This is a genomic window from Streptomyces sp. NPDC051677 (assembly GCF_044453465.1).
Taxonomy (GTDB): Bacteria; Actinomycetota; Actinomycetes; order Streptomycetales; family Streptomycetaceae; genus Streptomyces.
Window position 1 is genome coordinate 1 of the sequence record NZ_JBITCT010000015.1, and the last position, 57,387, is coordinate 57,387.

The 57,387-nt window shown below is 70.9% G+C and carries 49 protein-coding genes and 3 pseudogenes (1 of these 52 only partly in view); 29 read left to right on the forward strand and 23 right to left on the reverse strand.

Annotation, left to right across the window (positions count from 1 at the left end; translation table 11 throughout):
• Positions 1-948, forward strand: a 948-nt coding sequence (locus ACIBAF_RS19220; protein WP_399464401.1) for an IS110 family transposase, incomplete at its 5' end; no start/stop codon positions are given.
• A gap of 232 nt (positions 949-1,180) precedes the next feature.
• On the opposite strand, the gene ACIBAF_RS19225 is transcribed toward ACIBAF_RS19220, so the two are convergent.
• Positions 1,181-2,629 (reverse strand): PLP-dependent aminotransferase family protein, encoded by a 1,449-nt coding sequence (locus ACIBAF_RS19225; RefSeq protein WP_399464402.1) that lies wholly within the window; start codon positions 2,627-2,629, stop codon positions 1,181-1,183.
• 68 nt (positions 2,630-2,697) lie between these two features.
• On the opposite strand from ACIBAF_RS19225, the gene ACIBAF_RS19230 reads away from it, so the two are divergent.
• Positions 2,698-3,267, forward strand: coding sequence for a carboxymuconolactone decarboxylase family protein (locus tag ACIBAF_RS19230; RefSeq protein ID WP_399464584.1), 570 nt, complete (start codon positions 2,698-2,700; stop codon positions 3,265-3,267).
• Positions 3,268-3,387: 120 nt separating this feature from the next.
• Here the strand turns inward: ACIBAF_RS19230 and ACIBAF_RS19235 are convergent, their stop codons facing one another.
• The 4 genes and pseudogenes from ACIBAF_RS19235 to ACIBAF_RS19250 form a co-directional block, all read right to left on the reverse strand.
• Positions 3,388-4,875: a glutamate synthase subunit beta gene (locus ACIBAF_RS19235; RefSeq protein ID WP_399464585.1), complete on the reverse strand. Its 1,488-nt coding sequence runs from the start codon at positions 4,873-4,875 to the stop codon at positions 3,388-3,390.
• Positions 4,876-5,013: 138 nt separating this feature from the next.
• Positions 5,014-5,493, reverse strand: a complete 480-nt coding sequence (locus tag ACIBAF_RS19240; RefSeq protein WP_399464403.1) for a DUF1772 domain-containing protein — start codon at positions 5,491-5,493, stop codon at positions 5,014-5,016.
• Between the two features lie 104 nt (positions 5,494-5,597).
• A pseudogene (locus tag ACIBAF_RS19245) lies at positions 5,598-5,934 on the reverse strand (RNA-guided endonuclease TnpB family protein); the annotation flags it as partial.
• Between the two features lie 110 nt (positions 5,935-6,044).
• Complete coding sequence (locus tag ACIBAF_RS19250) at positions 6,045-6,758, reverse strand: DUF2293 domain-containing protein (RefSeq protein ID WP_399464404.1); 714 nt, start codon at positions 6,756-6,758, stop codon at positions 6,045-6,047.
• Positions 6,759-6,903: 145 nt separating this feature from the next.
• On the opposite strand from ACIBAF_RS19250, the gene ACIBAF_RS19255 reads away from it, so the two are divergent.
• The 3 genes from ACIBAF_RS19255 (at position 6,904) to ACIBAF_RS19265 (ending at position 8,643) form a co-directional block, all read left to right on the forward strand.
• Positions 6,904-7,545 carry a uridine kinase gene (locus ACIBAF_RS19255; protein ID WP_399464405.1) on the forward strand — a complete coding sequence of 214 codons (642 nt, stop codon included), beginning with the start codon at positions 6,904-6,906 and terminating at the stop codon, positions 7,543-7,545.
• Between the two features lie 55 nt (positions 7,546-7,600).
• The gene (locus ACIBAF_RS19260) at positions 7,601-8,104 is read left to right on the forward strand and encodes a PPOX class F420-dependent oxidoreductase (protein WP_399464406.1); all 504 of its coding nucleotides are present in this window, start codon (positions 7,601-7,603) and stop codon (positions 8,102-8,104) included.
• Between the two features lie 104 nt (positions 8,105-8,208).
• Positions 8,209-8,643 carry a CBS domain-containing protein gene (locus ACIBAF_RS19265; protein ID WP_399464407.1) on the forward strand — a complete coding sequence of 145 codons (435 nt, stop codon included), beginning with the start codon at positions 8,209-8,211 and terminating at the stop codon, positions 8,641-8,643.
• Between the two features lie 37 nt (positions 8,644-8,680).
• Here the strand turns inward: ACIBAF_RS19265 and ACIBAF_RS19270 are convergent, their stop codons facing one another.
• Positions 8,681-9,808 carry a magnesium and cobalt transport protein CorA gene (locus ACIBAF_RS19270; protein ID WP_399464408.1) on the reverse strand — a complete coding sequence of 376 codons (1,128 nt, stop codon included), beginning with the start codon at positions 9,806-9,808 and terminating at the stop codon, positions 8,681-8,683.
• A 256-nt stretch (positions 9,809-10,064) separates the two neighbouring features.
• Between ACIBAF_RS19270 and ACIBAF_RS19275 the strand changes: the two genes are divergently transcribed.
• Positions 10,065-10,859 carry a methyltransferase gene (locus ACIBAF_RS19275; protein ID WP_399464409.1) on the forward strand — a complete coding sequence of 265 codons (795 nt, stop codon included), beginning with the start codon at positions 10,065-10,067 and terminating at the stop codon, positions 10,857-10,859.
• 355 nt (positions 10,860-11,214) lie between these two features.
• Here the strand turns inward: ACIBAF_RS19275 and ACIBAF_RS19280 are convergent, their stop codons facing one another.
• Together ACIBAF_RS19280 and ACIBAF_RS19285 are read right to left on the reverse strand one after the other, a co-directional pair.
• The gene (locus tag ACIBAF_RS19280) at positions 11,215-12,162 is read right to left on the reverse strand and encodes a carbohydrate kinase family protein (RefSeq protein WP_399464586.1); all 948 of its coding nucleotides are present in this window, start codon (positions 12,160-12,162) and stop codon (positions 11,215-11,217) included.
• A 59-nt stretch (positions 12,163-12,221) separates the two neighbouring features.
• Positions 12,222-13,130, reverse strand: coding sequence for a pseudouridine-5'-phosphate glycosidase (locus tag ACIBAF_RS19285; protein ID WP_399464410.1), 909 nt, complete (start codon positions 13,128-13,130; stop codon positions 12,222-12,224).
• 100 nt (positions 13,131-13,230) lie between these two features.
• Between ACIBAF_RS19285 and ACIBAF_RS19290 the strand changes: the two genes are divergently transcribed.
• Positions 13,231-13,659 carry a VOC family protein gene (locus ACIBAF_RS19290; protein WP_399464411.1) on the forward strand — a complete coding sequence of 143 codons (429 nt, stop codon included), beginning with the start codon at positions 13,231-13,233 and terminating at the stop codon, positions 13,657-13,659.
• Positions 13,660-13,778: 119 nt separating this feature from the next.
• On the opposite strand, the gene ACIBAF_RS19295 is transcribed toward ACIBAF_RS19290, so the two are convergent.
• Both ACIBAF_RS19295 and ACIBAF_RS19300 read right to left on the reverse strand, forming a co-directional pair.
• Positions 13,779-14,333 carry a methylated-DNA--[protein]-cysteine S-methyltransferase gene (locus tag ACIBAF_RS19295; RefSeq protein WP_399464587.1) on the reverse strand — a complete coding sequence of 185 codons (555 nt, stop codon included), beginning with the start codon at positions 14,331-14,333 and terminating at the stop codon, positions 13,779-13,781.
• A gap of 150 nt (positions 14,334-14,483) precedes the next feature.
• A pseudogene (locus ACIBAF_RS19300) lies at positions 14,484-14,711 on the reverse strand (glycerophosphodiester phosphodiesterase family protein); the annotation flags it as partial.
• Positions 14,712-14,795: 84 nt separating this feature from the next.
• On the opposite strand from ACIBAF_RS19300, the gene ACIBAF_RS19305 reads away from it, so the two are divergent.
• The 7 genes from ACIBAF_RS19305 to ACIBAF_RS19335 all read left to right on the forward strand — a co-directional run bounded on the left by ACIBAF_RS19305 (position 14,796) and on the right by ACIBAF_RS19335 (position 23,614).
• Entirely contained in the window at positions 14,796-15,662 is an 867-nt protein-coding gene (locus tag ACIBAF_RS19305) for an MHYT domain-containing protein (RefSeq protein WP_399464412.1), read from the forward strand.
• 86 nt (positions 15,663-15,748) lie between these two features.
• Entirely contained in the window at positions 15,749-17,893 is a 2,145-nt protein-coding gene (uvrB, locus tag ACIBAF_RS19310) for an excinuclease ABC subunit UvrB (protein WP_399464413.1), read from the forward strand.
• A gap of 161 nt (positions 17,894-18,054) precedes the next feature.
• Positions 18,055-18,633, forward strand: coding sequence for a TerD family protein (locus tag ACIBAF_RS19315; RefSeq protein WP_079663041.1), 579 nt, complete (start codon positions 18,055-18,057; stop codon positions 18,631-18,633).
• Positions 18,634-18,691: 58 nt separating this feature from the next.
• On the forward strand, positions 18,692-20,776 hold the full coding sequence (locus tag ACIBAF_RS19320; RefSeq protein ID WP_399464414.1) for a TerD family protein: 2,085 nt from the start codon (positions 18,692-18,694) through the stop codon (positions 20,774-20,776).
• A gap of 222 nt (positions 20,777-20,998) precedes the next feature.
• Positions 20,999-22,000, forward strand: a complete 1,002-nt coding sequence (locus ACIBAF_RS19325) for a TerC/Alx family metal homeostasis membrane protein (protein WP_399464415.1) — start codon at positions 20,999-21,001, stop codon at positions 21,998-22,000.
• A gap of 125 nt (positions 22,001-22,125) precedes the next feature.
• The gene (locus ACIBAF_RS19330) at positions 22,126-22,440 is read left to right on the forward strand and encodes a hypothetical protein (protein ID WP_399464416.1); all 315 of its coding nucleotides are present in this window, start codon (positions 22,126-22,128) and stop codon (positions 22,438-22,440) included.
• Between the two features lie 73 nt (positions 22,441-22,513).
• Complete coding sequence (locus ACIBAF_RS19335) at positions 22,514-23,614, forward strand: calcium:proton antiporter (RefSeq protein WP_399464417.1); 1,101 nt, start codon at positions 22,514-22,516, stop codon at positions 23,612-23,614.
• Here the strand turns inward: ACIBAF_RS19335 and ACIBAF_RS19340 are convergent.
• Positions 23,604-24,908 (reverse strand): MFS transporter, encoded by a 1,305-nt coding sequence (locus ACIBAF_RS19340; protein ID WP_399464418.1) that lies wholly within the window; start codon positions 24,906-24,908, stop codon positions 23,604-23,606. The two genes, ACIBAF_RS19335 and ACIBAF_RS19340, sit on opposite strands and share 11 nt — an antisense overlap.
• A gap of 71 nt (positions 24,909-24,979) precedes the next feature.
• A complete protein-coding gene (locus ACIBAF_RS19345; protein WP_399464588.1) occupies positions 24,980-26,026 on the reverse strand; it encodes a S66 peptidase family protein in 1,047 nt (348 codons plus the stop codon).
• A 98-nt stretch (positions 26,027-26,124) separates the two neighbouring features.
• Here ACIBAF_RS19345 and aroQ point away from each other — a divergent pair, with 98 nt between their 5' ends.
• Positions 26,125-26,598, forward strand: a complete 474-nt coding sequence (gene aroQ / locus ACIBAF_RS19350; protein ID WP_399464419.1) for a type II 3-dehydroquinate dehydratase — start codon at positions 26,125-26,127, stop codon at positions 26,596-26,598.
• 25 nt (positions 26,599-26,623) lie between these two features.
• Here the strand turns inward: aroQ and ACIBAF_RS19355 are convergent, their stop codons facing one another.
• The 5 genes and pseudogenes from ACIBAF_RS19355 to ACIBAF_RS19375 all read right to left on the reverse strand — a co-directional run bounded on the left by ACIBAF_RS19355 (position 26,624) and on the right by ACIBAF_RS19375 (position 30,856).
• Positions 26,624-27,406 (reverse strand): amino acid ABC transporter ATP-binding protein, encoded by a 783-nt coding sequence (locus tag ACIBAF_RS19355; protein ID WP_399464420.1) that lies wholly within the window; start codon positions 27,404-27,406, stop codon positions 26,624-26,626.
• Positions 27,403-28,326: an amino acid ABC transporter permease gene (locus tag ACIBAF_RS19360; protein ID WP_399464421.1), complete on the reverse strand. Its 924-nt coding sequence runs from the start codon at positions 28,324-28,326 to the stop codon at positions 27,403-27,405. The genes ACIBAF_RS19355 and ACIBAF_RS19360 overlap by 4 nt, the downstream gene beginning before the upstream one ends.
• A pseudogene (locus ACIBAF_RS19365) lies at positions 28,323-29,207 on the reverse strand (ABC transporter substrate-binding protein). The gene ACIBAF_RS19360 and the pseudogene ACIBAF_RS19365 overlap by 4 nt, the downstream one beginning before the upstream one ends.
• Positions 29,208-29,503: 296 nt before the next feature.
• The gene (locus ACIBAF_RS19370) at positions 29,504-30,160 is read right to left on the reverse strand and encodes an MBL fold metallo-hydrolase (protein ID WP_399464422.1); all 657 of its coding nucleotides are present in this window, start codon (positions 30,158-30,160) and stop codon (positions 29,504-29,506) included.
• 9 nt (positions 30,161-30,169) lie between these two features.
• Entirely contained in the window at positions 30,170-30,856 is a 687-nt protein-coding gene (locus tag ACIBAF_RS19375) for a maleylpyruvate isomerase family mycothiol-dependent enzyme (protein WP_399464423.1), read from the reverse strand.
• Positions 30,857-31,079: 223 nt separating this feature from the next.
• Here ACIBAF_RS19375 and uvrA point away from each other — a divergent pair, with 223 nt between their 5' ends.
• Entirely contained in the window at positions 31,080-34,115 is a 3,036-nt protein-coding gene (gene uvrA / locus ACIBAF_RS19380) for an excinuclease ABC subunit UvrA (protein ID WP_399464424.1), read from the forward strand.
• 114 nt (positions 34,116-34,229) lie between these two features.
• On the opposite strand, the gene ACIBAF_RS19385 is transcribed toward uvrA, so the two are convergent.
• Both ACIBAF_RS19385 and ACIBAF_RS19390 read right to left on the reverse strand, forming a co-directional pair.
• On the reverse strand, positions 34,230-35,141 hold the full coding sequence (locus tag ACIBAF_RS19385; RefSeq protein ID WP_399464425.1) for a carbohydrate kinase: 912 nt from the start codon (positions 35,139-35,141) through the stop codon (positions 34,230-34,232).
• A gap of 381 nt (positions 35,142-35,522) precedes the next feature.
• Positions 35,523-36,494 (reverse strand): hypothetical protein, encoded by a 972-nt coding sequence (locus ACIBAF_RS19390; protein ID WP_399464426.1) that lies wholly within the window; start codon positions 36,492-36,494, stop codon positions 35,523-35,525.
• Positions 36,495-36,804: 310 nt separating this feature from the next.
• On the opposite strand from ACIBAF_RS19390, the gene uvrC reads away from it, so the two are divergent.
• The 13 genes from uvrC (at position 36,805) to ACIBAF_RS19455 (ending at position 53,414) form a co-directional block, all read left to right on the forward strand.
• Positions 36,805-38,859 (forward strand): excinuclease ABC subunit UvrC, encoded by a 2,055-nt coding sequence (gene uvrC, locus ACIBAF_RS19395; RefSeq protein WP_399464427.1) that lies wholly within the window; start codon positions 36,805-36,807, stop codon positions 38,857-38,859.
• Entirely contained in the window at positions 38,856-39,854 is a 999-nt protein-coding gene (rapZ, locus tag ACIBAF_RS19400; RefSeq protein WP_399464428.1) for an RNase adapter RapZ, read from the forward strand. The genes uvrC and rapZ overlap by 4 nt, the downstream gene beginning before the upstream one ends.
• Positions 39,851-40,918, forward strand: a complete 1,068-nt coding sequence (yvcK, locus tag ACIBAF_RS19405; protein WP_399464429.1) for a uridine diphosphate-N-acetylglucosamine-binding protein YvcK — start codon at positions 39,851-39,853, stop codon at positions 40,916-40,918. Before rapZ ends, yvcK begins: the two co-directional genes overlap by 4 nt.
• Positions 40,909-41,898: a DNA-binding protein WhiA gene (whiA, locus tag ACIBAF_RS19410; RefSeq protein ID WP_399464430.1), complete on the forward strand. Its 990-nt coding sequence runs from the start codon at positions 40,909-40,911 to the stop codon at positions 41,896-41,898. The genes yvcK and whiA overlap by 10 nt, the downstream gene beginning before the upstream one ends.
• A 166-nt stretch (positions 41,899-42,064) precedes the next feature.
• Positions 42,065-45,019, forward strand: a complete 2,955-nt coding sequence (locus ACIBAF_RS19415) for a M14 family zinc carboxypeptidase (RefSeq protein ID WP_399464431.1) — start codon at positions 42,065-42,067, stop codon at positions 45,017-45,019.
• Between the two features lie 229 nt (positions 45,020-45,248).
• The gene (gap, locus tag ACIBAF_RS19420) at positions 45,249-46,259 is read left to right on the forward strand and encodes a type I glyceraldehyde-3-phosphate dehydrogenase (protein ID WP_399464432.1); all 1,011 of its coding nucleotides are present in this window, start codon (positions 45,249-45,251) and stop codon (positions 46,257-46,259) included.
• Positions 46,260-46,369: 110 nt separating this feature from the next.
• On the forward strand, positions 46,370-47,581 hold the full coding sequence (locus tag ACIBAF_RS19425; protein ID WP_399464433.1) for a phosphoglycerate kinase: 1,212 nt from the start codon (positions 46,370-46,372) through the stop codon (positions 47,579-47,581).
• Between the two features lie 6 nt (positions 47,582-47,587).
• The gene (gene tpiA, locus ACIBAF_RS19430; protein ID WP_399464434.1) at positions 47,588-48,364 is read left to right on the forward strand and encodes a triose-phosphate isomerase; all 777 of its coding nucleotides are present in this window, start codon (positions 47,588-47,590) and stop codon (positions 48,362-48,364) included.
• A 132-nt stretch (positions 48,365-48,496) separates the two neighbouring features.
• A complete protein-coding gene (secG, locus tag ACIBAF_RS19435; protein ID WP_399464435.1) occupies positions 48,497-48,727 on the forward strand; it encodes a preprotein translocase subunit SecG in 231 nt (76 codons plus the stop codon).
• A 211-nt stretch (positions 48,728-48,938) separates the two neighbouring features.
• On the forward strand, positions 48,939-49,274 hold the full coding sequence (locus ACIBAF_RS19440; protein WP_078615979.1) for an RNA polymerase-binding protein RbpA: 336 nt from the start codon (positions 48,939-48,941) through the stop codon (positions 49,272-49,274).
• A 233-nt stretch (positions 49,275-49,507) separates the two neighbouring features.
• Positions 49,508-50,701: an MFS transporter gene (locus tag ACIBAF_RS19445; protein WP_399464436.1), complete on the forward strand. Its 1,194-nt coding sequence runs from the start codon at positions 49,508-49,510 to the stop codon at positions 50,699-50,701.
• Positions 50,702-50,774: 73 nt separating this feature from the next.
• A complete protein-coding gene (pgi, locus tag ACIBAF_RS19450; protein WP_399464437.1) occupies positions 50,775-52,427 on the forward strand; it encodes a glucose-6-phosphate isomerase in 1,653 nt (550 codons plus the stop codon).
• A gap of 120 nt (positions 52,428-52,547) precedes the next feature.
• Positions 52,548-53,414: a hypothetical protein gene (locus tag ACIBAF_RS19455; protein ID WP_399464438.1), complete on the forward strand. Its 867-nt coding sequence runs from the start codon at positions 52,548-52,550 to the stop codon at positions 53,412-53,414.
• 30 nt (positions 53,415-53,444) lie between these two features.
• On the opposite strand, the gene pgl is transcribed toward ACIBAF_RS19455, so the two are convergent.
• The 4 genes in view from pgl to tal are tightly spaced (at most 4 nt apart) and all read right to left on the reverse strand, a layout consistent with a single transcriptional unit that may run on beyond the window.
• Positions 53,445-54,227, reverse strand: coding sequence for a 6-phosphogluconolactonase (pgl, locus tag ACIBAF_RS19460; protein WP_399464439.1), 783 nt, complete (start codon positions 54,225-54,227; stop codon positions 53,445-53,447).
• Complete coding sequence (opcA, locus tag ACIBAF_RS19465; protein WP_399464440.1) at positions 54,224-55,429, reverse strand: glucose-6-phosphate dehydrogenase assembly protein OpcA; 1,206 nt, start codon at positions 55,427-55,429, stop codon at positions 54,224-54,226. The genes pgl and opcA overlap by 4 nt, the downstream gene beginning before the upstream one ends.
• The gene (gene zwf / locus ACIBAF_RS19470; protein ID WP_399464441.1) at positions 55,426-56,964 is read right to left on the reverse strand and encodes a glucose-6-phosphate dehydrogenase; all 1,539 of its coding nucleotides are present in this window, start codon (positions 56,962-56,964) and stop codon (positions 55,426-55,428) included. The genes opcA and zwf overlap by 4 nt, the downstream gene beginning before the upstream one ends.
• 4 nt (positions 56,965-56,968) lie before the next feature.
• Positions 56,969-57,387, reverse strand: partial view of a transaldolase gene (gene tal / locus ACIBAF_RS19475; protein ID WP_399464442.1) — the end only. Its footprint extends 700 nt past the window's final position; 419 of the gene's 1,119 nt are visible here — the last part of the coding sequence; its start codon lies off the right edge, out of view; the stop codon is at positions 56,969-56,971.

Genomic DNA, 57,387 nt, shown 5'->3' on the forward strand with positions numbered 1-57,387 from the left:
ATGCGCCGGATCGCCGACCTCTACCCCGGCGAGGCCAAGACCGACGCGAAGGACGCGGCCGTGATCGCGGACGCCGCGCGGACGATGCCGCACACACTGCGCTCGCTGGAACTGACCGACGAGATCACCGCCGAGCTGACCGTGCTGACCGGCTTTGACCAGGACCTCGCCGCCGAGGCCACCCGCTCCTCCAACCGGATACGCGGCCTGCTCACCCAGTTCCACCCCTCGCTCGAGCGCGTCCTTGGACCGCGCCTCGACCACCAGGCCGTCACCTGGCTGCTGGAGCGTTACGGCTCCCCGGCCGCCCTGCGCAAGGCCGGCCGCCGCCGACTCGTGGAGCTGATCCGCCCGAAGGCCCCGCGCATGGCCCAGCGGCTGATCGACGAGGTCTTCGACGCGCTCGACGAGCAGACCGTTGTCGTCCCGGGCACCGGCACCCTGGACATCGTGATCCCCTCCCTGGCCGCTTCCCTGAGCGCAGTGCACACCCAGCGCCGGGCGATGGAAGCCCAGATCAACACCCTGCTGGAGGCCCACCCTCTTTCCCAGGTCCTGACGTCGATGCCCGGCGTCGGCGTCAGGACCGCCGCCGTCCTGCTGGTCACCGTCGGCGACGGCACCAGCTTCCCCACCGCCGCCCACCTGGCCTCCTACGCCGGACTCGCCCCGACCACGAAGTCGTCGGGCACATCGATCCACGGCGAACACGCGCCCCGAGGCGGCAACCGGCAGCTCAAACGCGCCATGTTCCTCTCCGCATTCGCCTGCATGAACGCCGATCCCGCCTCCCGCACCTACTACGACAGGCAACGCGCCCGCGGCAAAACCCACACCCAGGCCCTCCTCCGCCTCGCCCGCCAACGCATCAGCGTCCTGTTCGCCATGCTCCGCGACGGCACCTTCTACGAATCCCGGACACCGAAGGGCGTCGAGCTCGCCGCATAACCCCAGCAACCCTGAACCACCCCAAACCCGACAGAGGTGCCTTGACGAAGGACATAGAGGCACCCCCCCAGCGCTGAACGCCTGGGGGGACCCCCGCTGCTGGCCGAGAACGGCGCACGCCGGCAGCACGCAGGAGGGCGTCACGGAGCACCCGCAGGCCGACGGCGTCATCCAGGGGTACGGGGCGGTGGTCCGCGAACTCTGAGACCGGCCCGAGCGGACGCAGCCTGGACTAGGCGGGGCTCTGTTGTGCCGTCGGCGGCGGCAGCACGCGGCACAGCGCGTCCAGCGCCGCCCCGTAGGCGTGCTCCGAGGGGGTCGCGTATCCGACGACGAGTCCGTCCGACGACGCCATGTCCGTCGCCGGATGCCGGAACGAGGCCAGGCCGTCCAGGGCCACGCCCTGCCAGGCGGCCGCCTTCACCGTGGACCGCTCGGTGCCCGGCGGCAGCTGCAGCACCGCGTGGAGCCCGGCCGCGACCCCGGTGACCTCGACGTGCGGCGCCTGCGCGGCGAGCGCCCCGACCAGCCGGTCCCGACGCCCGCGGTAACGCTGCCGCATACGCCGTACGTGGCGGTCGTACGCCCCGGACACGATCAGGTCGGCCAGCCCCAGCTGATCCAGGACGCTCGCCCAGGCCTCCCGGTCGCCCTTGGCGGCCAGGACGCCGGCGACGTACCGCTCCGGCAGCACCATCCACCCGAGGCGCAACGCCGGCGACAGGCTCTTGCTGACCGAGCCGACATAGATCACCCGCTCCGGGTCGAGCCCCTGGACCGCGCCGACGGGCTTGCGGTCGTAGCGGAACTCCCCGTCGTAGTCGTCCTCGACGAGCACCCCGCCGCGCGCGCGTGCCCAGTCGATCACCGCGGCCCGGCGGCTCGCGTGCAGCGGACCGCCCGTCGGGAACTGGTGCGCGGGCGTGAGGAGGACCGCCCGCTCGCGCCCCAGAAGGTCGACACGCGCCCCGTCCGCGTCCAGGGGCAGCGGAGCCGTCCGCACGCCCGCCGCGGCCAGCAGCCCCCGGTGGAAGTCCAGCCCGTACGCCTCCACGGCCAGCGGGCCGCGCAGTACCCCGCTACCGGGGCCGAACGGGCCGAACAGCAGGCGCAGCGCGTGGCCGAAGCCCGAGCAGATCACGATGCGCTCCGGCTCGGTGCGTACGCCACGCGCGCGTGCCAGGTACTCGGTCAGCGCCTCGCGCAGTTCCCGGCGGCCGGCGGGGTCACCGGGCCCGAACACCGCGTTGGGCGCCTGCTGGAGGGCCCGCCGGTAGGAGGCGAGCCAGGCCGCGCGGGGGAACGACGACGCGTCCGGCGTGCCCTGCCGCAGGTCGTACTGCGGGCCACGCGCGCGTGCAGGCGCCTCGACCGGCACCCGCTCGGCGCGGCGATGGGGCTCGGCCCGCTCGGCGACCCGGGTGCCCGACCCCTGCCGGGCGGTCAGCCAGCCCTCGGCGACGAGTTCCGCGTACGCGTCGGCCACCGTGTTGCGGGCGACGCCGAGGTCGGCGGCGAGCGAACGGTACGGCGGCAGCCGGGTTCCCGGAGCGAGCCGCCCGCTGCGCACGGCCTCGCGCAGCGCCCGGATGACAGCCGCCCGCCGCCCGCCCGGCCCGGCCAGCTCCAGGTGCAGGTCGGCCCCGATCCGCTCAGCGGAATTGACCCACGAATTCACCATGGGAATGCACCCTACAACGGGTCTTTCCGACCCGTAGGTTGAGAGACATGACGACGAACACGACGACGATCACGACCTCGAACACGACGACGAACACGAGGACGAACACGACCGCGAACGCGGCGGCGAACACGACCGCGAACACGACCGCGAACGCGGCGGTGAACACCGCGACCGACACGGTGGCGAACCCGACTCGCCTCGACTTCGGGAAGAGCGCCCCCAAGGCGTTCCGCGCCCTGATCGGCTTCGACGCCGCAGCCCGCGAGGGCCTCGACCCCGCCCTCGTCGAACTGATCCAGATTCGCGCCTCGCACCTCAACCACTGCGCGTACTGCCTCCACATGCACACGAACGACGCCCGCAAGGCCGGCGAGAGCGAGGACCGGCTGCACCTGGTCGCGGTCTGGCGCGAGGCCCGTCACTTCTTCACCGAGAAGGAACAGGCGGCCCTGGCCCTCACGGAAGCGGTCACGCGGGTTGCCGACGGCGTCCCGGGCGAGGTCTACGCCGAGGCCGCCGCCCGCTTCGACGACCGGGAGCTCGCCCAGGTGCTCGCCCTCATCTGCACGATCAACACCTGGAACCGGGTGGCCCTGGCGACGGCGAAGGCGGCAGGGACGGACGAGCGCCGCTGAAACGGCATTCCCGCCGGCACGGTCCCTCAGCGGGGTCTCCATGGATAGGCGGTCGGCGGGGCCTCCCGGCGCGGTCCGATGACCGTCCTGCCCTCGGCGGGGCCCCTCAACGCGGTGGTGTCAGACGTTCATCGGCCGGTCGTGCGGACCGATGGGCGTCGGCAGCCGGGAGCTCCCCGTCAGATGACGGTCGACGGCCGCCGCCACCGCCCGCCCCTCCGCGATGGCCCACACGATCAGCGACTGGCCGCGCGCCGCGTCCCCCGCGGCGAACACGCCGGGGACGTTCGTCGCGAAGTCGCCGTCCCGCGCGATCGTGCCGCGCGGCTCCAGCGCCAGCCCCAGCTGCTCGACGAGCCCGTCCTCCCGGGCCGGCCCGGAGAAGCCGAGGGCGAGCAGCACGAGGTCGGCGGGGAGCGCCCGAGCGGTGCCCTCCACCGGCCTGCGCCGCGCATCGACCTCGACGAGGTGCAGCGACCGCACGTGCCCGGTCTCGTCGCCGGTGAAACGGAGCGTGGACGCCGCGAACAGCCGCGCGTCCGCGTCCGCCGCCGGCGCGGACTCCAGGTCACGCGCCTCCTCGTGCGCCGCCGAGAGCCGATAGATCTTCGGATACGTCGGCCAGGGATCGACGTCCTCGTCGCGATCCGCGCCGGGCTGCGCATGAATGTCCAACTGGGTCACGGACGCGGCGCCCTCGCGCACCGCCGTGCCCAGACAGTCGGCCCCCGTGTCGCCCCCGCCGACGATGACGACGTGCTTTCCGGCAGCGGACATCGGGGACGCCTCCAGATCCCCCTCGCACACCCGGTTGGCCAGCGGCAGGTACTCCATCGCCTGCTGGATGCCGGTCAACTCCCGCCCCGGAACGTGCAGTTCCCGCCACTCGGTCGCCCCGGTGGCGATCACCACGGCGTCGTAGCGTGTTCGCAGGTCGGCCGCCATGACGTCCCGCCCGATCGTCGTCGCCGTACGGAACTTGGTGCCCTCCGCCCGCATCTGCTCGATCCGCCGCTCAAGGTGGTGCTTCTCCATCTTGAACGCGGGGATGCCGTACCGCATCAGTCCGCCGATCCGGTCGTCCTTCTCGTAGACGGCGACCGTGTGCCCGGCCCGGGTCAACTGCTGTGCCGCGGCCAGCCCGGTGGGCCCGGAACCGATCACCGCCACCGTCTTCCCCGACAGCCGGTCCGGCGGCCTCGGCGGCGTGAAACCGTCCGCCCAGGCCCGGTCGGCGATGGCGACCTCGACGTTCTTGATGGTGACGGCCGGCTGGTTGATGGCGAGGACGCACCCGGCCTCGCACGGCGCCGGACACAACCGGCCCGTGAACTCGGGAAAGTTGTTCGTCGCGTGCAGCCGGTCGCTCGCCGCCCGCCAGTCCTCCCGCGACACCAGATCGTTCCACTCGGGGATCAGATTGCCGAGCGGACAGGCCTCGTGGCAGAACGGTATGCCGCAGTCCATGCAGCGGTCGGCCTGCTTGCTGATCAGGGGCAGCAACGCCCCGGGGACGTACACCTCGTCCCAGTCCCGGACCCGCTCCTCGACCGGCCGGCGCGGCCAGTCCTGGCGGGGTGTGGTCATGAATCCCTTGGGATCGGCCATGGGCGTCTTCCTCGCGTACGCGTACGACAGGCCGAGCGTCATCGGGCGGCACTCTTTCGGCCACGATACGTCCCGCCGGGCACCGGCGCAGAGTGGTGGACAGCGCTTTCTTCCTCCGGTTACCCGGTGAGCCTCCGGTCAGACCAGGGCCAGGACGTACACGACCGCCGAGGCCGCGGACGCGACGGCACGCACGTGGTTCCACCTCGTCCACTCACGCACATACGTCGGCCAGTACGTGACGGCCTCCGGGGCGCCCGGCTCCAGCTTCATCAGCGCCTCGTTGCGGGGCACGTTCGCCATCACGGTCACCCCGAACACACCGCACAGGTACAGTCCGCTGCCCAGCAGCAGATGAACCGTTCCGTCGTCCGGCAACAGCACGAACGTCACCACGGCGATCACCGCGCACAACGCCGCGGAGCCGAGGAACAGGACCATGAACGCCGGGGTCAGCGCCGACGAGTTGATCGCGTTCATCGCGGCGACGCCCTGCGCGGGCGGCAACGCGGCGAGCCCCCGCATCACCAGCACCGAGAAGGCACAGAAGACCCCGGCCATCAGCCCCGTCACCAGGGCGCCCAGCATCGCGAGCACCAGATACGGCCCATCGATCATGACAACGTCAACTCCCACCCGTCGAGCGGAGATCTTGCCCCGTCCGTACGGCTCGTCACCTCAATTGACTGCTCCCCTCTCTGAAGGGGGAGGGGATTCCTGGCTCAGGCCGCCTCCTGGAGCAGCGCTCCAGGACGTCTCACCCCCTCGGCGCCAGCCGGGTTCAGACCAGCCCGGACGAGCATCACACGTGCGGAGTTCCTGTCCCTGGGGGACACGGCTGCGCACGCGGTGCAGGTGTACGTGCGTTCCGACAGCGGCTGGGGGTCCCCCACGCCCTTAAGGCAGTGGGGGAACGTGCTCGGCTCTCGCTCCGCACGATGCGCGGTCCATGGTGGTGTGCGCGGAATGCACGAGGCGGATGTCCCGCCCGTGCTTGCGGCCCATCTCGATCACGGCCTTCTTCGTGGCGTCGACAGACGCGTCGGTGATCTTCGCAGCGCGATGCGGCAAGCCGACGGCGCCCGCAGCCGGAAGGTGTGCCGGGCATGCCCGCCCGTCCCGGCCTCCTCCGTCGGCACGACATCCCCCTCTGCCCACCAACCGCCTGCTCATCTGGGCCCCTCCCCACCCTCCCCACCCTCCCCGCCCCACTCCCGCAGTCGCCTCTCCACCTCGCTCGCGATCCGCCGGCGTGCCTCGTGTCGGGGCACGCCGCTCATCAGGAGCCGGTCGTACGGCGTGTCCAGATGCCGTACGGACGCCACGACCGCGGAGACGACCGCGCCCTGGGACAACGCCCGCCCGGCGGCGCTGCGCCCCACCCGGCCACTGCCCCGCAGCGAGGCGTGCACCGCGATCCCACGCGCCCGGTCTCCCGGGCAGCCCGGAAACAGCCGCAGGACCTCCGCCGCGAACGTCTCCGCGAACTGCTCGTCCTGCGCCGCCCGCCGCCGCGCGTCCCGCACCCGGCGTCGGCGCCGGGCCTCGGCGTCCGCCAGGCATCGTTCCTCGGCCCTCGCGAGCGCCGCCTCCTCGACGAGGACGCCCTGGCGCTCGTACCGTCCCTTGCGCCGGTTGAACCGGACCACCACAGCCCAGAGCCCGCTCTCCTCCCGTGACCTGCGCGTCAGCGCCGTGTCCCCGCGCGGCAGGAACACCAGATGCCCCAGATCGGCGCAGTCGAGGCAGCGCGGCGCGGTGTCCTCCAGGACCAGCATCGGCTGCGGCCCGCGACGACACCCGGCGCAGTGCTTGCGCCGTAGCGGCTGGATGACGAGAAGCCCGGTGCGGGGTGCGGGAGTTGCGAGGGACGCGCTTGCCATAGGGGCTTCATTCCCCCTGGTGGGCGCGGCGGCACCTGGTCAAAGGCCCATGTCCTCCTTACGACGCGAACCCTCCCCTCGTCGAGCCGCCCGCCGCCCGTGGATCCCTCGAGGTCGAGGCGTCCAGGCTGGTGGCTGACGCATCATGGGCCGTGTGCGACTCGAAGCGATCACCTGGGAACGGCTCGGCGACCTCCTTGCCGAGCGGCTGCTCGATCTGAAGCCCGAGGACGGCAGTCCATGGCGACGCGTCGCCTTCGACGGCGCCCCGGCGGCGCGCCCCGGGGATCTCGCCGAGCGTGTCGCCGAGGCGCTGCGCACCCGCGGACGTCCCTCTCGCGTCGTGGACACGCACGGCTTCCTGCGCCCCGCGTCTCTGCGTCTGGAGTACGGCCATCACGACGTGGAGGCCTATTACGACGGCTGGTTCGACACCGGCGCTCTGTGGCGCGAGGTGTTCAATCCCCTCGAACCCGACGGCGACGGACGGATCCTGCCCGATCTCCGGGACCCTGTCACCGACCGTGCGACCCGCAGTTCCTACGTCCAACTCCCGCCCGGTGGCTTCCTGTTGCTGCATGGTCCTCTCCTGTTGCGACACTGGTTCCCCTTCGACCTGTCCGTGCACGTCCTCCTCTCCCCGGCGGCCCTGCGCCGCCGTACCGCCGAAGCCGACCACTGGACGCTGCCCGCCTTCGAGCGCTATGCCCAGGAGACCGATCCGGCCGCCACGGCCGACGTCCTCGTCCGTGCGGACGATCCTCGTCATCCGGCGTGGGGTGGCTGAATCGCGTATCGGCGAACCGCTTTTAAATGCACATGCATATAAGTAGTCTGACGTCATGTCGATCTCCGCGAGCGCTGCCGTACCTTCCGCCGCCTCCGATTCCTACGCCACCTCCGTTCCCTCCGCCGCCTCCGACTCCGCCGAGTCCTCCGACGCCTCCGTGCCTTCGGTCTCCTTCAGTGACTCCGTTCGTGCGCTCCTCGACGGCAGGAACTTCGCCGCCGTGGCCACTCTCGGCCCGGACGGGGCCCCGCAGAACTCGGTGGTCTGGATCAAACGCGAGGGCGACACCGTCCTCTTCTCCTCCACCGACGGACGCCAGAAGGTGCGCAACCTCCGTCGTGACGCCCGTATCAGCCTGTCGGTCTTCGACCTCGCGAACCCGTACACCTCGGTCGAGATCCGTGGCGCCGCCGAGATCCTCCCGGACCCGGACAAGCGGCTCCCGCACGAGCTCTCGCACAAGTACCTCGGCATCGACCCGCCCGCCGAGAAGGACGACGAGGCACGCCTGATCATCCGCGTCGTCCCGCAGCGGGTCCTGGGCTTCTCGGCCTGAGGAGCTCCAGGTGCGGGCACCTGGTGGCGCGGCGAGAATGTGGGGTGCCGGGACTAGCGGCGCCGCCCGCGCCGCGCCGGCCGTCCGGCACCGGGAGGTACCTCATGACCACCGCCGGAGACATCATGCACCGCGGCGCCCAGTGGATCCCCGCCGGCGAGACCCTCGACCGCGCCGCCCAGCTGATGCGCGAGCTGAACGTCGGGGCGCTGCCCATCAGCGACGAGAACGAACGGCTCTGCGGCATCCTCACCGACCGGGACATCGTGGTCGGCTGCGTGGCCAGGGGACATGACCCCGCACGGGTCACCGCGGGGGAGATGGCCCAAGGCACACCGCGCTGGATCGACGCGGGAGCCGACGTCGGCGAGGTCCTCCAGGAGATGAAGGGCCACCAGATCCGCCGACTGCCCGTCATCGAGAACAAGCGCCTCGTGGGCATGATCAGCGAGGCCGACCTCACCCGGCACCTGACCGAGGACCAGCTCGCCGCCTGGGCCGAGAGCGTCTACGCCAGGACCGGACCCGCCCGGCACTGACGACGGCGCTCGCGGTCGCCTCGACGGAACCGGCCGCTCAGAGCCAGCCGTTGCGCCGGAAGCCGCGGTACAGGACCCAGCAGGCGACGGATATCACGCCGATGACCAGCGGGTAGCCGAACCTCCAGCGCAGCTCCGGCATGTTGTCGAAGTTCATGCCGTACACCCCGCAGACCATCGTCGGCACGGCGATCACCGCAGCCCAGGCCGTGATTTTCCGCATGTCCTCGTTCTGCGCCACCGTGACCTGTGCCAGATGCGCCTGCAGGATCGAGTTGAGCAGTTCGTCGAAGGCGGCGATCTGCTCCGTGGCCCGCAGCAAGTGGTCGGAGACGTCGCGGAAGTAGGCCTGTATCTCCGGATCGATCACCCGGACCGGCCGGTCCGCGAGGTCCAGGAGCGGACGGCCCAGCGGCACCACCGCCCGCTTCAGCTCCAGGAGTTCACGCTTGAGCTGGTAGATGCGCCCCGGGTCGGTCCGTGCGCCGTCGTCCGCGAACACGTCCGTCTCGACCTGGTCGATGTCCGCCTGCACGGCGTCGATGACGTTCAGGTAGTCGTCGACGACGTGGTCGGCGATCGCGTGCAGCACCGCCGACGGCCCCTTGCCGAGCTGCCCCGGATCGGCCTCCAGCCCCTCGCGCAGCGGGCCGAGCGAACCATGCCGTCCGTGTCGCACAGTGATCACGAAGTCCGGGCCGACGAACACCATGATCTCGCCGGTGTCGACCACCTCGCTGGTCGCCGTGAGCTCCTCGTGCTCGACGTAGCAGACCGTCTTGAACACCGCGAACAGCGTCTCGCCGTACCGCTCGACCTTCGGTCGCTGATGTGCCTCGACGGCGTCCTCGACCGCCAGCGGATGCAGGTCGAACAGCTCGGCGATGCCCGCGAACTCCTCGTTCGTCGGCTCGTGCAGGCCGAGCCACACGAAACCGTGACGGCTCTTGCGCACCTGCTCCACCGTGTCGACGAGATCGCCGCCGCGCGGAGCCCGGACGCCGTCCCGGTACGTCACGCAGTTCACCACCGAGGAACCCAGCGGGGATCGCGCGGGGTGGCTCAGGTCGACCCGCGGGCGCCGCCGGGCCAACCGCGCCACCCTGCGCAGACCGCCGACCCTTCCGAGGCCGGTGACCTTCCGCAGATTCCCTGCCATGGTCATCTGGGACTCCTTGCGTGGATCTCCTCGCGCCGCATTCCTGCGCCCTGGCGAGCCAGTCTGCCAGGCCCGCGTATGCCGTGGGTAAGCCTGTGGAAAGGGCAGGTTCCGCTTTGTTCCCGCCTGTGGACAACGGGACTTCCGACTGCTCACGAGACCTGCGGCCGTCCTTTCCCGCCACGGGTTCCCGGCTTTTGCGCTCCTGATCCCGGCCGCGTCGACCACCTCCGGCACGCCGGACAACTGGGATGATCGCCGCATGACGCGATCCGACGGGTACCTCCTCGACAACCGGCAGCCCGAGGCGGGGGAACGCTTCGACGCCTTCGCCGCCCTCTTCGACGCCACGACGTTCCGCCACCTCGAAGGGCTGGGGATCGGAGCCGGCTGGCGGTGCTGGGAGGCCGGCGCCGGCGGCGCCTCCGTGGTGTCCTGGCTGGCGAAGAAGGTCGGCCCGACGGGCAAGGTCCTCGCGACCGACATCGACACCTCCCGGCTGACGTCGGCCGCCCGCCCGCCGGTCGAGGTACGCGTCCACGACCTCGGCGCCGAAGAACCGCCGATGGAGGGCTTCGACCTGGTGCACGCCCGGCTCGTCCTGGTCCATGTGCCGGACCGGGAGCGGGCGATGCGCTCGATGGTCAAGGCCCTGCGCCCCGGCGGACGGCTCCTGATCGAGGACGCCGACCCTGCCTTGCAGCCCCTGCTCTGCCCCGACGAACACGGCCCCGCACAGCAGCTCGCGAACCGTCTGCGGCACGGCTTCCGCCAGCTCCTCGCCGGCCGGGGCGCCGACCTCTCCTACGGTCGCAAGCTCCCGCGTCTGCTCCGCGAGGCCGGGTTGCGTCGAGTCGAGGCCGACGCCTACTTCCCCGTCACCTCGCCCGCCTGCGCCGCCCTGGAGTCCGCGACGGTCCGGCAGATCCGCGACGAACTCGTCCGGGCGGGCCTCGCGACCGACGAGGACATCGACCGCCACCTGGCGAACGTCGCCGCCGGGGGCATGGACCTGGCCACGGCCCCGATGATCTCCGCATGGGGCCGAAAGGCCTAGCACCCCCCGCCCCCCCTCGAACCCGGCCGAACGCCACCCCGCCCCCCACCGACCTCCGACCCGGCCCCCGGCAATCCTTGCCCCGCTACCCCCAGCACCCCAGCACCCCAGCACCCCAGCACCGCACCCCAGCGAACTTCGCCCCGGCGTCCCGCCGAGCTCCGGTCCCGGGATCCCTTCGGGCCTCTGCCCCGGGACTGCCGTTGAACCTCGCCCGGTCCCCTCACTGCCCCCCTCGGGCCTGGTCACCGACTGCCGCCGGGAACCTCGTCGGACCCCGGACTGTGACCCGTGCCGAGCTTCTGCCCCTCGGGCGCGTCGGGTCTGCGGGTCGGGACTGCCGCGTCAGGTGGTCTCAGCCGGTGTGGGCCCGGGCTGTCGGCGGCGTCGTTCCGTCGTGCGGGGCGGGTGGTCTGCCGCCTACTTCTTGCACAGCCCGGGCCCCCGCTCGACAGCCCTCTGCCGCCGCGGCCTCGGCGTCGGCGCCGGCCAACAGCGTGGCGAGGAACGCTCCCGTGAAGGCGTCGCCGGCGCCCGTGGTGTCCCGGGGGGTCGCCGGAGCGGCGGGCACGTGGGCGAGCACAGCGCCGTTCCTGGCCAGCAGCGCACCGTCCGCCCCCTGCTTGGACACCACCAGCGGGACATGACGGCTCAGCTCGGCCGCCGCGGCCGCCGCATCGAGCAGCCCGGTGAGCAGACGGGCCTCGTCACGGCTGGGCAGCAGCACGTCCACGCCCTCGACGAGGGACAGGAAGCGGCCGACGCCCAGTTCCACCAGGAAGCCCGCCGATGCCGGATCGAGGCTCACCGGTACCCCACGCGCGCGTGCCGACGCCACCGCCGTACGCACCAGGGCGCGCCCGGACTCCGAGAACAGCAGGTATCCCGACAGGTGCAGTCGGCCGACCCCGTCCAGGAGGGCTTCCGACCAGTCGTCGGGGCCGAGCCGGAGGGCCGCGCCCCTGTCGGTGAGGAACGTCCGCTCAGCCGCCGCGCCCGTGTCGACCAGGCAGATCACCGTCCCCGTGGACGCCTGCGGGTCGACGACGAGCCGGGGCCGTACCCCACAGGCGGTCAGCTCCCGTTCGTGCCAGGCCGCCGACTCCGCGCCCACCCGGCCGAGGAGCCGTACGTCCGCACACCCTGAGTGCGCCGCCCAGCACGCCACGTTGGCGCCCGCGCCGCCGGGCAGGGTCCGGATCACGGAGGCCGTGTCGGTTCCCGAGGCCAGCGGTCCCCGATGCCGGGCGACGACGTCCGTCACGACGTCCCCGACGACCAGCAGCGCCCCACGCTCCGGCACCCGAACCGGGCCACCGCGGCCGCGGCCGGGGCTGTGGTCCGCGCCGTCCGGTCGTCCGGTCACGCCTCGGCCCACGCCGCCGCGATCCGCGCCGCCAGCCGCACGTTGCCGCGCACCGCCGCCAGATTGGCGCTCAGAGACGCCCCGTCGGTGTGCCGGACCAGGTAGTCGAGCAGGAACGGAGTGACGCCCTGGCCGGTGACGCCCGCCTCCTCGCACGCGTGCAGCGCGTCGGCGAGCACACGCGCGTGCAGCTCGGGATCCAGCTGTTCCTCCTCGGGAACCGGGTTGGCGATGATCAGCGCCGACTGCGGTGCCCCGAGCGCGTCCTGAGCCCGCATCACCTCGGCCACCTGCTGCGGGGTCTCCAGCGTCCAGTCCACGGGTTGGCCCGAGTCCGACAGGTAGAACCCCGGGAAGCGGTCGGTGCCGTACCCGGCGACGGCGACGCCCAGCGTCTCCAGCCGCTGCAGGGTCGCCGGCACGTCCAGGATCGACTTCACCCCCGCGCACACCACCGTGATCCGTGTGCTCGCCAGCAGCCCCAGGTCCGCCGACTCGTCCTGGGTGACCGTCCACTCCCGGTGCACCCCGCCGAGCCCGCCCGTCGCGAACACCCGCACGCCCGCCAGCGTCGCCAGGAGCGCCGTCGCCGACACCGTGGTCGCCCCGCTCGCCCCCGAAGCCACCGCGAGCGGCAGGTCGCGATGGCCCAGCTTGCGGAACCCGTCCTCGTTGGCGACCCGCTCCAGCTGCTCCTTGTCCAGGCCCACGTGGGGCCGCCCGTCCAACACGGCGATCGTCGCCGGCACGGCGCCCTGCGCGCGTACGACCGCCTCCAGCTCCAGCGCCACCTGCAGGTTGCGCGGGCGGGGCAGCCCGTGCGAGATGATCGTGGACTCCAGGGCCACCACGGGTCGACGCGCGTCGACCGCGTCCCGCACCTCTTCCGACACCACCAGCACCACGCGCCCGCCTCCTGTCCGTCGACTCTCCCCTCATCTCTGGCGGGCGGCACGTCCGGTCAAACCCTTGCGGCCTGTGGGGGAGGACACCAGCCTGGGAGGCATGACGGACAACACGACACGTCTCGACCACGTCGTCCTGTGGGTGCGTGACCCGATCGCCGCCGCCGACTTCTACCAGAAGGCCGTCGGCCTGGAGCCCGTCCGGCTCCCCGAGTTCGCCGCCGGCAAGGAACCGTTTCCCTCCGTACGCGTCAACGAGGAGGCTCTCCTCGACCTCATGCCCGTGTCGATGGCGGAGCGCATGAAGATGCTCCCCGGCGCCGCCGGCAGCGCGGGACACCCTGTGAACCACGTCTGCCTGGCCCTGCCCCAGGGTGACTTCGACGCCCTCCGAGCCCGCCTGGAGGAGCGCGCCGTCCCCGTCTCGGACGTCTCGCACGGCTCCTTCGGCGCCCGCGGCGAGGCCACGCGCAGCTTCTACTTCCGCGACCCGGACGGCAACGTCATCGAGGCACGGCACTACGACTGAGGTACACCCGTCGGGACTGCTTCCGGCTCCGGGTGAACAGCAGCAGCGCGGTGAGCGGGAGGAGCAGACCGGCCGCGGCGGCGTTGAGCCAGGCGCGCAGAGCCGCCACGCCACGCCCCTCAGAACAGCGGTTCGGGCAGGACCCCTTCCAGAGCGAGCAGTTTCCGCTTGGTCTCCAGACCGCCGCCGAACCCGCCGATGCCGCCGTCGCTCTCCACGACCCGGTGGCAGGGCACCACGACCGGCAGGGGGTTGGAGCCCATCGCCACCCCCACCGCCTGTGCGGCCCCCGGCTGCCCCACCCGCTTGGCCAGATCTCCGTAGCCGACGACTGCCCCGTACGGGACGCCGGAGGCGAGTTCGCGCAGCACCTGCCGGTTGAAACCCGAGATCAGGGACCAGTCCAACGACAGCTCGAAGTCACGCCGGTCACCCGCGAAGTAGGCCTCGACCTGTCGTATCGCCTCGGCCAGCAGCGGGGAGTCGGGCGCCTCGACCGGTTCCGTGCCCAGTCGGCCCGCCAGCCGGTCGAGGGCCTTGTCGCGCACCGCGTCGGTGGCGTGGAACACGACGTTGAGCAGACCCTCGCGGGTCGCGGCCAGCAACAACGGACCGATGTCGGTGCCGACGACGGTCCACACCACCTGCTGCTCGTACTGCCCATGGCTGTCCATGCGCCCACCGTACGGCCTGCCACTGACAACGCCCCGACGTCGACGGTCCAGGCGAAGACCTCCACGGGCCTGCCGAGCAGGCCGTTGGCGAGATGCCGCCGGGTCCTTCACCTTCCGGGGAGCACGGCCGGGAAACGCCTCCTCGGCGTCGGGCGTACGGCGGACACTGTCGTCGTGGATCACCACGAGCTTGCCGTCCTTGGTGCGCTGGACGTCGTTCTCCACCCAGCCGACGCCCGGCGAGGTGCGTGTGCGAGGGAGTGCAGGATGGCCACAGAATGAAAGGAGACGCCCGAGGCCGCTCACTGGTGCCGCACATGTGGGGCAAGGGCGTGTTTCTTTGCCGGAAAATCGTTCGACCATTCCGGTGGCAGTCATACTCTCTCTCAGCCTTGACCGCACTCAGCGGTCCTGAGAGGGGCGTTCAGGGAAATCCAGCAACAGGGCGAAGGGCAACCGCGCATGCAAGGCTCGGTCGACGGTTTCAGCTACGGACTCGTCACACCGCTGGTGGCCTTCCTCATGGCCTGCCTCGGTGGCGCCCTCGGTCTGCGCTGCACCACCAGAGCCCTGCTCGTCGCCCACTCCTGGCGCCCCGGCTGGCTCGCCCTCGGCTCGGCGGCGATCGGCTCGGGCATCTGGACCATGCACTTCATCGCGATGATCGGCTTCACGGTCGAAGGCGCCCCGATCCACTACGACAAACCGATGACCTACGCCAGTCTGGGCGTCGCCGTGCTCATGGTGGGCGTCGGGATCTTCATCGTCGGCTACCGGGGCGCGACGGGAACCGCGCTGTTCACGGGGGGCACCATCACCGGCCTGGGCATCGCGTCGATGCACTACCTGGGCATGGCCGGGATGCATTTCAACGGCACCTTCGAGTACAACACGCTCACCGTGGCCGCCTCCGTCGCCATAGCCATGGCCGCCGCCACCGCCGCCCTGTGGGCCGCGGGGCAGGTCAGGGGCTTCCTGTGGAGCGTGGGCGCCAGCCTCGTCATGGGCCTGGCCGTCACCGGCATGCACTACACCGGCATGGCCGCCCTGAGCGTCCATCTGCACACCACCGAGGCCCCGGCCACGGGCGACTCGGCCGCCGCCCTTCTCGCGCCGATGCTGATCGGCCCTCTGGCCTTCCTCTGTCTCGCGGGCGTCGTCGTGATGTTCGACCCGCTGATGGTCGTGGGCAAGCCCGACTGGACCCGCGCCGAGCACAAACCCGGCGTCCCGGCGCATCCGCCGACCTCGTACCCGTCGCGCCGGCCCCAGTTCCGCGGCCGCCGCAAGGTGGCGCACCGCGAGTCCCGGACCCCGCAGAACCGCTGAGGCCCCGCCCGCGCGACCTCGGCGCTCGCCCCCGCGAAACACCTGATCGGACCCCGTTGTCAGTGGGGGGTCGTACGGTGGATGACATGCGGCCCGTTTCCCACATCGAACGCACGGTGGCGCCTTTCGAGGTCGTCAGCCCCTACCAGCCCAGCGGCGACCAGCCGACGGCCATCGCCGAGCTGGCCAAGCGCATCGAAGCAGGTGAGAAGGACGTCGTCCTGCTCGGCGCGACCGGCACCGGAAAGTCCGCGACCACCGCGTGGATGATCGAGAAGCTCCAGCGCCCCACCCTGGTGATGGCGCCGAACAAGACCCTGGCCGCCCAGCTGGCGAACGAGTTCCGCGAACTGCTGCCGAACAACGCGGTCGAATACTTCGTCTCGTACTACGACTACTACCAGCCCGAGGCGTACGTCCCGCAGTCGGACACCTACATCGAGAAGGACTCCTCGATCAACGAGGAGGTCGAGCGCCTGCGCCACTCCGCGACCAACTCGCTGCTCACCCGTCGTGACGTCGTCGTGGTCGCCTCGGTCTCCTGCATCTACGGCCTCGGTACGCCGCAGGAGTACGTGGACCGGATGGTCCCTCTCCGGGTCGGCGACGAACTCGACCGGGACGAGCTGCTGCGTCGCTTCGTCGACATCCAGTACACGCGCAACGACCTGGCCTTCACCCGTGGCACCTTCCGGGTGCGCGGCGACACCATCGAGATCTTCCCGGTCTACGAGGAGCTCGCCGTCCGCATCGAGATGTTCGGCGACGAGATCGAGGCCCTGTCCACGCTGCACCCGCTCACCGGCGAGATCATCAGCGACGACCAGCAGCTGTACGTCTTCCCGGCCTCCCACTACGTCGCGGGCCCCGAGCGCCTGGAGCGGGCCGCCAACGACATCGAGAAGGAGCTCGGCGAGCGCCTGGCCGAGCTGGAGAAGCAGGGCAAGCTCCTGGAGGCCCAGCGGCTGCGCATGCGCACCACCTACGACCTGGAGATGCTCCGCCAGATCGGCTCCTGCTCCGGCGTGGAGAACTACTCGATGCACTTCGACGGCCGTTCGCCCGGCTCCCCGCCGAACACCCTGCTCGACTACTTCCCGGACGACTTCCTGCTCGTCATCGACGAGTCCCATGTGACCGTGCCGCAGATCGGCGCCATGTACGAGGGCGACGCCTCCCGTAAGCGCACCCTCGTCGACCACGGCTTCCGGCTGCCCTCCGCGCTCGACAACCGTCCCCTGAAGTGGGAGGAGTTCCAGGAGCGCATCGGGCAGACCGTCTATCTGTCGGCGACGCCCGGCAAGTACGAGCTCTCGCGCGGGGACGGCGTCGTGGAGCAGATCATCCGCCCCACCGGCCTCATCGACCCGGAGGTCGTCGTCAAGCCCACCGAGGGTCAGATCGACGACCTGGTGCACGAGATCCGGGGGCGCGTCGAGAAGGACGAGCGTGTCCTGGTCACCACGCTCACCAAGAAGATGGCCGAGGACCTCACCGACTACTTCCTGGAACTCGGCATCCAGGTGCGCTACCTGCACAGCGACGTCGACACGCTGCGCCGTATCGAGCTGCTGCGCGAGCTGCGCGCCGGCGAGTTCGACGTGCTGGTCGGCATCAACCTGCTGCGGGAGGGCCTCGACCTGCCCGAGGTGTCGCTGGTGGCGATCCTCGACGCCGACAAGGAGGGCTTCCTGCGCTCCGGCACCTCGCTGATCCAGACCATCGGCCGCGCGGCGCGCAACGTCTCCGGTCAGGTCCACATGTACGCCGACAAGATCACTCCGGGTATGGAGCGGGCCATCGAGGAGACCAACCGCCGTCGGGAGAAGCAGGTCGCCTACAACACGGCGAACGGCATCGACCCGCAGCCGCTCCGCAAGAAGATCAACGACATCGTCGCCCAGATCTCCCGCGAGGAGGTCGACACCGAGCAGCTGCTCGGCTCCGGCTACCGCGCGAAGAAGGACGGCCGGGGCACCAAGGCTCCGGTGCCGTCCCTCGGTGACAAGTCGGCCAAGGGCGCCAAGGCCAAGGCGGCCAAGGGCAAGGCCAAGGCGACGGCGCCGACCGACCGTCCCGCGGCCGAACTCGCCGAGCAGATCGAGGAGATGACGGAACGGATGCGGGCCGCTGCCGCGGACCTCCAGTTCGAGGTCGCCGCCCGGATCCGCGACGAGGTCTCCGAGATGAAGAAGGAACTGCGCCAGATGAGGGAGGCGGGTCTGGCCTGACGGCCCCGTGCGGCAGCTGTGCCCGGGCCGCCAACGCGCTGTGTTGCAAGACCGACACAAAGTGCGGACCTGGGTACGGCACTGTCAGTGCCTTTGCGTAGGGTTTCCGACAACCGCGGGGTCCGCGGCAACAGGGGACAGTCCGAGAGGGGAATCAGCGCGTGACCGTCAACATGACCAAGGGTCAGGCCATCAGTCTGCAGAAGAACGACGGGGGCAGCCTGACCGCGGTGCGCATGGGTCTCGGCTGGCAGGCGGCCCCGCGTCGCGGCCTGTTCGGCTCCCGGACCAGGGAGATCGACCTCGATGCATCCGCGGTTCTGTTCGCGGACAAGCAGCCGGTCGACGTCGTCTTCTTCCGTCACCTGGTGAGCGACGACGGCTCCGTCCGTCACACCGGTGACAACCTGGTCGGCGGTGTCGGCCAGGGCGGCGACGACGAGGCGATCCTCGTCGACCTCGCGCGCGTGCCGGTCCACATCGACCAGATCATCTTCACCGTCAACTCCTTCACCGGGCAGACGTTCCAGGAAGTGCAGAACGCCTTCTGCCGTCTGGTCGACGAGACCAACGGCCAGGAACTGGCGCGCTACACGCTCGCCGGCGGCGGCGCCTACACCGCCCAGATCATGGCGAAGGTGCACCGCGTGGGCGGTGGCTGGAACATGACGGCCCTGGGCACGCCGGCCAACGGCCGCACCTTCCAGGACCTGATGCCCGCGATCCTGCCGGCGCTGTAGGAAGCCTGGGCGAGCGGCACACGACAACACCACACGCGACGCAGGGGGACGACAGGCGATGACGGCCGAGCTGGTGCGGGGGCAGAACCACCCGCTCTCCCAGGTCCGGCTCGAGATCCGGATCTCGGCCGGCCGGCCGGTCGTGGCGGCTGCCACGCTCGGCGACGAGAACGGCAGGGTTCACGGCGTCGAATGGGTGGCCCATCCGGGCGTACCCACGCTGCCCGGCCTGGAGGTCTCCCGGCAGGCGGCCGCCGACCACCGCCTCGCGGTGGATCTGGACGCCATGCCGGCGGCCGTGCACCGGGTCGCCGTCCTGCTCGCGCTGCCGACGGGCGTAGGGGGTCCGATCAGCTTCGGCTCCGTCGCGGCCCCCTTCGTCGCGGTCACCGGCCTCGACGGCGCCGAGGTCGCCACCTTCACCCTCACCGGCCTGGACGCGGAGTCGGCGGTCGTCGCCCTGGAGCTGTACCGGCGGCAGGGCGCCTGGAAGGTGCGCGCCGTCGGCCAGGGCTACGCGGGCGGCCTCGCAGAACTCCTCACCGACCAGGGCCTGCCGCAGGCGCACCGGCTCGCGGCCGGTATCAACGACGCCGTCGCCCAGGGCCTGGCCCGCTCGGTGTCGGCCCCGCCGCGTACGGCCGACGGCGACCGCTCCCGGCAGGCCGCCGCCTCCGCGCTCGGCCCGGACCAGAGTGGCTCGCCGTACGGCCCGCAGGGCACGCAGGGCGCGACCGGACCGTACGGTCCGGCGCAGGACCCGCAGGGCCCGCAGGACCCGCAGGGCCCGCAGGACCCGCAGGGCCCGCAGGGCCCGCAGGGCCCGCCGGGCTCCTCGGGCCCGGGCTACCCGGCGGGGGCCACGCCGACGGACCCCGCGGCCACCACCCAGCCGACGCCGTCGGCGGCCCCGGCCGGCGGCGGTCCGATCAACTACAGCCACCCGCGCCGGCAGAACGCGGCGCCGCCCCCGCCTCCACCCACCGCGCCCCCGGCCCAGCCCGGGCAGGCCGCCCGGCCCGTCGCGGGTGACGCGACCGGCTGGTCCATGGAGGAGCGGCTCTACAACCAGGTCTGGGGCATGTTCGAGGACCTGGCCCGCGCCATGGCCGCGTACCGCAGCGCCGTCGACTTCGCCGACGCGCGGATGGAGAAGGAGCTCGACCAGGTCCTGTCCGACCCGCGCAGCAGGATCGGCGGCCAGGGCGACGCCGCCCGCGAGGCGGCGCAGGCCAGGTACGCCCAGCTCGTCGACCAGGCCCGGGAAGCCCTGGACCGGGATCTCGTCCAGCTCGGCGCCGAGGCCGACGTCGTAGAACCGGCGCTGCCCGCCGCGTACGCGCGCTGGGACAACCCCGTCTGGCAGGCCTACCGCGTGCCCATGGAGATGCCCATGGCGCTGCGACTGGGCGACCTCCAGCTGCCCGAGAGCGACCCGCTGCGCATTCCGATGCTGGTGCGGCTCCCGCTGGAGCGCGGCCTGTGGATCGACAGCGGGGCGTCGGCCTCGTCCGACGGGGCGTTCGCCGACTCCCACGAACTGCGGCGCCTCGCCATGGAGTCGGCCGTGGCGCACACCGCCCGGCTGCTGGCGGTGCATCCCGCGGGCGAGTTCAGTGTGCATGTCATCGACCCGGCTGGTTCGGGCTCCCGGGAACTGGCGCCGCTGGTGCAGAGCGGGGTGCTCGCGGAGCCGCCCGCGGCGGGCGCGGCAGGTGTCGCGGCGGTCCTGGGCCGGCTCACCGAGCGCGTCGACCTGGTGCAGATGGCGGTGCGCGCCGGTGCGGCCGACTCGCTCCCGCCCGGCTTCGACACCGCCCAGCAGCTCCTGGTCGTCAACGACTTCCCGCACGGCTTCGACGACCGTGCCGTGAACCAGCTGCGCTACCTCGCGGACGAGGGTCCCGCCGTCGGCGTCCACCTGATGATGGTCGCCGACCGGGAGGACGCCGACGGTTACGGTCCGTTGCTGGACCCGCTGTGGCGTGGGCTGCTGCGGCTGACGCCGGTGCCCGACGACCACCTCGCCGACCCCTGGGTGGGGCATGCCTGGACGTATGAACCGGCCCTCGTGCCGCCGAGCAGCCAGGTGCTCCAGCAGGTTCTCGCCCAGGTGGCCACGGCTCGCACCAAGTACTCGTAAAGAGCCCCCACCTGGGGACTTGGTATTTCTTTTGCCAATCGCTTTACCTTTTCTTGGTGGTTGGGGTACTGTTTTCCTCACGGAGGGGAGTACTCCCTGCTGCGGCGTACCCGTCAATACGGATCAGGCCTGATCCCGGGGCGTCGGCCCATCCTGGGTGGAAGAGACCTCCGGCAGCGCGACGACGCTGATTACCTGCCGTTACGTACTGCCGGAGGCGCAGTGGATGTTTCCCTGACCCTGTGGGTCCTGACCATCGTGGGCCTGGCGGCCCTCATCGCGGTCGACTTCTTCATCGGCCGCAAGCCGCACGACGTGTCGATCAAGGAAGCGGGGATCTGGACGGTCGTCTGGATCGCCCTGGCCGGGCTCTTCGGGCTCGGTCTGCTGATCTTCGGCGGCGGTGAGCCCTCCGGCGAGTTCTTCGCGGGCTTCATCACCGAGAAGTCGCTGAGCGTCGACAACCTCTTCGTCTTCGTCCTGATCATGGCGAAGTTCGCGGTCCCGTCGCAGTACCAGCAGCGGGTCCTGCTCGTCGGCGTCCTCATAGCCCTGGTACTGCGGGCGATCTTCATCGCGGCGGGCGCGGCCATCCTCGCCAGCTTCGCGTGGGTGTTCTACATCTTCGGCGCCTTCCTCATCTGGACCGCCTGGAAGCTCATCCAGGAAGCCCGGACCGACGAGGAGGACGAGGAGTTCGAGGAGAACAAGCTGCTCAAGGCCGCCGAGCGCCGGTTCGGCGTCGCCGACCGCTACCACGGCACCAAGCTGTGGATCCAGGAGAACGGCAAGCGGGTCATGACCCCGATGCTGGTCGTGATGCTCGCCATCGGTACGACCGACGTGCTCTTCGCGCTCGACTCGATCCCGGCGATCTTCGGCCTGACGCAGGACCCGTACATCGTGTTCACCGCCAACGCGTTCGCGCTGATGGGCCTTCGACAGCTGTACTTCCTCATCGGCGGTCTGCTGAAGAAGCTGGTCCACCTCAGCTACGGCCTGTCGGTCATCCTGGGCTTCATCGGCGTGAAGCTGGTGCTGCACGCACTGCACGAGTCCGGGGTCCACGTCCCCGAGATCAGCATCCCGGTCTCGCTCGGCGTCATCTGCTCCGTCCTGATCGTCACCACGATCACCAGCCTGCGCGCCTCGAAGAAGCAGGCGGCGGCCGGGGCGGCGCAGACAGCGAGCGAAGGCGCTCCGAAGGACAGCATCGGCGCCTGACCACGTACGACGTAGGAACAACCACCCCCGGGAGCGGTGCGCGGCGAATTGCCGACCACCGCTCCCGGTGCTTCCTTGGGAGCTGGGCGTTTCCAAGGGGGGCGCCGGATCCGGGTGGAGGCACCATGAGCGCACCGCAGCGGTTCGTCCAGATCATCGATTTCGAGACCGACCGCATCGACGAGATGCGGGCACTGGCCGAGGAAGGGGAACAACGCTTCACGGGCCGAGCCGACGGCCCCACCCGCCGCCTCGTCCTCAAGGACAGGAGCCGGCCGAACCACTACCTCGTGGTGATCGAGTTCGACTCCTACGAGGAGGCCATGCGCAACAACGACGACCCGGAGACGGGCAAGTTCGCGGAGCAGATGGCCGCGCTGTGCACCCGGCCCCCGACCTTCACCGACTGCGACGTCCAGGACACCACCGAGTTCGAGTAACGGCCGCCGCACCCGTCTAAGGGGCCGTACGGGCCGGAATGCGAAGCCCGTACGGCTCTGCGACGATCACAGCATGATCGCTCGGCTCAGGTCGGTCACAACCCGGTGGACGTACCTCGTGCCGACGCTGGCGGGCGTCCTGCTCGCCCTGACCTGGGGGCGCGACCTGCCCGGCGCGATCGTCGCATTCGTGACGCTGGTCCTCGCCGGAGCCGTCCTGGCCGCCGTGCACCACGCGGAGGTCGTCGCCCACCGGGTCGGCGAACCCTTCGGCTCCCTCGTCCTCGCGGTCGCCGTGACGATCATCGAGGTCGCCCTGATCGTCACGCTGATGGCGGACGGCGGCGACAAGAGCGCGACCCTGGCCAGGGACACCGTCTTCGCGGCCGTGATGATCACCTGCAACGGCATCGTCGGCCTGTGCCTCCTGGTCGCCTCCCTGCGCCACGGCACGGCGGTCTTCAACCCGGAGGGCACCGGCGCCGCACTGGCGACCGTGGCGACCCTGGCCACGCTCAGCCTCGTCCTGCCGACGATCACCACCAGCAAACCGGGCCCGGAGTTCTCCGGCGTCCAGCTCACCTTCGCCGCACTGTCCTCGCTGATCCTGTACGGCCTGTTCGTGGCGACGCAGACCATCCGGCACCGCGACTACTTCCTGCCGGTCACCCGACAGGGAGCCGCGATCACCGCGGACGACCATGCCGGCGCCCCGACCCGCAAGGCCGCCCTGATCAGCCTCGGCTTCCTCGGCCTCGCCCTGATCGGCGTGGTGGGCCTCGCCAAAGGCGTCTCGCCCACGATCGAGTCCGGAGTGAAGGCCGCCGGCCTCCACCATGCCGTCGTCGGTGTGATCATCGCCCTGCTCGTGCTGCTCCCCGAGACCATCGCCGCACTGCGCTCCGCCCGCCGCGACCGGGTGCAGACCAGCCTCAACCTCGCGCTCGGCTCCGCGATGGCCAGCATCGGCCTCACCGTCCCCGCGGTCGCCCTCGCCTCGATCTGGCTCTCCGGCCCGCTCGTTCTCGGGCTCGGCTCCACCCACATGGTGCTGCTCGCACTGACCGTCGTGGTCGGCTCACTGACGGTGGTCCCGGGGCGGGCCACGCCGTTGCAGGGCGGCGTCCACCTCGTGCTGTTCGCGGCGTACCTGGAGCTGGCGATCAATCCGTGACCGGCGCGACGACGGCCGCCGGCACCGGCCGCGTCTCCGGCAGCAGGGCGAAGCAGCCCAGGCTGAGCAGGGCGATCCCCGTCAGATACGCGCCCACACCCCACGGGACACGCCCCGAGTGCTCCGCGAGAGCCGTCGCCACGATCGGGGTGAGCGCGCCTCCGAGGACACCGCCGAGGTTGTAGCCGACCGCCGCACCGGTGCAGCGCACGCGCGGCGCGTACAGCTCCGGCAGATACGCCGCGATCACCGCGAACATCGTCACGAACGCGACCAGCGCCCCCAGGAAACCGAGGAACATCGGCAACGGCTCGCCGGTCGCGAGGAGCGCGACCATCGGGAACATCCACAGCGCGGCCCCCGCGCATCCGACGAGGCACAACGGCCGTCGGCCGAGGCGGTCGCCGAGCATCGCCATCACAGGCGTCAGCGCGCCCTTCACCACCACGGCGGCCATGATGCAGGCCAGCATGACGGTACGGCCCACCCCGAGCCGCTCCGTGGCGTACGCCAGCGACCAGGTCGTCACGGCGTAGAAGATCGCGTACCCGACGGCGAGCGCGCCGGCGGTCAGCAGGACGAGCCGCCAGTGGTCGCGCACGAGCTCGGCGAGCGGCACGCGCGCGTGATCGTCGATCTCCAGGAACCGCGGGCTCTCGGGCAGCGACGACCTGAGCCACAGCCCGAGCACGGCCAGCGCCCCGGCCGCCCAGAACGGCACCCGCCACCCCCACTGGGCGAACTGCGCCTCGGACAGCGTCGCCGACAGGGCCAGCACCACCCCGTTGGCGAGCACGAACCCCACCGCGGGCCCGACCTGCGGGAAGCTCGACCACAACGCGCGCCGCTCGGCGGGCGCGTGCTCCGCGGTCAGCAGCACCGCGCCGCCCCACTCCCCGCCGAGCCCCAGCCCCTGCAGGAAGCGCAGCACGAGCAGCAGCACAGGAGCGGCCACCCCGATCGTGTCGTACGTCGGCACACAGCCCACCGCGACCGTCGAGGCGCCGGTCAGCAGCAAGGAGACGACGAGGACCGGCCGGCGTCCGCGCCGGTCGCCGACATGCCCGAACAGCACCGATCCCAACGGCCGGGCCACGAACCCCACGCCGAACGTCGCGAACGCGGCCAGCGTCCCCGCCAGCGGTGAGAACGTGGGGAAGAACAGCGGCCCCAGGACCAGCGCGGCCGCGGTCCCGTAGACGAAGAAGTCGTAGAACTCGATGGCCGTCCCGGCGAGCGAGGCGGCCGCAAGCCGTGGCATGGAGGGCGTCTTCACGGTGCGTACGTCGTGCATGCCGCGTCAACTACCCACGGTGACCGCCGGTTACGGGGGCGTACGGGATCGCGGCGCCGCTGCGAAACGCCTCAGTACGTGACGGTGATGCGCCGGGCGGGTCCGTCGACGCGTACGAGGCCGCCGTACGGGATCACGAGCTGCGGATCGGTGTGCCCGAAGTCCACGTCGAAGACGATCATGGTGTCGGGAGCGTAGGTGCGCATCGCGCGCAGGACGGCCTCGCGCTGCTCAGCTGCGTAACGAGCGGCCTCCTCCGCGCTGTTGGGCCGCTGGAAGGACCAGGTCTTCGCTCGGCCCGTCAACAACGCGGAGAAGCGCTGCAACAGCCCGCGCTCGCCCATGTTCCGCAGGGTGTAGAAGACCTCCGTCGCACTCGGCATGTCCTCGGAGGTCTCCAGGAGCAGCACCCCGCCGTCGTATTCGGAGAGGTCGCGTGCGATCTCCCGGTCGGCCATCAGCAGCCAGCCGATGATCTCCAGACAGCCGCCCCAACTGCGACCCTCCACCACCCGGTCGGTGTTCTCCCAGGTCCATCCGCTGCCGGGCCGGGTCTCCGGTTCCGCGTCGAAGGTGGCCGGGTCGGCCCAGTCGCGGTCGACGTCGTTCCAGCGCTCGGCGGGCTTGAGTTCGTACGCGCCCGAGGTGAACAGCGCGGCCCGCAAGGAGTCGGCGGTCTGCGGGTGCATGGCGCCGGGGCGGCCCAGCTCGCTCATCACGGTCGCGCCGTGGTAGCCGACGATTCCGGCATTGCGCAGGAAGGCGAGCAGGTTGGTGTTGTCGCTCATCCCGAAGAACGGCTTCGGGTTCGCGCGGATCAACTCCCGGTCCAGGAAGGGCAGCACGGTGATCTGGTCGTCGCCGCCGATCGACGCGATGACCGCCCTGATGTCCGGATCGGCGAACGCTGCGTGGATGTCGTCGGCACGCTCCTGCGGCGTCGAGCCCATCTTGCGGGTGGCCGGGTACTCGACCGGTTCGAGCCCGTAGTCCTTGCGCAGCCGCTCCAGGCCCAGTTCGAAGGGGCGCGGGAAAAGGCCGGGCAGGCCGGCGCCGGGTGAGACGACGGCTATGCGGTCGCCAGGGGAGGGCTTGGGCGGATACGAGATCATGGCCAGGAGAATAGGAGCCGTGGCCCGGTCCACGCATCGTGATAAACCGGGGCCTGAGCAGCGGTCACCTACGGCCGCCCCGCCGCCGAACGACCGGAGGAACCGTGCCCCGCACCCTGGCCAACGCCCCGATCATGATCCTGAACGGCCCCAACCTGAACCTCCTGGGTCAGCGGCAGCCGGAGATCTACGGGTCGGACACGCTCGCCGACGTCGAGGCGATGTGCATGAAGGCGGCGGCGGCGCACGGCGGCACGGTCGACTTCCGTCAGTCCAACCACGAGGGCGAGTTGGTCGACTGGATCCACGAGGCGCGGCTCAACCACTGCGGCATCGTGATCAACCCGGGCGCCTACTCGCACACGTCAGTTGCGATTCTGGACGCGCTCAACACCTGCGACGGCCTGCCCGTGCTGGAGGTCCACATCTCCAACATCCACCAGCGCGAGGCCTTCCGGCACCACTCGTACGTCTCGCTGCGGGCCGACGGCGTCATCGCGGGGTGCGGTGTGCAGGGGTACGTGTTCGGGGTGGAGCGGGTGGCGGCGCTGGTGGGGGCGGCGCGGGCGGAGGCGTAAGCCCCGACGACCAGGCGCACGGTCCTTACAGTCGCCCCGCCTCCACGATCCGCCGCAGGAAGCGCTGTGTGCGCTCCTGCTGCGGGTCGCCGAAGACCTGCTCGGGGGCGCCCCGCTCCAGCACGACGCCTCCGTCCAGAAAACAGACCTGGTCGGCGACCTCGCGGGCGAACCCCATCTCGTGCGTGGCCAGCACCATCGTCATGCCGTCGCCCTTCAGGTCGCGGACGACGTTCAGGACCTCGCCCACCAGCTCCGGGTCGAGGGCCGCGGTGATCTCGTCGAGCAGCAGCAGCCGGGGACGCACGGCGAGGGCGCGCACGATCGCCACACGCTGCTGCTGACCGCCGCTGAGCCGGTCGGGGTACTCGCCCGCCTTCCCGGCCAGCCCGAGCCGCTCCAGGAGCCCCGTGGCGTGTTCCTCGGCCGCCGCACGGGCGACGCCGTGCACGCGGCGTGGGGCGAGCGTGATGTTCTCCAGCACCGTCATGTGCGGGAACAGGTTGTACGCCTGGAAGACCACGCCGATCCGACGCCGCACCGCGTCCTGGTCGACGCGCGGATCGGTGATCTCCTCGCCGTCCAGCCAGATCGCGCCGTCGTCGATGTCCTCCAGCAGGTTGGCGCAGCGCAGCAGTGTGGACTTGCCGGAGCCGGAGGCGCCGATCAGGGCCGTCACCGTGTGCGGGGCGACCTCCAGGTCGACGTCGCGCAGGACGACGGAGCCGCCGAAGGTCTTGCGGACGGACTCCATCCGCAGCACCGGAGTGGGCGGTACCGGAGTCCGAGGCGTCGGAGCGTCGCTCATGTCGTTCCTCCCTGGGCCCGCTGACGGTCCATCCGGGCCGTCACCCAGTCCGTGAAGCGGGTCATCGGGATGGTCAGGGCCACGAAGACCAGTCCCGCGACGATGTACGGCGTGTAGTTCAGGCTGCGGCCCACGATGATGTCCGCCGCGCGTACGGCGTCGATCGCGCCGCCGATCGACACCAGGCCGGTGTCCTTCTGCAGGGACACCAGGTCGTTGAGCAGCGGCGGCACCTGGCGGCGCACGGCCTGGGGGAGCACCACGTAGCGCAGCGCCTGCCGGTTGTTCAGGCCCAGCGAGCGGGCCGCGGCGCGCTGCGAGGGGTGCACGGACTCGATGCCGGCGCGGAACACCTCGGCGACGTACGCCGAGTACGTCAGGGTCAGCGCCGTACCGCCGAGCCACACCGGGTCGACGGTCACGCCCTGCAGGCGCAGCGCGGGGACGCCCAGCACCACGATCATCAGGTTGATGATCAGCGGCAGCCCGCGGAAGAAGTCCGTGTACGCCGCCGCCAGCACCCGCAGCGGGAAGAACACCGGGCCGCGCAGAGTGCGGGCCACGGCGATGAGCATGCCGAGCACCAGCACGGCGGCGCCGCAGATCAGCAGCAGCCGGACGTTCAGCCACAGCCCTTCGAGGACCTTGGGCAGCGCCTCGCGCGCGTACTGCCCGTTGAAGAAGGTCTCCTTGGTGCGCGGCCAGCCGGGTGCGCCGACGACGACCAGGTAGAGGACGACAGCCGTGACCAGGGTCGACAGCGCGGCGATCGCCGTCGCGCGGCGGGCACGCGCGCGCTTGTAGCGCTCGCGCTCCAGCCGCCGCTGCGAGGGGACGTACGCGTCACCGGCGCCGCCCCCGGACATGTCGCCCTTGTCGTCCGAGCCTTCCTGGCCGGACTCCTCCTTCGTGACCGTCACTTGAGCACCGGGGCGTCGACGGCGTCGGAGAGCCACTGCTGTTCGAGCTTCGCCAGGGTGCCGTCCTTGCGGAGGGCGTCCACGGCGCCGGTGACGCAGGAGGTGAGCGCGCTGCCCTTGTCGAGCACGAGGCCGAACTGCTCGGGCGCGGCGCCCTGGTTCTCGAACTGGCCGACGATCTCGGCGTCCGTCACCTCGGCGGCGGTGATGTAGAACGCGGTGGGCAGGTCGACCACGACGGCGTCGACCTGGCCGTTCTTCAACGCGGACTTGGCCTGGTCGTTCTTGGCTTAGACGGCGGCCTGCCGCGTCGGCTTCACCACGTCGTCGATGTAGTCCAGGCTGGTCGTGCCGACCTGGGCGCCCAGCTTGAGGCCCTTGAGGTCCGCGACGGTCGTCGCCTTGGCGGCCTTCGAGCCCTTCAGGGCGATGACGGCCTGGCGGACGTCGTAGTAGCCGGAGGAGAAGTCCACGGCCTTCTTGCGCTCGTCGCTGATCGACACCTGGTTGACGTCGAAGTCGAAGGTCTTCTCGCCCGGCGCGAAAGCCCTGTTGAACGGCACGCTCTGCCAGACCACGGCGCTCTTGTCGTAACCGAGTTGCTCCGCGACGGCGTAGGCCACGGCCGACTCGAAGCCCTTGCCGTTGGCCGGCTTGTCGTCCTTGAACCACGGCTCGTACGCGGGCGAGTCGGTGGCGATGGTCAGCTTGCCGGAGGTCTCGGTGGCGAGCTTGCCCTTGGCGCAGGTGTTCGCGCTCGAACCGGACGGCGTGGAAGCCGCCTTCTCCTCCGGCTGCGGAGCGCAGCCGACAGCGGTCGCGAGGAGGGCTACGGTGGCGCCGGCTACGGCGCGGCGCAGAACACGGGGGGCGAGATGCATGGCGGGAGAGTGGCAGCGAAATCCCTGTTTGTCCAGGTCACGCCATCAATTGTCCGCATGGTGGGAACGGGTGTTGCGTTCTTGTGAACAGGGGCGCGCAGTGCGCCGGGGCCGCCGGCCGAGGGCGGGGATAGCGGACCGGCGGCCCATCCGCGCCGGAGCCGTCATCCCGCGCGGGGCTGCCACCAGTTGACCGTGCAACCACGTGTGCGGGGAGCGCGCGCGAGGTGCCGGCGCGTGCACACGATTCACACGGGGCGCGCGTTGGGTAACGCGCGCCCCGTGCAAAGGAGAACTCACCACCCGCGCGCGTGCCACTCCGGAAGATGCGGCCGCTCCGCGCCCAGCGTGGTGTCGTCGCCGTGGCCCGGATAGACCCAGGTCTCGTCCGGCAGCACGTCGAAGATCTTCGTCTCGACGTCGTGGATCAGGCTCGCGAACGCCTTCGGATCCTTGCGGGTGTTGCCCACGCCGCCGGGGAAGAGACAGTCGCCGGTGAACACATGGGGATGGCCGTGCGGGTCGTCGTAGACCAGGGCGATCGAGCCGGGCGTGTGACCGACCAGATGGCGCGCGGTGAGCTCCACGTGTCCCACCCGGATGACGTCGCCGTCGTCGACCGGGACGTCGGTCGGCACGGGGATGCCGTCGGCGTCCTCCCGGCCGGCGTGGGTACGCGCGTGCGTGGCCGCCACGACCTCGGCGAGCGCCTGCCAGTGGTCGCCGTGCTGATGGGTGGTGACGACGGACGCGATGCCGTCGTCACCGATCATGCCCAGCAGGGCCTGGGCGTCGTTGGCCGCGTCGATCAGCAACTGCTCGTCCGTGGCCCGGCAGCGCAGCAGATAGGCGTTGTTGTTCATCGGGCCGACCGCGATCTTGGTGATCATGAGGTCCTTGAGCTCGTGCACGTCCGCCGGGCCGCCGACCGTCACCTCTCCGCTGTACGTCATGACGGCAGCCTATAGCGGGGGAAGGGCCGGCAGGGGCCCGCCGTCCACGGTCAGAGCGGATCCGTCGCGGCGCCCGGCCAGCCAGCCCAGGACGTCCGCGGGGGAGCCGGTGACGGTCACCTCGGGTTCGTCGGCCTCGCGGCCCGTGCGCCACGCGCGCGTGCCGTCCGTCAGGCGCGTCGGCGGCACGTCGGGATGTCCGGTGAACCGGTCCGCGAGGAACTCGGTCTCCCGCCCGGTGAACTCCTCCGGCAGGTCCTCCAGCTCGTAGCCGATGCCCAGGTCCACATGATGCAGCTCGACCTCCACCCAACGCCGGAAGGGCACCCGGGCCGCCGAGTCGACGACCCCGTTGCGAAGCTCCACGGTGCGTGACCAGTCCGCGGGCGCGGCGCCCGCCGCCTGGAAACGGGCCGCGCTCTCGCGTACGTCCGTGAGCTGGACGCCCAGGGGGCGCGGGGCGTCCCGCTCGATGTCGGCGTCGCGGACGTGCGCGCCGGCGTACATGGGACGGCCCTCCAGGACGTTCACGAGGGCGTCCGCGTTGCGGGCGATGTGGGCGAGGACGTGGCCGCGGCTCCAGCCGGGCAGGCGTGACGACTCGGTCACCGACGCGTTGTCCAGTTTCGCGACTGCGGTGAGCAGTCGCTCGGTCGCGTCACGTACAGACTCCAGGTCATGAGCGTGATCAATCATGGTGCTGACCCTAGCCTCGCCACCCCTTTGGGTGAAGGTGGCGGACCGTGGCCCAAAATCGAATGCACGTGCTATAAGGTCGGTGGCGGCGTCGGGCATGCTGGAAGGCCGGGGATTGTTGTGAACCGGTGAATCCCGACCGGCGTTGTCAGTGGCTCCCCCTAGTCTGAAAAAGACGGGGGCCCCGCCCCTGTCACTTCTCTCAAGAAAGGTGCGGACCGGCGTGGCCGACCGTCTCATCGTCCGTGGCGCGCGCGAGCACAACCTCAAGAATGTCTCGCTCGACCTGCCACGCGACTCGCTCATCGTCTTCACGGGCCTGTCGGGGTCGGGCAAGTCCTCGCTGGCCTTCGACACCATCTTCGCCGAGGGCCAGCGGCGCTACGTCGAGTCCCTCTCCTCGTACGCCCGCCAGTTCCTCGGCCAGATGGACAAGCCGGACGTCGACTTCATCGAGGGCCTCTCCCCGGCCGTCTCCATCGACCAGAAGTCGACCTCGCGCAACCCGCGCTCCACGGTCGGCACCATCACCGAGGTCTACGACTACCTGCGCCTGCTCTTCGCGCGCATCGGCAAGCCGCACTGTCCCGAGTGCAGCCGGCCGATCACGCGCCAGTCGCCGCAGGCCATCGTCGACAAGGTGCTGGAGCTGCCGGAGGGCAGCCGCTTCCAGGTGCTGTCGCCGCTGGTGCGCGAGCGCAAGGGCGAGTTCGTCGACCTGTTCGCCGACCTCCAGACCAAGGGCTACTCCCGCGCGCGGGTCGACGGCACGACCGTCCAGCTCTCCGAACCGCCCACGCTGAAGAAGCAGGAGAAGCACACCATCGAGGTGGTCATCGACCGCCTCACGGTGAAGGACACGGCCAAGCGCCGCCTCACCGACTCGGTGGAGACCGCGCTCGGCCTCTCCGGCGGGATGGTCGTGCTCGACTTCGTCGACCTCCCCGAGGGCGATCCCGAGCGCGAGCGCATGTACTCGGAGCACCTGTACTGCCCGTACGACGACCTGTCCTTCGAGGAGCTCGAGCCCCGCTCCTTCTCCTTCAACTCGCCCTTCGGCGCCTGCCCCGAGTGCACCGGCATCGGCACGCGCATGGAGGTCGACGCCGAGCTGATCGTCCCGGACGAGGACAAGTCCCTCGACGAGGGCGCCATCCACCCCTGGTCGCACGGCCACACCAAGGATTACTTCGGCCGCCTGATCGGCGCCCTCGCGGACGCCCTCGGGTTCCGTACGGACATCCCCTTCGCGGGCCTGCCGCAGCGCGCCAAGAAGGCCCTGCTGTACGGCCACAAGACGCAGATCGAGGTCCGGTACCGCAACAGGTACGGCCGCGAGCGGGTGTACACCACGCCCTTCGAGGGCGCCGTCCCGTTCGTGAAGCGCCGGCACAGCGAGGCCGAGAGCGACGCCAGCCGTGAGCGCTTCGAGGGCTATATGCGCGAGGTGCCCTGCCCCACCTGCGAGGGCACGCGCCTCAAGCCACTGGTCCTCGCCGTCACGATCATGGACAAGTCCATCGCCGAGGTCTCCGGGATGTCGATCAGCGACTGCGCGGACTTCCTGGGCGAGCTGAAGCTCAACGCCCGCGACAAGAAGATCGCCGAGCGCGTCCTGAAGGAGGTCAACGAGCGGCTGCGGTTCCTGGTCGACGTCGGCCTGGACTACCTCTCCCTCAACCGCGCGGCCGGCACGCTCTCCGGCGGCGAGGCCCAGCGCATCCGCCTGGCCACCCAGATCGGCTCCGGCCTCGTCGGCGTCCTCTACGTCCTCGACGAGCCGTCCATCGGCCTGCACCAGCGCGACAACCACCGGCTGATCGAGACCCTCGTCCGGCTGCGCGACATGGGCAACACGCTCATCGTCGTCGAGCACGACGAGGACACCATCAAGGTCGCCGACTGGATCGTCGACATCGGCCCCGGCGCCGGCGAGCACGGCGGCAAGGTCGTGCACAGCGGCTCCCTGAAGGAGCTGCTGGCCAACGCCGAGTCGCAGACCGGGCAGTACCTGTCCGGCAAGAAGGCGATCCCGGTGCCCGACATCCGGCGCCCGCAGGACCCCTCCCGCAGGCTCACCGTGCACGGCGCCCGCGAGAACAACCTGCAGGACATCGACGTGTCCTTCCCGCTGGGTGTGTTCACCGCGGTCACCGGCGTCTCCGGCTCCGGCAAGTCCACGCTGGTCAACGACATCCTGTACACGCACCTGGCCCGCGAGCTGAACGGCGCGAGGAACGTTCCCGGGCGGCACACGCGCGTGGACGGCGACGACCTCGTCGACAAGGTCGTGCACGTCGACCAGTCGCCCATCGGCCGCACCCCGCGCTCCAACCCGGCCACCTACACGGGCGTCTTCGACCACGTCCGCAAGCTGTTCGCGGAGACGACCGAGGCGAAGGTCCGCGGCTATCTGCCCGGCCGCTTCTCCTTCAACGTCAAGGGCGGCCGCTGCGAGAACTGCGCGGGCGACGGCACGATCAAGATCGAGATGAACTTCCTCCCGGACGTCTACGTCCCGTGCGAGGTCTGCCACGGCGCCCGCTACAACCGGGAGACCCTGGAGGTCCACTACAAGGGCAAGTCCATCGCCGACGTCCTGAACATGCCGATCGAGGAGGCGACGGACTTCTTCGAGGCGGTCCCCGCGATCGCCCGCCACCTCAACACCCTGAAGGACGTCGGCCTCGGCTACGTCCGGCTCGGCCAGTCCGCGACCACGCTGTCCGGCGGTGAGGCCCAGCGCGTGAAGCTCGCCAGCGAACTCCAGCGCCGTTCCACCGGCCGCACGGTCTACGTCCTGGACGAGCCGACGACGGGTCTGCACTTCGAGGACATCAGCAAGCTCCTGACGGTCCTCGCCGGCCTCGTCGACAAGGGCAACACGGTCATCGTCATCGAGCACAACCTCGACGTGATCAAGACCGCCGACTGGGTCGTCGACATGGGCCCCGAGGGCGGCGCCGGCGGCGGTCTCGTGATCGCCGAGGGCACGCCCGAGGAGGTCGCCGGGGTGCCGACCAGCCACACCGGCAAGTTCCTGCGGGAGGTCCTCGGCGCCGACCGGATCAGCGACGCCGCCCAGGTGAAGGCCCCGCGCAGGACGGCGGCGAAGAAGACGGTCGCGGCCCGGACCACGACGCGGAAGACGGCGACCGCCAAGACGTCCACGGCGAACGACACGGCGACCAAGAAGGCCGCCGGGGCGACGACGAAGGCGACCTCCGCGAAGAAGACGACACGGGCCCGCAAGGCCTGACGAACCGCGCGAGAGACACGGCGCCCCGCGGGAACTCCCCGCGGGGCGCCGCCCGTTGTCCCTTCGCCGGACCGATCACCTGAGCGACGATGCCCCCTGCCGTGCCAACAGCCTCTAGAAGTCGCCCAGTTCGGAGGCGTACGGCGGTTCCGCTCCGGCCCGGGAGCAGGTGATCGCCGCCGCGCGTGCGGCGAACCGCAGCAACTGCTCCCAGCCGTCGGCGCCCAGCCCCGCGAGGGCCGCCGGGGACAGGGCGTCCCGCGCCGAAAGACCGTGCAACAGGGCCGCGTTCACGGTGTCCCCGGCGCCGATGGTGTCCACCACCTCCACCTCCTCACCCGGCGCCGAGTACACGGCGCCGCTCTGGGTGAAGGCGGTCAGTCCGTCCCCGCCCTGGGTGATCACCACGGCCGAGGGACCGGCGGACAACCACTCGCGCGGGGTGCCGCCCAGCCACACGGCGTCCTCTTCGGAGAGCTTGAGCAGGGACACCGAGGGCAGCCAGCTCTTGAAGCGGGCCCGGTAGCCGTCGGCGTCGGGGATCAGCCCGGGGCGGATGTTCGGGTCGAGGGCGGTGAACAGGCCCTGTGCCGCGGCGGCCCGCAGCAACTCCTCGTACGCGCTCGCACCCGGCTCCAGGATGAGCGAGCAGGTGCCGAAGGACACCGCGCGCGTCCCCGCGGGGAGCGTGGCCGGCATCGAGAACAGCCGGTCGGCGGTGCCGTCGACGTAGAAGGAGTAGGCGGCCGAGCCGTTCCCGTCGATCGTGGCCACGGCGAGCGTGGTCGGCTCCGTACCGCGTTGCACCGAGGACAGGTCCACGCCCGATTCCCGCAGTCTGCCGAGCAGCGCCTCGCCGAAGGCGTCCCGCGAGGTGCGGGAGCAGAAGGCCGTGGGGGAGCCGAGGCGGCCCAGTGCGACGGCCGTGTTGTAGGGGCCGCCGCCGAGCGCCGGCTGCAGTCCCGCGAGGGCGCCCGTGCCCTGCGGTACCAGGTCGATCAGGGCCTCACCGGCGACGACGATCACAGGACGGTTCCTTTCGGGTTCTCTGGCTGCACATGCGAGGGACGACGGTGCGGGCGAGCCCCACGAGTTCGGGCCGGCCGGTCGCCGCACAACGGCACGGCACGGTGTCCTCAGGCCTGGACAGGCCGCGCTCGGGCAGCGTGCGCAGGGTGCGCGGAGGAGCGATGGTCATCGGGCGTCGTCCAGCGCGTACGACGCGGTCGCCCCGCGGACTCCCGCGTGCCGCGCGACGTCGGCCATGGTCGGCATCGCGCCCTTCCCGCCCCTCGGACCTCGCGGCCCGTCACTGCCCTTCCGGCCGGGAAGCTATCCCATTCGAAGGCGCGCGTAAACGCGGGCGCATACGCGCGCGAGCGCCCGAACGGGCGGCCGAGCCGCCGTTCACTCCCAGTCCCAGCCGATGCCCACCATGCCCGAGCGCACCCGCGGCTCGACGAGGTGCACCGAGCGGTGCCGGCCGCTGAACGGCAGTTCCTGGCGGCCGCTGCGCGGCGCCGCCGCCGAGTGCTGGGTGAACCGGTGGCAGCGCACCGGCAGGGCGTGCTCGTCGAAGCGGATCTGCAGGGCGTACTGGCCGCCCGCCGAGCCGAAGCCGCGGACGTATTCGCGGGATGCGCCGGCGGTGCCGTCCTCGACGCCGTAGCGGAAGAGGAAGGTGTCGCCGGCGCGTAGGCGGGTGTCGAAGAGGAGCTCGGCCACGAGCACGCCGGTGTCGTGGTGGCGGCGGACGCGGCCGGCCCGGCAGTTCTCCAGGGCGTGGACCGTCATCCGCTCCGGGGTGCATCCGGGGTCGCCGTGGTGGACGGCCACGAAGCGGTCGACGCCGTCGCGGTGCGCGCGCACGATGTGCTGCGACTCGCGCCCCAGGAGCTCGCGGCGCGCCCCGATGCGGACCCGTTCGTGATGGCCCAGGGTGTGCAGCCCGCCGTCGACGGGGCACTCCAGTTCGCCGAGCAGCTGTTCGAGGATGCCGGAGGCCTCCAGGAGCGAACGGTAGGTGCGGCCCGCGGACTGCCCGGCCGCCGCACTGCCGCCCGCGCCGTCGGGCTCCGCGAGCAGCCGGATCAGGGACTCGTCCGGCAGTTGCAGGATCTCCTCCAGCGCCCGGACGGCCCGCAGCGACTCGGGGCGCTGCGGCCGCCGGGCGCCCTGCTGCCAGTAGCTCAGGCTCGTCACGCCCACCTTGACCCCGTAACGCGACAGATGGTGCTGGACGCGCTGCAGCGGCAGTCCACGGGCGGCGATCGCGGCGCGCAGCGCCACGTGGAAGGGGCCGCCCCGCAGGGCCGTCTGAAGTTCCGCCGCGGCGGCGGTGTCGACGGCGGCGTCCGCGTGCTGTGTGGCGTGCGGCATGCAGGGGCCTTTCTGTGAATGCTCACGACGGCTGGTCGGACCGTGCGCGTGGGGGGTCGGGGCCTTGCCTGCGTCGCCGGAACTCCTTCACATCCGTAGGGCGGCCTTCAGGGCCCCGAGCTCCCCCGCATTGAAGCGTGTTGACCAAGTCCCGACAACACCTGTTGCCCGAGTGGCACGTGCACGTGGCCGAGTCGGCGCTCCCGGGGCCGCCCCTCCTGCGCCCCGCTCGTCCACAGCCCCGCCGGACACCCCGACCGTTGTCCACAGCCCCACCGGAGTGTCACCCCGCGCCAGTAGGGTGTGAGACATGGCCGACCCCTCCAGCTACCGCCCCAAGCCGGGACAGATCCCGGACTCACCGGGGGTGTACCGATTCCGCGACGAGCACCGCCGGGTGATCTACGTCGGAAAGGCGAAGAGCCTGCGCCAGCGCCTGGCGAACTACTTCCAGGACGTGGCGGGCCTGCACCCGCGCACCCGCACGATGGTCACCACGGCCGCGTCGGTGGAGTGGACGGTGGTGTCCACGGAGGTCGAGGCGCTGCAGCTGGAGTACTCCTGGATCAAGGAGTACGACCCCCGGTTCAACGTCAAGTACCGCGACGACAAGAGCTACCCGTACCTCGCGGTCACGATGAACGAGCAGTTCCCGCGCGTGCAGGTGATGCGCGGCCACAAGAAGAAGGGCGTCAGGTACTTCGGGCCGTACGCGCACGCGTGGGCGATCCGGGACACCGTCGACCTGCTGCTGCGCGTCTTCCCCGTGCGCACCTGCTCCGCCGGCGTCTTCAAGAACGCCGCCCGCACCGGCCGGCCCTGTCTGCTCGGCTACATCGGCAAGTGCTCCGCGCCCTGCGTGGGCCGGATCCCGGCCGACGAGCACTGGGAACTCGCCGACGAGTTCTGCGACTTCATGGCCGGCCGCACCGGCGCCTACCTCCGCCGTCTGGAGAAGCAGATGATGGAGGCGGCCGAGGAGATGGAGTACGAGCGGGCCGCCCGCCTGCGCGACGACATCGAGGCGCTGAAGAAGGCCATGGAGAAGAACGCGGTCGTGCTCGCGGACGCGACCGACGCGGACCTGATCGCGGTCGCCGAGGACGAGCTGGAGGCGGCCGTCCAGATCTTCCACGTCCGCGGCGGACGGGTGCGCGGCCAGCGCGGCTGGGTCACCGACAAGGTCGAGGACGTCACGACCGGCGCCCTCGTCGAGCACGCCCTCCAGCAGTTGTACGGCGAGGAGACGGGCGACTCCGTCCCCAAGGAGGTTCTGGTCCCCGCCCTGCCCGAGCCGGTCGAACCCGTGCAGGAGTGGCTCACCGGGCGGCGCGGGTCCAACGTGTCGCTGCGCATCCCGCAGCGGGGCGACAAGAAGGCCCTCATGGAGACCGTCGAGCGCAACGCACAGCAGGCGCTCGTCCTGCACAAGACGAAGCGGGCCTCCGACCTGACCACGCGCTCGCGTGCCCTGGAGGAGATCGCCGAGGCCCTCGACCTGGACAGCGCCCCGCTGCGCATCGAGTGCTACGACATCTCCCACCTCCAGGGGGACGACGTCGTGGCCTCCATGGTCGTCTTCGAGGACGGTCTGCAGCGCAAGAGCGAGTACCGCCGCTTCCAGATCAAGGGCTTCGAGGGCCAGGACGACGTCCGCTCCATGCACGAGGTGATCACCCGCCGCTTCCGGCGCTACCTCGCGGAGAAGGAGCGGACGGGCGAATGGGTCGACGAGGAGCCGGACGGCGACCTCGGCCAGGGCCTGAAGGACGAGGAGGGCCGCCCCAAGCGCTTCGCCTACCCGCCCCAGCTCGTCGTCGTCGACGGCGGACAGCCGCAGGTCGCGGCCGCCAAGCGGGCGCTGGACGAGCTCGGTATCGACGACATCGCCGTCTGCGGCCTCGCCAAGCGGCTGGAGGAGGTCTGGCTGCCGGACGACGACGACCCGGTCGTCCTGCCCCGCAGCAGCGAGGGCCTCTACCTGCTCCAGCGCGTCCGGGACGAGGCCCACCGCTTCGCGATCACCTATCAGCGCACCAAGCGGGCCAAGCGCTTCCGCGCTGGTCCGCTGGACGAGGTGCCGGGGCTCGGCGAGGCGCGCAAGCAGGCGCTGATCAAGCACTTCGGCTCGGTGAAGAGGCTCCGCGCCGCGACGATCGAGCAGATCTGCGAGGTCCCCGGCATAGGCCGCAAGACGGCCGAGACCATCGCCGTGGCCCTCGCCCAGGCGGCACCGCCCGCCCCCGCCGTGAACACGGCGACCGGAGAGATCATTGATGATGAGGAACCCGGCACCACGACGGGTTCCCCCGGAGACCCCGTGACGGCGGGCGCCCCGGAAGAACGACGGGGGCAGGAGACATGACCGAGCACGAGACCCACCCCACAGACCGGCGAGAACAGACCCCTGCGGGCCCCGACAGCCCCCAGCAGGAAGCACGCCAGGAAGACGGAGCACAGGTGAGTACGGACGTCACCCCACCAGGGATCCCCGAGGCGGCCATCCCCGAGCTGGTGATCATCTCCGGCATGTCCGGGGCCGGCCGCTCGACGGCGGCCAAGTGTCTGGAGGACCTCGGCTGGTTCGTCGTCGACAACCTCCCGCCCGCCCTGATCCCCACCATGGTGGAGCTGGGCGCCCGCTCCCAGGGCAACGTGGCGCGGATCGCGGTCGTCGTCGACGTCCGCGGCCGGCGCTTCTTCGACAACCTCCGCGAGTCCCTCGCCGACCTGGAGTCGAGGAACGTCACACGGCGGATCGTCTTCCTGGAGTCCTCCGACGACGCCCTGGTGCGCCGCTTCGAGTCCGTGCGCCGCCCGCACCCCCTGCAGGGCGACGGCCGCATCGTCGACGGCATCGACGCCGAGCGCGAGCTGCTGCGCGAGCTGCGCGGCGACGCGGACCTGGTGATCGACACCTCCAGCCTCAACGTGCACGAGCTGCGCGCCAAGATGGACGCCCAGTTCGCGGGCGAGGAGGAGCCCGAACTGCGGGCCACCGTCATGTCCTTCGGCTTCAAGTACGGCCTGCCGGTCGACGCCGACCTGGTCGTGGACATGCGGTTCCTGCCCAACCCTCACTGGGTGCCGGAGCTGCGCCCCTACACCGGCCTCAACGAGGAGGTCGCGACGTACGTCCTCAACCAGCCCGGCGCGAAGGAGTTCCTCGACCGGTACGCGGAGCTCCTCCAGCTGGTTGCCGCGGGCTACCGTCGAGAGGGCAAGCGTTATGTGACCATCGCGGTCGGCTGTACGGGCGGCAAGCACCGCTCGGTGGCCATGTCGGAGAAGCTCGCCGCGCGCCTCGCGGCCGAGGGCGTGGAGACGGTGGTCGTACACCGGGACATGGGACGGGAATGACAGGACGTACTCCGCGGCTCGGCCGGCTGCGCAGGGTCGCCCCCGAGGGGCGCGCGGGCCGGCCGGTCGAGGCCCGCGGCGGCAAACCGCGCCGCCGCGGCACCCAGCCCAAGGTCGTCGCCCTCGGCGGCGGCATGGGCCTGTCCGCCTCGCTCACCGCACTGCGCCGGATCACCGGCGACCTCACCGGCGTGGTCACGGTGGCCGACGACGGCGGCTCCAGCGGACGCCTGCGCGACGAGCTGGGCGTGCTGCCGCCCGGCGACCTGCGCAAGGCGCTGGCCGCCCTGTGCGGCGACGACGACTGGGGCCAGACCTGGGCCCGGGTCATCCAGCACCGCTTCCAGTCGCAGGGCGAGATCAACGGCCACGCGGTCGGCAACCTGCTGATCGTCGCGCTGTGGGAACAGCTCGGCGACCACGTCCAGGCCCTGGATCTGGTGGGCAAGCTGCTCGGCGCGCAGGGACGGGTGCTGCCCATGTCCGCCGTGCCGCTGGAGCTCCAGGCGCTGGTCAAGGGGCACGACCCGGACCGGCCGGACGACATCGACACCGTCCGGGGACAGGCGACCGTGGCGCTGACGCGCGGCGAGGTGCAGTCCGTCCACCTGGTGCCGAACGACCCGCCGGCCGTCCCCGAGGCCGTCGCCGCCGTCCTGGACGCGGACTGGGTGGTGCTCGGGCCCGGCTCCTGGTTCTCCTCGGTCATGCCGCACCTGCTGGTGCCCGACCTGCTGGACGCCCTCATGGAGACGAAGGCGCGCCGGGTGCTCTCGTTGAACCTCGCCCCGCAACCGGGAGAAACCGACGGCTTCTCCCCGCAGCGTCATTTGGAGGTTTTGGGACGACACGCCCCTAAACTCGCCCTGGACGTGGTGCTGGCCGACGAGGCAGCCGCGCCCGACCGCGACTCGCTGACCGACGCCGCCAAACGGTTCGGGGCCGCGGTCGAGCTGGCGCCGGTGGCCCGGCCCGACGGAACCCCGAGGCATGACCCGGAGCTGTTGGCCGCCGCGTACGACCGTATTTTTCGGATGCATGGAAGGATCGGCCCATGGCGATGACGGCAGCGGTGAAGGACGAGATCTCCCGGCTCCCCGTCACCCGGACCTGCTGCAGAAAGGCGGAGGTCTCCGCCATTCTGCGGTTCGCCGGCGGCCTCCACCTGGTGAGCGGGCGCATCGTGATCGAGGCGGAGCTGGACACCGCGATGGCGGCCCGGCGGCTCAAGCGAGACATCCTGGAGATCTTCGGCCACAGCTCGGAGCTGATCGTGATGGCTCCGGGCGGTCTGCGCCGCGGCTCGCGCTATGTCGTGCGCGTGGTCGCGGGCGGCGACCAGCTGGCCCGGCAGACGGGGCTCGTGGACGGCCGCGGCCGTCCGATCCGGGGCCTGCCCCCGCAGGTGGTCTCCGGCGCGACCTGTGACGCGGAGGCGGCCTGGCGGGGCGCCTTCCTGGCGCACGGCTCGCTCACCGAGCCCGGCCGCTCCTCCTCCCTGGAGGTGACCTGCCCGGGCCCGGAGGCCGCGCTCGCGCTGGTCGGCGCCGCCCGTCGGCTCTCCATCGCCGCGAAGGCCCGCGAGGTGCGCGGGGTCGACCGGGTCGTCGTCCGCGACGGCGACGCGATCGGGGCGCTGCTCACCCGGCTCGGCGCACACGAGTCGGTGCTGGCCTGGGAGGAGCGCCGGATGCGCCGCGAGGTGCGGGCCACGGCGAACCGGCTCGCCAACTTCGACGACGCCAACCTGCGCCGCTCCGCCCGCGCGGCCGTCGCCGCCGGGGCCCGCGTCCAGCGCGCCCTGGAGATCCTCGGCGAGGAGGTGCCTGAGCATCTCGCGGCGGCCGGCCGGCTGCGCATGGACCACAAGCAGGCCTCCCTGGAGGAGCTGGGCGCGCTCGCCGACCCGCCGCTGACGAAGGACGCGGTCGCCGGCCGGATCCGCCGCCTGCTGGCGATGGCCGACAAGCGCGCCTCCGACCTCGGCATCCCGGGAACGGATGCCAACCTCAGCGAGGAGCTCGCCGACAACCTGGTCGGCTGACGACTCGTCAGAATGCCGGTGGTGTCATCGTGGTGTCATCCGATGGGGTGACACCACGGTGACACCACCGGCATGTGCACAACCTTGAGGCGCCCTTGACTGGATCATGATCTGTCATGAGCCTGGCAGAGTTCGCTGCTGTGGCGAACTCACGCTAGGGGGGTTCATGAGACGTAGAGCGAGATCGATCCTCGCTGTCGGCGCCCTGCTGCTCGGCGGAGCGGCGCTCGCACCCATCGCCCAGGCGCAGCCCGCAAACTCGCCGAAACCCGACCCGGACGAGGTCAAGGTCTTCCGCGCCGAGATCACCAAGAAGCAGGTGCCCCTGCTGCTGGCGGCCGGTCAGGACGGCCACGAACTCAGCGAGCAGGCGCCCGCCAAGGGCACCGCCACGGTCGAGGTGTACCTCACCGACAAGCAGGCGGAGAAGCTTCAGAGGCAGGGTGTCCAGCTCACTGAGCACGCGCTTTCGGCCAAGGCGGAGAACCGCGTCGAGGCCGCCGCCGAGGGCGTGTTCCGCCCGTACGGCGGAAGCGGCGGCCTGAAGGAGGAGATCCTCCGCACCGGCCAGGAGAACCCCGGCCTCACCAAGGTCGTCTCCATCGGAAAGACCGTCAACGGCCAGGACATCCTCGCTCTCAAACTGACCAAGGGCGCGAAGAAGTCCAAGGACGGCTCCAAGCCGTCGGTCCTGTACATGTCCAACCAGCACGCGCGCGAGTGGATCACCCCGGAGATGACCCGCCGGCTGATGCACTACTACCTGGACAACTACAAGACCGACAAGCGCGTCAAGAAGATCGTCGACTCCACCGAAGTGTGGTTCGTTATCTCGGCCAACCCCGACGGCTACGACTACACCTTCAAAAACTCCGACACCCGGCTGTGGCGCAAGAACCTGCGGGACGTCAACGGCGACGGTGTGATCTCCACCGGCGACGGCGTCGACCTCAACCGCAACTTCGCCTACAAGTGGGGCTACGACGACGAGGGTTCGTCTCCCAACCCCACCAGCGAGACCTACCGCGGCGCGAGCCCCGCCTCCGAGCCCGAGACCAAGGCGCTCGACGCCTTCGAGAAGCGGATCGGGTTCACGTACGGCATCAACTACCACTCCGCGGCCGAACTGCTCCTCTACGGCGTCGGCTGGCAGGTCGCCACCGACACCCCCGACGACGTCGCCTACAAGGCGCTCGCCGGCACCCCTGACAACAGCGCCGTCCCGGGCTACCACCCGCAGGTCTCCTCGGAGCTCTACACCACCAACGGCGAGGCGGACGGCCACGCGTCGAACGTCAACGGCCTCGCCATGTTCACCCCGGAGATGTCGACCTGTCAGACCGCGTCGAACATCGACCCGAACGACCAGTGGAACGCCTCCGACTGCCAGTCGGGCTTCAACTTCCCGGACGACGAGAAGCTGATCCAGGACGAGTTCGCCAAGAACGTCCCGTTCGCGCTCTCCGTCGCCGAGTCCGCCGCCCAGCCCGACCAGCCGAAGTCCTCGGTCGGCCTGAAGGCCGCCGACTTCACCCCGGCGCCGTTCACCACGTCGTACTCGCGCGGCGCCGACCAGGAGGTCTCCGTCGTCGTACGCAAGGCGATCCGGGACAAGGAGCTCAAGTACCGCGTCAACGGAGGCCGTACGCACGACCGGGCGCTCAGGGCCTGGAAGGGCGGCGAGACCTACGGCGGGGACGACAACCTCTACTTCGACGAGTACCGCGCCAAGGTGCGAGACGGGAAACCGGGCGACAAGGTCGAGGTGTGGTTCACCGGCGAGACCAAGGCCGGCAAGAAGGTCTCCAGCTCGCACTTCACGTACACGATCGCCGCACGCCCCAAGGCCGGCACACTCGTCGTCGCCGAGGAGGGCGCGGCCGCTGCACAGGCCCAGACCTACGTCGACGCGCTGAAGGCCAACGGCCGCAACGCGGTCGTCTGGGACGTCGCCGCGCAGGGCGCGCCCGACGCGCTCGGCGTGCTGAGCCACTTCGACACGGTCGTCCACTACACGGGCGCGAGCGTCCCCGGCAACCCGACCCAGCTCGAACTGCGGGCCTTCCTCAACGAGGGCGGCAAGCTGATCGAGGCGGGCGAGCAGGCCGGCGGCGCCGTCGACCTCGGCGACGGCACCCCGTCCAACGACTTCAGCCAGTACTACCTGGGCGCCTACTCCCGTACCTCGACCCCCGGCGCCACCGGCTTCTCCGGCTCCGGAAAGCTCGGCGGCCTCAGCGGGGCCCTCGGCGCCGCGCCCGGCAACCCGCTCGACAGGGCGGGCACCTACGGGGTCACCTCGGACGAGCTGCCGGCCGCCTCCCACCCGCAGTTCGCCAGCGCGGGCGCGGGCCGGTTCGCCGGGACGGTCAACCCGTACGGGCCGTACACGGGCTCGTACATGGCCGCCGCCGTGCACACCGACGACGCCTACAAGCGCCTCACCCGCACCATCGACCTCAGCGGCGTCGGCGCGGCGAGCAAGCCCACCCTGCGGACCCAGCTCCTGTGGGACACCGAGCCCGGCTACGACAACGCGATCGTCGAGATCCACACGGTCGGCGCCGACGACTGGACCACGCTCCCCGAGACGGGCGGCGCCACCACGGCCGCCGTGCCCGCGGACTGCGGCGCCGGCTTCTACATCACCGAACACCCGTGGCTGCGGCACTACCTCACCCTCGGCGCAGGCGCCTGCACCGCGACCGGCTCCACCGGTTCCTGGAACGCCCTCACCGGCGCCTCCAGCGGCTGGCAGCAGGTGAACTTCGACCTGAGCGCGTACGCGGGCAAGAACGTCGAGGTGTCGATCTCCTACGTCACCGACCCCGGCAGCGGCGGCCACGGCGTCCTCGCGGACGACGCCTCGCTGGTCGTCGGGGGCGCCGTCACCCAGGCCGAGGGCTTCGAGACGTCGCTCGGCGCCTGGAAGGCCGCGGGTCCGCCCGCGGGCAGCCCGGCCGTCCTGAAGGACTGGACGCGCACCGGCGCCCTGTTCCAGACGTACGGCGCGGTCACCACCGACGACACCGTGCTGCTGGGCTTCGGCCTGGAACACGTCACCTCGGCGGCCGACCGCAACGCGCTCATCGGAAAGGCGCTCGACTCACTTGAGAGCTGACACGCCGAAGTCAACCCCGCATGATCGTTCGTAACCGAATCGAGTGATCGGGCCTTCCGGCCCGGGCGGTCCGTACCCCTACTGGTGGGTACGGGCCGCCCTGCCGTGTATGGGCGGACTCGATGTCACTGCCGAGGCCTCGGAGAGGTAGGGTCGGGGGTGGTCGGGGACATCCCAAATACAGCTCGCCGGCACCGCATAGCCGGCGTACCAACGAGGAGATCGGTTCGTGACGATCCGCGTAGGCATCAACGGCTTTGGCCGCATCGGTCGTAACTACTTCCGCGCGCTGCTGGAGCAGGGTGCTGACATCGAGATCGTGGCTGTCAACGACCTGGGTGACACCGCGACTACCGCACACCTCCTGAAGTACGACACCATCCTGGGCCGCCTCAAGGCCGAGGTGTCGCACACCGCCGACACGATCACGGTCGACGGCCACACCATCAAGGTGCTCTCCGAGCGCAACCCCGCGGACATCCCGTGGGGCGAGCTCGGCGTCGACATCGTCATCGAGTCGACCGGCATCTTCACCAAGAAGGCCGACGCCGAGAAGCACATCGCCGGCGGCGCCAAGAAGGTCCTCATCTCGGCTCCGGCCAAGGACGAGGACATCACCATCGTGATGGGCGTCAACCAGGACAAGTACGACGCGGCCAGCCACCACGTCATCTCCAACGCCTCCTGCACCACCAACTGTGTGGCACCGATGGCCAAGGTCCTCGACGAGAACTTCGGCATCGTCAAGGGCCTGATGACGACGGTCCACGCGTACACCAACGACCAGCGCATCCTGGACTTCCCGCACTCCGACCTGCGCCGCGCCCGCGCCGCCGCGGAGAACATCATCCCGACCACGACGGGCGCCGCCAAGGCCACCGCCCTGGTCCTGCCGCAGCTCAAGGGCAAGCTCGACGGCATCGCGATGCGCGTCCCGGTCCCCACCGGCTCGGCCACCGACCTGGTCGTGACCCTCCAGCGCGAGGTCACCAAGGACGAGGTCAACGCCGCGTTCAAGAAGGCCTCCGAGGACGGCGACCTCAAGGGCTACCTGACGTACACCGAGGACCCGATCGTCTCCTCGGACATCGTCGGCGACCCGGCCTCCTGCACCTTCGACTCCTCCCTGACCATGGTCCAGGAGGGCAACTCGGTGAAGATCCTCGGCTGGTACGACAACGAGTGGGGCTACTCCAACCGCCTCGTCGACCTGACGGTCTTCGTCGGCGGCCAGCTCTGATCGACAGATCAGGCACCTCGATGTGAGTGCAGGGCTCGGGCGGCGCAGGGACGCGCCGCCCGAGCCCTGCGTCACGTACCGACAGCCCTCTCACGCCAGGAGTCCCCGTAATGAAGACGATCGACGAACTTCTCGCCGAAGGCGTCGCAGGCAAGCGGGTCTTCGTCCGCGCCGACCTCAACGTGCCGCTCGATGGCGGCGCCATCACCGACGACGGCCGGATCCGCGCCGTGCTGCCCACCGTCAAGGCCCTCGCGGAGGCGGGCGCCAAGGTGGTCGTCGCCTCGCACCTGGGCCGGCCCAAGGGCGCGCCGGACCCGGCCTTCTCCCTCGCCCCCGCCGCCGCCCGGCTGGGCGAACTCCTCGGCTCCGCCGTGGCCTTCGCGACCGACACGGTCGGCGAGTCGGCGCAGTCGACGGTCGCGGGCCTGGGCGACGGCCGGGTCGCCGTCATCGAGAACCTGCGGTTCAACGCCGGCGAGACCGCCAAGGACGACGCCGAGCGCGGCGCCTTCGCCGACCGGCTCGCCGCCCTGGCCGACGTCTACGTCGGCGACGGCTTCGGCGCGGTGCACCGTAAGCACGCGTCCGTCTACGACCTCCCGGCGCGGCTGCCGCACGCCGCCGGCTTCCTGATCGCCACCGAGGTCGGCGTCCTGAAGAAGCTCACCGAGGACGTCAAGCGGCCCTACGTCGTCGCGCTCGGCGGCGCCAAGGTCTCCGACAAGCTCGCCGTCATCGACCAGCTGCTCGGCAAGGCCGACCGCATCCTCATCGGCGGCGGCATGGCCTACACCTTCCTCAAGGCCCAGGGACACGAGGTCGGCATCTCCCTCCTCCAGGAGGACCAGGTCCCCGCGGTGCAGGAGTACATCGAGCGCGCGGAGAAGACCGGCGTCGAGCTGGTCCTGCCGGTCGACGTCCTCGTCGCCCCCGAGTTCCCGGACCTGAAGACGAAGGCACCCGCGAACCCCACCACGGTCGCCGCGGACGCGATCCCCGCCGACCAGGAGGGTCTGGACATCGGTCCCGAGACCCGCAAGCTGTACGCCTCGAAGCTCGCCGACGCCGCCACCGTCTTCTGGAACGGGCCCATGGGCGTCTTCGAGCACCCCGACTACGCCGAGGGCACCAAGGCGGTCGCCCAGGACCTCATCGACTCCCCGGCCTTCACGGTCGTCGGCGGCGGCGACTCCGCCGCGGCCGTTCGCCTCCTGGGCTTCGACGAGAACGCATTCGGCCACATCTCGACCGGCGGCGGCGCCTCCCTCGAATACCTCGAGGGCAAGACGCTCCCCGGCCTCGCCGCACTGGAGGACTGACCCCGCATGACCACTCGCACGCCGCTGATGGCGGGCAACTGGAAGATGAACCTCAACCACCTCGAGGCCATCGCCCACGTCCAGAAGCTCGCCTTCGCCCTCGCCGACAAGGACTACGACGCCGTCGAGGTCGCCGTCCTGCCGCCCTTCACCGACCTGCGCTCCGTGCAGACCCTGGTGGACGGCGACAAGCTCAAGATCAAGTACGGCGCCCAGGACATCTCGGCGCACGACTCCGGCGCCTACACCGGCGAGATCTCCGGCCCCATGCTCGCCAAGCTGAAGTGCACGTTCGTGGCCATCGGCCACTCCGAGCGCCGCCAGTACCACAACGAGACCGACGAGCTCGTGAACGCCAAGGTCAAGGCCGCCTACAAGCACGGCCTGACCCCGATCCTGTGCGTGGGCGAGGAGCTGGAGGTCCGCGAGGCGGGCAACCACGTCTCGCACACCCTCGCCCAGGTCGAGGGCGGTCTGAAGGACCTCCCGGCCGAGCAGGCCGAGTCCGTCGTGATCGCCTACGAGCCCGTCTGGGCCATCGGCACCGGCAAGGTCTGCGGCGCCGAGGACGCGCAGGAGGTCTGCGCCGCCATCCGCGCCAAGATCGCCGAGCTGTACACCCAGGAGCTGGCCGACCAGGTCCGCATCCAGTACGGCGGCTCCGTGAAGTCCGGCAACGTCGCCGAGATCATGGCGCAGGCCGACATCGACGGCGCGTTGGTCGGCGGCGCCTCGCTGGACGTCGACGAGTTCGTCAAGATCGTGCGCTTCCGCGACCAGTGATCCCACGGTGATCCGAGCTGTGAGTATGCGGTAGCGGCGATCCGTCGTACCCTTGCGGGGGCATAGCGGATGACGCTATGCCCCCGCTGTTCATCCGAGTCGTTATCCGAATCCGAGGAAGTTGGTCCAGCCGTGGTTTTGGGGTTCTCGATCGCCCTGATCGTCTTCAGCCTGCTGCTGATGCTGCTGGTGCTGATGCACAAGGGGAAGGGCGGCGGCCTCTCCGACATGTTCGGTGGCGGCATGCAGTCCTCCGTCGGCGGCTCCTCGGTCGCCGAGCGCAACCTCGACCGCATCACCGTCGTCATCGGTTTCCTGTGGTTCGCCTGCATCATCGTCCTCGGCATCGTGATGAAGAACTGATCGGCGTCTCCCAGGTACGCACATTCCGGTACGTAAGGCCCCATGTTCGGTACGCGCAGCTGAGCGCGGCCTATCATGGGGCTTGCGTCTAGGTGTGGGAGCTGTAACTCCAATCACTGGACGCGCGTTGGGCCTTACGTAGACTGAGGCGCTCGCAGCGAAGCGAAACGCCGACTCGCTTTGCGGCACCATCACGCAGGGAGTTACGACCGTGGCAAGTGGCAACGCGATCCGAGGAAGCCGGGTCGGGGCGGGGCCGATGGGCGAGGCCGAGCGGGGCGAGTCCGCGCCGCGTCTGCGCATCTCCTTCTGGTGCTCCAACGGACACGAGACGGTGCCCAGCTTCGCCAGCGACGCGCAGGTTCCCGAGACCTGGGACTGCCCGCGCTGCGGCTTTCCCGCCGGACAGGACCGGGACAACCCCCCGGACCCACCGCGCACCGAGCCCTACAAGACGCACCTCGCCTACGTGCGGGAGCGGCGCAGCGACGCGGACGGCGAAGCGATCCTCGCCGAGGCGCTCGCGAAACTGCGGGGCGAGATCTAGAAGTTGACGAGACCGGCCGGGTGCCTCAGGGCGCCTGGCCGGAGTTGTTTCGCGGGTCGGTGCGGGGCCGTGCCCGGGCCGATTGTCAGTGGCGCCCTCTACGGTTTTCGTAGCGGTTCTCGTGTCTGCGGTGAACCGGCGAACCGTGAGGGGGACATGTGGCGGCGATCGGTGCGGTGAGCGGTCGCGCGCCCGCGTGGCGCGGGGGGTTCGGGCGGCTGTGGAGCGCCGCCGTGATCTCGCGCTTCGGGGACGCGCTGCGGACGACCGCGCTGCCCCTGCTCGCCGTGCAGCTCACGCACGAGCCGCTGGTCATCGCCTCCGTGACCGCCTGCGCCTACCTCCCCTGGCTGCTGTTCGGGCTGCTCGGCGGGGCCGTCGCCGACCGGGTCGACCAGCGGCGCGCGATGTGGGCCGTGGACACCGTGCGCGGCCTGCTCGTCGCCGCCTTCGCCCTCGCCGTGGGCCTCGGCCACGCCTCCATCCCCCTGCTGCTCGTCCTCGCCTTCCTGCTGACCACCCTTCAGACGCTCTTCGACAACGCCTCCACGGCCCTGCTGCCGTCCCTGGTGGACGCCGAGGCCCTCGGCGGGGCCAACGCCCGCCTGATGACCGGCCAGCAGCTCGCGGGCGGCCTGCTGGCGGGCCCGTTCGTGCCGCTGCTGCTCGGCGTGGGCGCCTGCATGCCGTTCGCCGCCGACGCGGGCACGTATCTGCTGGCCGCCGCCCTGGTGGCCTCCCTGCGGATACGGCCGGCCGAGCGGGAGCCGCGCCCCGCCGGCAGCACCCTGCGCGCGGAGATCGGCGCAGGCCTGCGCCACCTGTGGGGCGACCGCGTCCTGCGGCCGATCTGCCTGGCCACCCTGCTCTGCAACATCGGCATGGGCGCCCTGATCGCCACCCTGGTCCTGCACGTGACGCGCTGGCTGCACGCCGGCACCACCGAGTTCGCCGCCGCGATGACGGCGTACGCGCTCGGCAGCCTCGCCGGCGGCTTCCTCGCCCAACGCGTCGCGCGCCGCGTCGGCCGGGCCCGCGCCCTGCTGCTCGGCGGCACCGTCCAGACGGCTTCGCTGCTGCTCATGGGCACCGTGCGGCACCTCGGCGCCCTGCTCGCGGGCATGCTGCTGCTCGGCCTCATGAACATGGTGTGGAACGTCAACCAGGTCACGCTGATGCAGCAGCGCAGCCCGGCGCCCATGGTGGGCCGCATCGCCGCCGCCTTCCGCACGGCCTCCACCTCCGGCGCCCCCGTGGGCGCCCTGCTCGGCGGAGCGGCGGCCCGGGCCTTCGGCCTCAACGCGCCGGCACTGCTGGCGGCCCTGCTCTTCGCACTCGCCGTCGCCGCGTTGATACCGGCGGGCAAGGCGGACGTACCTGTTGTTGCCCCGCAGGACCGTGGCACGTCCGCTCACGTCACCTCCTGATCAACTAGGTTGGGAGCGGCGGGGCAAGCCGTGCGAGGCAGCACGGACAGGTGAGGAAGGGCTGAAGTCCGACATGAACGCAGACGGCCGTACGAGGCTCAACCAGACGCCCGAGTGGACCGCTCTGGCCAAACATCGCGAGGAACTCGGCGAGGTGCGGCTGCGCGAGCTGTTCGCCGCCGACCCCGAGCGCGGCGCCGGATACACGGTGCAGGTCGGGGACCTGCACATCGACTACTCCAAGCACCTCGTCACCGACGAGACGCTGCGGCTGTTGCGGGAGCTGGCCGCCGCCGGCGACGTCTTCGGTCTCCGGGACGCCATGTTCCGCGGCGAGAAGATCAACACCACCGAGGACCGGGCCGTCCTGCACACCGCGCTGCGCGCCCCGCGCGACGCGGTGATCGAGGTCGACGGGGAGAACGTCGTCCCGGCGGTGCACGCCGTGCTCGACAAGATGGCCGACTTCGCCGGACGCGTCCGCTCCGGGGCCTGGACGGGCCACACCGGCCGGCGCATCAAGAACGTGGTCAACATCGGCATCGGCGGCTCCGACCTGGGCCCGGCCATGGCCTACGAGGTGCTGCGCAGCTACACCGACCGTGACCTCACGGTCCGCTTCGTGTCGAACGTGGACGGCGCCGACCTGCACGAGGCCACCCGCGACCTGGACCCGGCCGAGACGCTGTTCATCATCGCGTCCAAGACGTTCACCACCATCGAGACGATCACCAACGCGACCTCGGCCCGCACCTGGCTGCTGGACGCGCTCGGTGGGGAAGAGCCGGCCGTCGCGAAGCACTTCGTCGCCCTGTCGACGAACGCCGAGAAGGTCGCCGGCTTCGGCATCGACACGGCCAACATGTTCGAGTTCTGGGACTGGGTCGGCGGCCGCTACTCCTACGACTCGGCGATCGGCCTGTCGCTGATGATCGCCATCGGGCCCGACCGCTTCCGCGAGATGCTCGACGGCTTCCACCTCGTCGACGAGCACTTCCGCACCGCGCCCGCCGAGTCCAACGTGCCGCTGCTGCTGGGCCTGCTGGGCATCTGGTACGGCAACTTCCACGACGCCCAGTCGCACGCGGTGCTGCCCTACAGCCACTACCTGTCCAAGTTCGCCGCCTACCTCCAGCAGCTGGACATGGAGTCCAACGGCAAGTACGTCGGGCGCGACGGCAAGGAGGTCGACTGGCAGACCGGCCCGATCGTCTGGGGCACGCCGGGCACCAACGGGCAGCACGCCTACTACCAGTTGATCCACCAGGGCACGAAACTCATCCCGGCCGACTTCATCGGCTTCGCCGAGCCGGTCGCCGAGCTGAGCGACGGGCTCAAGGCCCAGCACGACCTGCTGATGGCGAACTTCTTCGCGCAGACCCAGGCGCTGGCCTTCGGCAAGACGCCCGAGGAGGTGCGCGCGGAGGGCGTCCCGGAGGAGCTGGTGGCGCACAAGACGTTCAAGGGCGACCACCCCACGACCACGATCCTCGCCCGTGAGCTGACCCCTTCGGCCCTCGGTCAGCTCGTCGCGCTGTACGAGCACAAGGTCTTCGTACAGGGCGCGGTGTGGAACATCGACTCCTTCGACCAGTGGGGCGTGGAGCTCGGCAAGGTCCTCGCCAAGCGCGTCGAGCCGGCGTTGACGGAAGGCGCCGACGTACCGGGCCTCGACGGGTCGACGACGGCGCTCGTCGCCAAGTACCGGGAACTGCGCGGCCGGTAGGCGGCCCTGGAGGGGACGGGAAGCGGGCGGCGGAAGCCGGTCCGCTTCCCGTAAGATCCGCGAGGATCACGCAGCGACGACTCGGGGGAGTGGAAGTTGGCCGGTACGCGCGGGCACTGGATGAGCGACAGGCTGTCGATGCGGTCGATCCTCCAGCCGAAACAGGTGGCGCAGGCGTTGTATCACCCGGCGTGGATCCCGGCATCGGTCGATCCGTCCGTGGATCGGCTCAAGAAGGCACGCATCATCGTCGGAGCCGTCGCCGCTTTCGGCGTGTACACCTTCGTACAGCGCAAGTTCGCCTTCGAAGAAGTGCTGGAGAACATGCTGACGGCGGCCGTAGTCGTGCTCCTCATCACGCCGCTGACGGTCGGCGTGATGGTCTTCGTGTGGCGGCGTACCGGCACGGTCCGCCAGATGCGCGTGCCGCTCGTGAACTCCCTCAAGCTGCTGCTGTTCTTCATCGGCTCGGTCGTCGGGCTGGTGTTCCTGTGGCAGGGGACGATGGCGCTCGGCGGCTTCTGGTTGGTGCCGCTCGGCTTCACGGCGCTCTGGCTGACCGGCATGGTGGTCTACGGAGCGGTGCAGGTCTCCGGGAACTTCTTCGGCACGGCCGCCGTGCACCGGTCCCTGCCGCCGCTGCTCGCCACGGTGACGACCTGGCTGATGGCCGTCCCCGACCTCGTCACGGGCGACCTGCACGGGCTGAGCCTCACCATGGGCATCGTCTTCATCCTGGGCGCGCCGCTGACCGTCACGGCCATCGCGCTGCTGGAGACCCGTAGGCTCAAGCGGCGCTACGGCATCCGCCTCTCCGCCCACCCGGCCACCCTGCCGCCGACGTCGGCCGCGGCGCCGCCCCAGTTCCCGCCGCACGCAAGCCCGTACGGCCACCCCTACGGGGCGCCGTACGCCCCGCCGCCGCAGAACCCGTACGGCGGCGGCCCCTACCAGCCCTACAACGGACAGAACCCGTACGGCCGTTGACCGTACGGGTTCCGTGGAGAGCTGTCCGGGTCAGGGAGACGCCGGCGGGTACAGCGACCTCGGGAGCCGGGAGGCCGCCGCCGTGTCCAGGAGCCACAGGGTGCGGGCGCGGCCCTGGGCGCCCGCCGCGGGGGCCTGGATCTCGCCCGCGCCGGACAGGGCGATCGCCGCGGCCTGTGCCTTGTCCTCGCCGGCCGCGAGCAGCCACACCTCACGGGCCGCCCGGATCGCCGGGAGGGTGAGGGTGACTCGGGTCGGCGGCGGCTTGGGCGCACCGCGTACCCCGACCACCGTGCGCTCGGTCTCCCGTACGGCCGGCAGCTCCGGGAAGAGCGAGGCCACATGGGTGTCCGGGCCGACGCCCAGCATCAGGACGTCGAAGGTGGGCACGGCGCCGTGGTTCTCGGGGCCGGCCGCGCGGGCCAGCTCCTCGGCGTAGGCGGCCGCGGCCGCCTCCACGTCGGCGCCGTAGGGACCGTCGGACGCGGGCATGGCGTGCACGCGCTCGGGGTCCACGGGGACGGAGTCCAGCAGGGCCTCGCGGGCCTGCGTGACGTTGCGCTCGGGGTCGCCCTCGGGCAGGAAGCGCTCGTCGCCCCACCACAGGTCGAGCCGGGCCCAGTCGACGGCGTCGCGGGCGGGCGCGGCGGCCAGCGCGGCGAGCAGGCCGTTGCCGTTGCGGCCGCCCGTGAGGACCACGGACGCGTGGCCCCGGGAGGCCTGCGCGTCCACGATCTTCGTGATGAGGCGGGCCGCGGCGGCCTGCGCCATCAGCTCCTTGTCGTGGTGCACGACCAGCTGGGGAGTGCTCACGGCGAGTCCGCTTTCCTGACCGGAGGCATCTGCGCCGGCGTGGGCCGCTCGGCCTCGCCCTGACCGTGACTCTGGCCGTGACTCTCGCCGTGGCCGTGGCCGTGGCCGTGACCTGGGCCCTCGCCCCTGCCCGCCGGGGCGACGGACGGCCGGTCCGGCGCAGACGGCCGGCCCGCGCCCGTCGCGGCGGTCGAGGCCGCCGGATCCGGCACCGTACGGACCGGGAGCGACGGCACGGGCTGGGAGGCTGCCGCCTCGACCCGCTCCGCCGACTGGATCCCGCCCAGCCGGTCCACGCCGAACCGCAGCGCAGACGCGTACGTGTCGTCCGGGTCGAGCCTGCGCAGTTCCTCCGCGAGCAGCTCGGACGTCTCGCGGCGCTTGAGCGCCACCGCGCGGTCCGGCTGGCCCGGCAGCGCCAGCGTGGCCATCGCGCCGTCCGAGCGGTGCAGCGTGATGGGGCCGCCGGTCGTCTCCATCCGTACCTGGGTCAGGCCGGGACCGGCGGAGATCGCGCGCCGGACATGCACATGGAGGCGGTCGGCGAGCCACATGGCGAGCAGTTCGACGCTCGGGTTGGACTCCTCGCCCGCCACCTCGGCGGACACGATCTCGGCGGTGACCTGGTCGAGGGCGGCGGCCAGCATCGAGCGCCACGGGGTGATCCGGGCCCAGGCCAGGTCGGTGTCGCCCGGCTCGTAGCTCTCGGCGCGGGCCCGCAGTTCGCCCACGGGCTTCTCCGCCGCGTAGCTGTCGGTGACCCGGCGCTGGCCCAGGGCGCCCAGCGGGTCGCCCGCCGGGTCGCGCGGGGCGTCCACCGACCACCAGACCACCACCGGCGCGTCCGGCAGCAGCAGCGGCAGGACGACCGACTGGGCGTGGTCGGCGACCTCGCCGTACAGCCGCAGGATGACCGTCTCGCCGGTGCCCGCGTCCGCGCCCACCCGTACCTCGGCGTCGAGGCGGGACTGGGTGCGGCCCCGGGGGGAGCGCGAGACGCGCTTGATGACCACGAGCGTGCGCGAGGGGTGCTCGTGCGACGCGTCGCCCGCGGCCTTCAGGGCGTCGTAGGCGTTCTCCTCGTCCGTCACGACGACGAGGGTGAGCACCATCCCGACGGCGGGCGTGCCGATGGCCCGGCGGCCCTGCACCAACGCCTTGTTGATCTTGCTGGCTGTGGTGTCCGTGAGGTCTATCTTCATGGCCGGCGCCAGCTCCGTCCGTCTCGTGCGAGCATCTCGTCGGCCTCGACGGGCCCCCACGTGCCCGACGGGTACTGCGCGGGCTTGCCGTTCTTGTCCCAGTACTGCTCGATCGGGTCGAGGATCTTCCAGGACAGCTCCACCTCTTCCGTGCGGGGGAAGAGGTTCGAGTCGCCCAGCAGCACGTCGAGGATGAGGCGCTCGTACGCCTCGGGCGAGGACTCCGTGAAGGACTCGCCGTAGGCGAAGTCCATCGACACGTCCCGGATCTCCATGGAGGTGCCGGGAACCTTGGAGCCGAACCGCACGGTGATGCCCTCGTCGGGCTGGACGCGGATGACGATGGCGTTCTGCCCGAGCTCCTCGGTGGCCGTGGAGTCGAAGGGGGAGTGCGGGGCGCGCTGGAAGACCACCGCGATCTCGGTGACCCGGCGGCCGAGGCGCTTGCCGGTGCGCAGGTAGAAGGGGACGCCCGCCCAGCGGCGGTTGTCGACCTCCACCTTGATGGCGGCGTAGGTGTCGGTCTTCGACTTGGGGTCGATGCCGTCTTCCTGGAGGTAGCCGACGGCCTTCTCGCCGCCCTGCCAGCCGGCCGCGTACTGGCCGCGCACGGTGTCGCGGCCGAGGTCCTTCGGCAGCCGTACGGCCCCGAGCACCTTGGTCTTCTCGGCGGCCAGCGCGTCCGCGTCGAAGGAGGCGGGCTCCTCCATCGCGGTGAGCGCCATGAGCTGCAGAAGGTGGTTCTGGATGACGTCACGGGCGGCGCCGATGCCGTCGTAGTAGCCGGCCCGGCCGCCGATGCCGATGTCCTCGGCCATCGTGATCTGCACATGGTCGACGAAGGACCGGTTCCAGATCGGCTCGAACATCGTGTTGGCGAACCGCAGCGCCAGGATGTTCTGGACGGTCTCCTTGCCCAGGTAGTGGTCGATGCGGAAGACCTGGTCCGGGGCGAAGACCTCGTGGACGACCTGGTTGAGCTCCACGGCCGAGGCGAGGTCGTGGCCGAAGGGCTTCTCGATGACCGCGCGCCGCCAGGAGCCGCCCTTCTGGTCGGCCAGCCCGTGCTTCTTCAGCTGCTGGATGACCACCGGGAAGGAGCGCGGCGGCACGGACAGGTAGAAGGCGAAGTTGCCGCCCGTGCCCTGCGCCTTGTCGAGCTCCTCGATCGTCGAGCGCAGCCGCTCGAAGGCGTCGTCGTCGTCGAAGGTGCCCTGCACGAAGCGCATGCCCTGGACGAGCTGCTGCCAGACCTCCTCGCGGAAGGGCGTGCGGGCGTGCTCCTTGACGGCGTCGTGGACCTCCTGCGCGAAGTCCTCGTGCGCCCACTCGCGGCGGGCGAACCCGACCAGGGAGAAGCCCGGCGGCAGCAGACCCCGGTTGGCGAGGTCGTACACGGCGGGCATGAGCTTCTTCCGGGACAAATCGCCCGTGACGCCGAAGATGACCAGGCCCGACGGCCCCGCGATACGCGGGAGCCGTCGGTCGGCAGGGTCACGAAGCGGATTCGCTCCGGAACCGGAATGAGGCGACAAGATTTCAGCCCTCCGAGGGGGCGAGGCGTTCCAGCTCCGCCTCGGTCGACTTGAGCAGGTCGTTCCAGGACGCCTCGAACTTCTCGACGCCCTCGTCCTCCAGCAGCTGCACCACGTCGTCGTAGGAGATCCCGAGCTTCTCGACGGCGTCGAGCTCGGCGCGGGCCTGCTCGTAGGTGCCGGCGACGGCGTTGCCGGTGATCTGCCCGTGGTCCTCGGTGGCGAACAGGGTCGCCTCCGGCATGGTGTTGACCGTGTTCGGCGCCACCAGGTCGTCCACGTACAGGGTGTCCTTGTACGCGGGGTCCTTCACACCGGTGGAGGCCCACAGCGCACGCTGCTTGTTCGCGCCCGCCTTCTCCAGCGCGCTCCAGCGGTCGCCCGCGAAGACCTCTTCGTACGCCTGGTAGGCGAGGCGGGCGT

What these genes read in the sequence shown, in the direction of transcription:
- ACIBAF_RS19225 (WP_399464402.1), bottom strand. Translation starts at nt 2,629, where the DNA reads ATGGTGAATTCGTGGGTCAATTCCGCTGAGCGGATCGGGGCCGACCTG.
- ACIBAF_RS19235 (WP_399464585.1), bottom strand. Translation starts at nt 4,875, where the DNA reads ATGGCCGATCCCAAGGGATTCATGACCACACCCCGCCAGGACTGGCCG.
- ACIBAF_RS19240 (WP_399464403.1), bottom strand. Translation starts at nt 5,493, where the DNA reads ATGATCGATGGGCCGTATCTGGTGCTCGCGATGCTGGGCGCCCTGGTG.
- ACIBAF_RS19250 (WP_399464404.1), bottom strand. Translation starts at nt 6,758, where the DNA reads ATGGCAAGCGCGTCCCTCGCAACTCCCGCACCCCGCACCGGGCTTCTC.
- ACIBAF_RS19255 (WP_399464405.1), top strand. Translation starts at nt 6,904, where the DNA reads ATGGGCCGTGTGCGACTCGAAGCGATCACCTGGGAACGGCTCGGCGAC.
- ACIBAF_RS19260 (WP_399464406.1), top strand. Translation starts at nt 7,601, where the DNA reads ATGTCGATCTCCGCGAGCGCTGCCGTACCTTCCGCCGCCTCCGATTCC.
- ACIBAF_RS19265 (WP_399464407.1), top strand. Translation starts at nt 8,209, where the DNA reads ATGACCACCGCCGGAGACATCATGCACCGCGGCGCCCAGTGGATCCCC.
- ACIBAF_RS19270 (WP_399464408.1), bottom strand. Translation starts at nt 9,808, where the DNA reads ATGACCATGGCAGGGAATCTGCGGAAGGTCACCGGCCTCGGAAGGGTC.
- ACIBAF_RS19275 (WP_399464409.1), top strand. Translation starts at nt 10,065, where the DNA reads ATGACGCGATCCGACGGGTACCTCCTCGACAACCGGCAGCCCGAGGCG.
- ACIBAF_RS19290 (WP_399464411.1), top strand. Translation starts at nt 13,231, where the DNA reads ATGACGGACAACACGACACGTCTCGACCACGTCGTCCTGTGGGTGCGT.
- ACIBAF_RS19295 (WP_399464587.1), bottom strand. Translation starts at nt 14,333, where the DNA reads ATGGACAGCCATGGGCAGTACGAGCAGCAGGTGGTGTGGACCGTCGTC.
- ACIBAF_RS19305 (WP_399464412.1), top strand. Translation starts at nt 14,796, where the DNA reads ATGCAAGGCTCGGTCGACGGTTTCAGCTACGGACTCGTCACACCGCTG.
- uvrB (WP_399464413.1), top strand. Translation starts at nt 15,749, where the DNA reads ATGCGGCCCGTTTCCCACATCGAACGCACGGTGGCGCCTTTCGAGGTC.
- ACIBAF_RS19320 (WP_399464414.1), top strand. Translation starts at nt 18,692, where the DNA reads ATGACGGCCGAGCTGGTGCGGGGGCAGAACCACCCGCTCTCCCAGGTC.
- ACIBAF_RS19330 (WP_399464416.1), top strand. Translation starts at nt 22,126, where the DNA reads ATGAGCGCACCGCAGCGGTTCGTCCAGATCATCGATTTCGAGACCGAC.
- ACIBAF_RS19335 (WP_399464417.1), top strand. Translation starts at nt 22,514, where the DNA reads ATGATCGCTCGGCTCAGGTCGGTCACAACCCGGTGGACGTACCTCGTG.
- ACIBAF_RS19340 (WP_399464418.1), bottom strand. Translation starts at nt 24,908, where the DNA reads ATGCACGACGTACGCACCGTGAAGACGCCCTCCATGCCACGGCTTGCG.
- ACIBAF_RS19355 (WP_399464420.1), bottom strand. Translation starts at nt 27,406, where the DNA reads ATGAGCGACGCTCCGACGCCTCGGACTCCGGTACCGCCCACTCCGGTG.
- ACIBAF_RS19370 (WP_399464422.1), bottom strand. Translation starts at nt 30,160, where the DNA reads ATGACGTACAGCGGAGAGGTGACGGTCGGCGGCCCGGCGGACGTGCAC.
- ACIBAF_RS19375 (WP_399464423.1), bottom strand. Translation starts at nt 30,856, where the DNA reads ATGATTGATCACGCTCATGACCTGGAGTCTGTACGTGACGCGACCGAG.
- ACIBAF_RS19390 (WP_399464426.1), bottom strand. Translation starts at nt 36,494, where the DNA reads ATGCCGCACGCCACACAGCACGCGGACGCCGCCGTCGACACCGCCGCC.
- uvrC (WP_399464427.1), top strand. Translation starts at nt 36,805, where the DNA reads ATGGCCGACCCCTCCAGCTACCGCCCCAAGCCGGGACAGATCCCGGAC.
- rapZ (WP_399464428.1), top strand. Translation starts at nt 38,856, where the DNA reads ATGACCGAGCACGAGACCCACCCCACAGACCGGCGAGAACAGACCCCT.
- yvcK (WP_399464429.1), top strand. Translation starts at nt 39,851, where the DNA reads ATGACAGGACGTACTCCGCGGCTCGGCCGGCTGCGCAGGGTCGCCCCC.
- whiA (WP_399464430.1), top strand. Translation starts at nt 40,909, where the DNA reads ATGGCGATGACGGCAGCGGTGAAGGACGAGATCTCCCGGCTCCCCGTC.
- ACIBAF_RS19415 (WP_399464431.1), top strand. Translation starts at nt 42,065, where the DNA reads ATGAGACGTAGAGCGAGATCGATCCTCGCTGTCGGCGCCCTGCTGCTC.
- ACIBAF_RS19425 (WP_399464433.1), top strand. Translation starts at nt 46,370, where the DNA reads ATGAAGACGATCGACGAACTTCTCGCCGAAGGCGTCGCAGGCAAGCGG.
- tpiA (WP_399464434.1), top strand. Translation starts at nt 47,588, where the DNA reads ATGACCACTCGCACGCCGCTGATGGCGGGCAACTGGAAGATGAACCTC.
- pgi (WP_399464437.1), top strand. Translation starts at nt 50,775, where the DNA reads ATGAACGCAGACGGCCGTACGAGGCTCAACCAGACGCCCGAGTGGACC.
- ACIBAF_RS19455 (WP_399464438.1), top strand. Translation starts at nt 52,548, where the DNA reads ATGAGCGACAGGCTGTCGATGCGGTCGATCCTCCAGCCGAAACAGGTG.
- opcA (WP_399464440.1), bottom strand. Translation starts at nt 55,429, where the DNA reads ATGAAGATAGACCTCACGGACACCACAGCCAGCAAGATCAACAAGGCG.